This is a genomic window from Brevibacillus sp. NRS-1366, assembly GCF_050467985.1.
Genome location: NZ_JBITPN010000011.1, coordinates 1 through 57,671, shown reverse-complemented (window position 1 = coordinate 57,671; position 57,671 = coordinate 1). Strand labels below are relative to the sequence as shown.

Genomic DNA, 57,671 nt, shown 5'->3' with positions numbered 1-57,671 from the left:
GAGACAGCATTGCCATCTTTGTCCACTACACCGAACCAGGTGGTGTCACCTTTTGGATCGAGCGGTTCAACAGCTTTAGCGGCTTGCTTCATATCAATGCGTGCAGCCATATCTTTTCCGTGCTGCTTGGACAACAAATCATCCACAGGGATATCCACAAATGCAGGGTCAGTCAACCATTTGTCACGATCAGCAAAAGCTTGTTTGGTAGCTTCGACGATTGTGTGGTAATAATCAGGTGTACCTTCACCCATGCTCTTGAGGTCAAAATTGTTTAAGACGTTAAGAATGGAGAGCGATGCCATACCTTGGGAATTAGGTGGTACGTTGTACGCTTTATACCCACGGTAGTCGACCGTAATCGGATCTGCCCATGTGGATGTGTGTTTCTCAAAGTCTTTCAGAGTGAGCAGTCCACCATTTTTTTGCATGTCTGCTACGATCTTCTGGGCGACTTCGCCTTTATAGAATCCGTCAGCACCTTTTTTAGCGATGATTTGCAAGGTATTTGCTAGATCCTTTTGTTTGAGGAGTTCTCCTGCTTCGTAAGAATCGCCGTTTGGCTTCAGGAATATTTTGCGGTATTCATCAAAGCGTTGAAGATTTTTCAGATCATTGTCTGTTGGATCGGTAGCATACTTGGTCCAGTAGACTTGGTTTGGAGAAACAGGATATCCGTTCTCTGCGTAGCCAATCGCAGGCTCCAGCAATCTTTTCCATTGGAGCTTGCTGTCGCCCATGTTCTTATGTGCGTAGTTGTAGGCTTCCCACCAACCGGAAACAACCCCAGGCACTGTGTTGGCCGATTCGTAGCCGCGGGAAGGAATTTTTTCGTAGCCCTTGCCCTTGTAGTATTCGATCGTCGCTTTTTCGCCAGCACGACCGCTGCCATTCAATGCTTTCAGTTCTTTCGTTTTCGCATTGTAAATGAGCCAGAAGTTATCTCCGCCAATAGTTGTGTAATGAGGGTAGACAACAGCCAATGTGGAGGCAGCTGTAATGGCTGCATCAACTGCATTTCCGCCGTCTTCCAACGTTTTGAGTGCGGCAGCAGTAGCAAGATAATGAGGTGTAGTTACCATTGCGTTTGGTGACATGGAAGTTGGTCGGTTCGCTGCTTGTACTGGCGAGAGAGTCGACAGACCAATGACACCAGTCAAAGCAACGGCCGAAAGTTTTTTCCAAAATGACATTCAATGAAACCTCCTTGGTAGTATAAAAATGAATGGTAATTCCCAATAATCTCTCTGCTCGTTCTGGCCTCACCTCCTCATATAGGAGAAATGTAATAATAATACAAAATTAGACAAAATTAGACAGAGGGAGGACAAAAAAAGATCAATGATATAGGATCATTGATCTTGTCCTACATCAATATTTCGGTAGCTGGCAGGCTTGTTCGCTGTTGCGAGGGTAGCCCCTGTAGCTTTGCGTCGCCGGATTTCCCCGGGTTTGCCGATTCGATATCAATGGTTGAATACCAAGAGATTCCCAAAAGATTCCCAAAAGAGTGATTCATTCGTTGTGGGAAATTGTTCCTAAAAGGATCTGTTAGCAATTAATATAGACTATTTGTCCTTTGGGGTAAATAAGAAAAAATTTTTTAATGTGGAAAAGTTGGAATCATCAGTTAATGGTTACCTAGGTTATGATTTTCTTGGAGACTGATGGAGCAAATGCTGTAGATTGCGTCCATACAGGCTGGGAACATTCCAAGTCAGATACGGTTCTGGGACAGGGGTGTTTGTAATTTGCTGAGCCGAGCTTGTTTTCAGGTTTATCTGTTGTGCCTGTTCCAATAATTCGCTCAGGTACATTCGCAAAGCGAGGACATCCTTCTTTTCTCCTACAGGACCATGTCCAGGTACGACCTTGTGGAAAGAGTGCTCATACATTTGATCTAATATTTCAATCCATTCCGTAATATTACCGGCTTGTATACTCATACAACCGCACACCTCTTTTGGCCGAACTGCTTATGATAATAAAAAGGGCAGACGCTCCAAGGAGTGAAACAACGACCATGATGCATCCCGATACAGAATTGCGTTACATCAACGACGAGATCGGGTACGGTGTGTTCGCGACCAAGTTTATTCCCAAAGGAACAATCGTATGGGCCATGGATGATTTGGATCAGGTATTGGACCCGGCGTTTGTGGAAAAACTGGATCCATTACGAAAACAGGACGTACAAAAATATTCGTTTAAAGACCAGTATGGAAAGTACATTCTATGCTGGGATAAGGCTCGTTTTGTTAACCACAGCTTCTATCCGACTTGTGTAGCGACCATGTATGATTTGGAGCTGGCAGCGAGGGATATTCACCCAGGAGAAGAATTGACTGATGATTACGGGACATTAAATCTGGACGAACCGTTTGACTGCTTGCCTGAAGAGGGAGCGAATCGCACGCGCGTGATGCCGGATGATTTGCTTCGATACTATCCGATCTGGGATGAGATCGCGGCTTCGGCCTTTCAGCGATTCACTGAGGTTGAACAGCCTCTCAGACATCTCATTCGCCCGGAACATATAGCCGCTATCCAAGGCATTACTGAAAAAGGGCATTCTCTCGATTCTGTTCTTCATCTATACTGCCAATCGCATTGGCGAAAATAAATGGATTGCAAGAACCAGCGGGCCGGACGACGGCCCGATTTTGTTGAACTCTGGGTGGAGAATCAGTATTATGGAATGTAAAGGTGAAGTGAAAGGTTGATTTCATTGGAAAACAAGGTAGCGTCATCCAATTTTATCCGTAATATTGTGGTTGATGACTTGCAAGAGGGCAAAGTGAAAGAAGTCATTACCCGCTTTCCCCCAGAACCGAACGGGTATCTTCATATTGGACATGCAAAAGCAATCTGTCTCAATTTTGAGTTAGCACATGAGTTTTCTGGCAAGGCCCATCTGCGTTTTGATGATACCAATCCGGTAAAGGAAGACACAGAATACGTAGAGGCAATCAAGCAAGACGTGAAGTGGCTTGGCTTTGAGTGGGACGGGCTGTTTTTTGCATCGGATTACTTCGAAGAGATGTACAACCGTGCGGTGCTGCTGATTAAAAAAGGAAAAGCGTATGTGGACGATCTTCCTGCTGAAGAGATGCGCAAATTGCGCGGAACGTTGACAGAGCCTGGCGTTGACAGTCCATTCCGGAACCGCTCCGTAGAGGAAAATCTGGATTTGTTTGCTCGGATGCGCCAAGGGGAATTCAAGGACGGGGAAAAAGTGTTGCGTGCGAAAATCGACATGACCTCTCCGAACTTCAACATGCGTGATCCGGTTCTGTATCGTATTTCGCATGCGCATCATCACAACACAGGGGACAAGTGGTGCATCTATCCGATGTATGATTTCGCTCATCCGCTGGAGGACGCCATCGAGGGCGTGACGCATTCGCTATGCTCACTGGAGTTTGAAGATCACCGACCATTGTACGACTGGGTAGTGAGTGAGTGTGAGATGGAGCATGTACCGCGTCAATACGAATTTGCCCGTCTGAACCTGACCAATACCGTGATGAGCAAACGCAAGCTCAAGCAGCTCGTAGACGAAAATGTAGTGGACGGCTGGGATGATCCTCGTATGCCGACTATCGCAGGCTTCCGCCGCCGTGGGTTTACACCTGAGGCCATCCGTACGTTCGCCCGCGAGGTAGGGGTAGCTCGCAGTAACAGTACTGTCGATGAAAAGATGCTTGAGCACTTTATCCGTGAGGACCTGAAGCTGAAGGCACCGCGCACGATGGCTGTGCTCAATCCGTTGAAGGTCGTGATTACCAACTATTCAGAAGGACAAGTGGAAATGCTGGAAGCAGAAATCAACCCGGAAAATCCGGAAATGGGCAACCGGGAAATCCCGTTTTCCCGTGAAATCTACATCGAGCAGGACGACTTCATGGAGAACCCGCCAAGCAAATATTTCCGTCTCTTCCCGGGAAATGAAGTTCGCCTGAAAAACGCGTACTTCATCAAGTGCAACGATGTGGTGAAGGACGCTGAAGGCAACGTGATCGAGCTGCATTGCACCTATGATCCAGAAACAAAGAGCGGAAGCGGTTTTACAGGTCGCAAAGTAAAAGGGACGATCCACTGGGTAGATGCATCCAATGCTGTTCCTGCCGAGTTCCGCTTGTACGAGCCGTTGATCATGGACGAAGAGGATGCGGAAGGAACGTTCCTGGACAATATCAATCCGAATTCGCTAGAAGTACTCAATGGCTTTGTTGAACCAAACATGAAGGAAACCCAGCCACAAGACAAGTATCAATTTTTCCGTCACGGCTACTTCAATGTTGATCCGAAGCATACGACGGCTGACAAGCTGGTCTTTAACCGAATCGTTTCGCTGAAAAGCTCATTTGAGCTTCCAAAAGCATAATCTGAGTATAAATGCACAACCAAAAGGCGCTGTCGTAGCATGGGGAACCGTGTGCAACAGCGTTTTTTGGTTGTGTTCTGGTACTTTTTTCATCAACGTGTATAATTATTCATGTTATACATAAAAGGAGGACAGTTAGTGAACGGGAGAGCAGAGCTTACACGCAGCTTGAAGCTGTGGCATATTGTCGTAATCGGCTTGGGCTATATGGCACCAATGGCCGTTTTTGATACTTTTGGGATCGTATCCGAAGAAACGGGTGGATTTGTTCCTGCCGCTTATGCAGTGACACTTCTTGCTATTTTATTTACGGCGTCCAGCTATGGGAAAATGGTGCGCGTATTCCCGTCAGCAGGGACAGCGTACACGTACACCCAACAGACGATCCATCCGTATGCAGGCTTTCTGGTCGGGTGGGCGTCTCTCCTCGATTATTTGTTTTTGCCGATGATCAATGCGCTGTTGACTGGGGTTTATCTCTCGTCTGTTTTCCCTGAGGTACCCACAAAGTGGTGGATTGTCGGATTTATTGTCCTGATTACCTCACTCAATGTATTCCGTGTAACCGTGACGGCGTCAGTTAACTCGTTTCTGGTCCTGTTTCAAATAACGTTTGTGGTCCTTTTTGCAGGATTGGCCGTTCGAGGGCTCGCCTCAGGGGATGGTATTGGACAGGTATTTGCCATCCGGCCGTTCTTTTCGCCGGAGCTGTCTATTGCCGCCTTGTTTTCCGGTGCGTCGATTCTTTGTTTTTCATTCCTTGGCTTTGACGCGGTTACCACGCTGACCGAGGAGACAGTCGATGCCAAAAAGACGATCCCGCGAGGAATTTTATTAGTGGCACTCGCAGGAGGAGCTTTGTTTATTACGGCGTCTTATTTCATGCAAGCCCTATTTCCAGACGTTTCGGTATTGTCTGACCCGGAAGCAGCTTCAGCAGAAATTGCCCTACATATCGGAGGCTCTATCTTTCAGTTCGTATTTTTGGCGGCTGCTCTATCTTCTACGCTGGCATCTGGGCTCGTCTCGGTAACGAGCGTCACACGACTGCTGTTTGCCATGGGACGTGACGGATTTTTGCCGCGAAAATGGTTCGGCTACGTACATCCCCAGCTGAAAACGCCTTTGCTCAATGTCCTTTTGGTCGGGACACTGATGTTCGCCGCTTTGTTTTTGGATTTGCTAACAGCGACCTCATTCATTAATTTCGGAGCATTGATCGCCTTTAGCTTCGTCAACATCAGCGTGATTGCCTACTACCTCCGCAAACAAAAACGCTTGCGGGTAACAGAATGGTGGAGCTATCTATTGTCGCCACTCATCGGTACAGCCTTCATCGCCTTTCTGTGGATCAGCCTGGATGCCAAATCCATGATGCTAGGTCTTTTATGGAGCTTTGTCGGCTTCATCTACCTGTTGTATCTTGTGAAAATCAAAGGTGCTAGATTGGAATTGATGAAGTTCGATGAATGATGGACTGTTTATGAAATGACAGCTATTCATTTTTGTTAGAGACAAGAGGATTGCCAAGAACTTTGGGGCAATTTTCTCTTGTCTCTATTTTTTCACCCTAAAAAATTCTTCCTCGAGAAACTTACACATGAAAAAGGAACGAAAGTCGGAGCAGCTAGTGAGAGGAAAATGGAGAAAAGCGAAGCTCTTTGGGGACCAGCCGAGGCGGAATGAAAAAAGAGAAACACGGTCTTAAGCGTCCACCTTTGACAAGCATCATGAACCGGCTGCTTTGGACGCGGTTTCTCTTTTTTCATGTAGACGTCCAGGGATGACCTCTAGCAAGGGACCCAAGAAGCTGGAGCATTTTCTCCATTTTCCTCTCCTCCACTACAGCCCCCACCCTGAGTGAGTAGACGATCAAGAAAAGAGAGAGTAAACTGGCTACAGGAATATTCCAAACTTTACTAGCTTACTCTAAAGGAGGATTTTTCTCATGACTTCTTCGCTCTTTCGTCGGAAATGGACGACGGTTGATTACGTTTTGATTGTAGTCACTGCTGCATTATACGCGGTTGCGATTATCATGCTGGCGAATATCAAGCTGATTCCATCAGTGCCGATCCGCCCCGCCAACGCCTTGCAACCGGTATTTGGCATGCTGTTTGGTCTGCCAGGGTGCATCGGACTAGCCTTTGGCAACATGGTTAGCGATTTGTTGACTGGCAGTGCCCCTCCACATGCGATCATAGTCGGTTTCATCTCCAATTTTTTGGGAGGATTCATCGGTTTTCTTGCGGTGAGCCATCCTGCTTTGAAGACCAAACGCAGCTTGATCCAATATATTTTGTTCGTTGTGATTATTAGCTCGGCGGTCGTGGCGTGCGCGATCCTGATCAATGTGGCACTGGGGCTTACGCCAAAGGAAATTGCCGCGATGTACATTCCTACTGTGTTTTTGAACCAAGCGATTTCCACCGCAATTCTCGGACCTATTATATTGAAACTGCTCTATCCGTTTGTAAAACGCTCGGGTCTATACCGTGGGCGCCCCCTACAGGAGTATAACTACCTTGGAAATGAAAGCAGGGGCATACAGTGAAAAAAGAGCCGCTGCTGCACGTTGATGGGGTGCATTGGCATTATGAAGATACTGCGGCACCCGCTTTAACAGAAATAAATCTCTCTCTTTATCCAGGGGAAGTGGTTGGGATTGTCGGGCCTGCTGCTGCAGGAAAAACGACACTGCTGTTGACGCTCTCAGGCTTGATCCCGGCCAACTACGCAGGGCATTTCAGAGGAGAACGTAAGACGGCTGCCCAGCACGGGATTGTATTTCAAGACCCGGAAACGCAGTTTATTGGGTTGACGGTCGAAGAAGAACTGGCCTTCTCGCTGGAAAACGTCGGGTACACCGATGAGCAGATCGAGCATCGGATCGGGGAAGTGCTTGAGCTTGTAAGCTTGCAAGGGTTTGCCGAGCGGTCTCCTTTTGAATTGTCTGGCGGGGAAAAACAGCGGGTAGCGATCGCATCTGCATTGTCGCATGCACCAGAAGTTCTCCTATTAGATGAGCCTACTTCTGAGCTTGATCCTGTAGGGGCACGGGAAGTATTTTCGTTGTTGCGGCGGCTGAAGCAGGAGAATGAAATGACCATTGTGGTGTCCTCGCATGCCACGGAAGAGCTGGCAGCCTTTTGTGACAGGATGATCTTGCTTGCAGAGGGACAGATTGTACTTGATTTGCCGGTACGCGACTTCTTTTCCCGGATTGACGTATTGGACGAGCATGGCATTTTTGTACCAGAGGTCATTCGCCTTTATCAGATGCTGTGCAAAGAAGGAGTCCTCCCCAAAGCAGGCAGGTTGCCACTGGATGTGGAGGAGTTGTCCCGTCTATATCAAGCAGCGCACTTGGTTCGGGAGGGGAGCTTGTGAGTGTCGTCATCGAGTTTGACCAGGTATGGTATGGTTACGAGAAGGAGAAGCCGGTACTCCAAGGCGTTTCCTTGGCGATCCGACAAGGAGAGTTTGTCGCGATCATTGGAGGAAACGGTTCGGGGAAAACAACGCTCGCCAAACACTGCAACGGCTTGTACAAGCCGACACAAGGAATGGTGACGGTCAATGGCAATGATACAAGGTCCATGCCTGTAGCCTTGTTGTCCAGAACGGTAGCGTATTGTTATCAAAATCCGGATCATCAAATATTCCACTCTACGGTTAAGGCAGAAGTGTCGTTTGGGCCGAAAAATATGGGATTATCTGCGGCGGAAATCGAGCGTGTTGTAAACGAGGCGCTAGAGGCTGTAGGTCTTGCTGACAAGGGAGACGAAGAGCTGTATTTTTCGAGCAAAGGGACCCGCCAAAAAATTGCGGTAGCTTCGATTCTAGCAATGCGCCCGCAAGTCATTGTGCTCGATGAGCCAACGACTGGGCTTGATTACCGAGGAGTGCAGGAGATGATGGAGCTGGTTCGACGATTGCATGAGGCGGGACATACGATTATCGTCATATCACATGACATGAGATTGGTTGCCGAGTACGCGCAGCGGGTGATCGTCATGCATCAGGGGAGAGTAGTTTGTGATGGCGATCCGCAACGTGTATTTGCAGCGCCGGATATACTGGCATCCGCACAAGTGGAGCCGCCTGCCATTTATCGTTTTGGAAAAGCTGTTGGGACTTTTGATCCGATCCCGCTAACGCTGGCCGAGATGCAGAAAATACTGACGAGAGTGGGAGATTAACATGAAAAATGCCCATCCCAGCTTCGTTCTGCTAGTATTTCTGCTTCTGGGTCTGCTCCCTTTTCTTTTCCAAGATCCTCGAGTACTGGTGGTCGTGCTGGCAGCCAATATCGTGCTGATTGCCAAGCTGGGCTGGAAGCGATCGATGGTCAAGACATATGTGCTTGTAGGTGGAATCGGGGCATGCTTTGCGACGATTACGTGGTTACCGTTTACAAATGTGGGCGAGCCCTATTGGAGCAGTCAGATTCCTGTTATCAACTATCCTGTGCAAATTACCGACATCGGTGTACTTTGGGCGTTGGGAATGGGTATGCGCCTGGCTAATGTTGCGTTGTTGTCCATGTACTACCTTTTTACAACCTCACCGAGAGAAATCGCGATGGGGCTTCGTGGGATAGGTGTTCCATTTTCTGTGAGTTTTTTACTTTCGCTGATCTTCCGTTTTATTCCGCTTGTGAAAAATGATTTGGCAACCATTCGTGAAGCGCAAATGGTTCGGGGAATGACCACGAATGAGGGGAGTATGACGGAGCGAATCAGAAAGTACGGATTTCTGCTGGTTCCGCTCATCTTCAGTTCGTTGAAACGGGTACCTGTAATCTCCAATGCGCTCGACGCCAAAGGATTCCGCATGCGCAACCACCAGCATCGGTTTTATCGGAGCCAGCGCTTGCGGACGGCTGAGATCGTAACGTTGCTCGCTGGGTTTGCTCTCGTTGTGACTCTCTTTTATTTTGCCCGTATACACCCCGAGCACTTCGGTGTTTTAATACCTGGACGCATATGAGAAAGGAAGAAAGCTTGTGGACCCCTCTGTGTATGAACGAATCACTCGATTGGAAATAGGTACCGGTGTGATCGAATACGGGGTAGCCGGACCGACAGATGCTCCTGTTCTCCTGCTGCTCCATGCCATCCGAAACACAAAGATGCTGTTTGCGGGAATCGTGCCATCACTGGCCGAGCAGTACCGGGTAATCGGTATCGACCTGCGCGGTCATGGACATTCGACTGTCGAAGCGCCCTATACCTTTGATCAAATCGTATCCGATATCGCGCATATGTTGGATGCCGAGCGGCTTGATGATGTAACCATTGTCGGCGCTTCATTTGCTGCGGTTCCGGCACAGATGCTGGCGGTTCGCGAGCCGCAGCGGATTTCCCGGCTGATTCTTTTGGATGGAGGATTTTACTCCTTGGCAAAGGTGCCTGGCTTTGACCTCGAGGCTGTCGTGGCGAGATTGACTGCTGCGCGGTTTTTGTCCATTCAGGAAGCTGAACAACAATTTGCTGACAGATATGGGGCTGAGTGTTTGCCCGCAGGGTGGATGAGTGGAGAGCTTTTGCCAAAAGAAGATGGCAGCTACGGTTACCGCTTGGCAAAAGAGGCATTCACCGGATACTTTCAGGAATATGCCAAGCAGAGTACAGAGGAGCTGTATCAAAGGCTTGAATGCCCGGTCTTGTTGCTGCTAGCCGACGAAAGACTTTTGCCAGATGATGAGCAGCGATTATTTTACCGCGAGGCAGCATGCAACTATCAGAAAGCCGTTCGAAACGTGCAAGTGAAGACGATACCGGATTCTCTGCATTTACTGATGGTGACGCATCCGCGAGAGACCGTAAACGAAATAAAAAGATTTCTCCAAGAGTAAGGGACAAGCGCGATGCTTGTCCCTTTTTTCATGCCTATCGTTTCGACTCATGGAAGAGCTTGTTTAAATCATCAGCAGTGTGCTTGTTTTCCTTCATCTGCTTTTTGACCTTTTCCAATGCGTCTACGCCTTTTTTGGATGTAACGATCCGTACCTCTGCATCGGTGCCATACATTCGCTCCACCTGCGCGCGTGCTTGTTCGAAGGTAGCATTGCGGTCGCTCGTTCCGAGTGTACCTGCTGTACCGTTTCCAGCGCTCCCTTTTCCGGGAATATTGTCGGAAGGCTCGGAGCCTCTATTTGAACTGCCGGCAAAGTTATTCAGGAGGTGCGATTGCATCGGGTCCATGTGATTAATGGACTGGCTTTTGGCCGTCGATGGCGCGAGGAAAACCATGTCATTGACGATCAGAGCTTGCACTCCGTGTACACCGGCTGCATTCAGCTGTGCCTCCAACTTGGTGGAAGGGCCGCCACTGTGTAAATGAGAGCTTCCGATTGAGCTGTACAGGTTGCTCCCCATACCGCTGTAAGTTGTTCCATGCGCATTGGTCGTCAGCTTTTTATCACGGTCCACACTGGGAATGACTGTATCCGGATTGCCTACATTGTGTGTTGGCTGTGTTTGAGTCAGCTGTTGTGGAGTTGCAGGAGCCATCGATTGTGTTCGGGTCGGACGCTGTGGAGCTGCCTGATTAGTGCAGGCTGTTAATAAAAGAACGATACCTAGCCCCGCAGGACCCATCCATTTACCAAGGCGCTTCATAATATCCCTCCAAGCTTTTCTTTCTGCCTGGCTCTATCCTTTGTTGAACCTCAGAATCCTATGTGTGGAGCTTGTTGGAAAAATTTCAAGAAAAAGCGGTTATCCTGTCGAAAAAAAGCGCAAAACAAGGGATAGAAGACAACTGGAGGTGGTAGTGTTGGCAGAAACTAACGAAAGACAAGAACAACCCGTTTCACGGAGAAATTTCTTGAAAAACACCGGAATGGTGCTCGGCGGTCTGGTTGTAGGGGGCGTGGCAGGCAGCTTGCTTCGCAGACCACCGGGAGCGCCACAACAACCTGGTGCGACACCGGCTCCAACTGCTGATTACAATCAGGCACTGATGTATTTTTCTCCAGAGCAGTTTAAGGTAGTCGAAGCTGCCTGCGAGCGCATTTTTCCCGAGGATGAGAATGGACCGGGAGCAAAAGCGCTGGGGGCTGCCTATTTTATTGACCACCAGTTGGCAGGTGATTGGGGCTTCAACGCGCGGGACTACATGCAAGGTCCTTTTTTTCCTGGGGAAGCGACCCAGGGGTATCAAGGCCGCTTGAAACGGCGCGAGATTTTTGATATCGGTATTCAGGAATTGAACAACTACAGCAGCAGCACTCAGAAAAAGCGGTACCACGAATTGACGCCAGAACAGCAAGACGCGGTATTAAAGGCGTTTGAATCAGACGAAGTAAAGCTGACCACGATCTCCGCCAGCGGATTCTTCAAGATGCTGCGTGCCAGTACGCTGGAAGGTGTCTATTCGGACCCGCTGTACGGCGGAAACAAAAACATGGATGGCTGGAAAATGAGGAATTACCCTGGCAATCAGATGGCCTATACGCAGTTGATTGATAAGGACGAATTTGTAAAGATGGCGCCCTTAAGTTTGCGAGATCATCAACATTAATAAGGGGATGCGATAGTCATGGCGAAAAAATTGCCTAAGGTTGATGTAGTCATTGTAGGTGTAGGCTGGGGAGGGGGAGTTATCGCCTCCGAACTAACGAAGCAAGGGTTGACGGTCGTCGGACTGGAGCGTGGCAAGGAACGCAAAACCGAAGACTACTTTATGGTGCATGATGAGCTGCGCTACGCCCTTCGTTACGAGATGATGCAGGATTTGTCCAAAGAAACAATTACATTCCGGAGCAAGACAAATGTGCGTGCCCTGCCGATGCGTTCCTACGGTTCTTTCTTGCTAGGAACAGGCCTTGGCGGATCAGGCGTGCACTGGAATGGGCAGACATTCCGCTTCTTACCCTACGATTTTGAAATTCGCAGCAAAACGGTGGAACGCTACGGCGAGAAGAAAATACCCGATGGCATGACCATCCAGGACTGGGGCATCACCTATGACCAGTTGGAACCGTACTTTGACAAGTTTGAAAAAATGGCAGGGATTGCAGGAGAAGAAAATCCACTGGGAGGCAAGCGCTCACAGCCATTTCCATGCCCGCCAATGAAGAGCACACCGAGCATGAAGATGTTTGCCGAAGCGACGAAAAAGAAAAATCTGCATCCGTACATGATGCCCTCTGCCAATTTGTCGGAAGCGTACACAAACCCAGATGGAATAGCACGGGCTGCCTGCCAGTATTGTGGCTTCTGTGAACGGTTCGGCTGTGAATACGGTGCAAAGGCAGATCCAGTCGTGACAGTCATTCCGGTTGCTAAAAAGACAGGAAAGTTTGAAATCCGCACGCATTCTCACGTTCGGCGCATCTTACATACCGGGAAAAAGGCGACGGGTGTCCTCTACACCGATGTCACAACAGGTGAAGAGATTGAGCAGCCAGCGGATATCGTCGTGATGACCAGCTATGTTTTCAACAATACCCGGATCCTGCTCATGTCCAATCTGGGCAAGCCGTATGATCCAGCGACAGGAAAAGGCGTAATCGGCAAAAACTACGCTTATCAAGTCATTCGAGGCGGGGCAGTAGGCTTCTTTGATAATAAAGAGTTCAATAACTATGCGGGTGCCGGCGCTCTGGGAATATGCCTGGATGATTACAACGGAGACAACTTTGATCATTCCGATCTCAATTTCATTCATGGTGCGAATATTAGCATCTCCCAAACAGGGCAACGCCCCATTGCCAACAATAAAGTTCCCGAAGGTACGCCAAGCTGGGGCAAGGAATTCAAAGCAGCGTCGATCAAATACGCGAACCGGATTTTGTCTGTAGGAGCCCAAGGCGCTTGCATGCCATTCCGCCAACATTTCCTCGATCTTGATCCGACCTACAAGGATGCCTTTGGCGATCCGTTGATGCGGATTACTTTTGATTTTGAGGAACAGGACAGGCAACTTGCAGCTTATTGTGCGGACAAGTGTGGTGAGATTGTCAAAGAAATGGGCGCAAGCGAGAAGATCGAAATCAATCGCAAGCTAGGACCTTACGATATTACACCTTACCAGTCGACGCATAATACAGGTGGAGTCATTATGGGCTCGTCGCCTGATACATCGGCTGTAAACAACTATCTCCAAATGTGGGATGCGGAGAACGTATTCGTGGTCGGTGCTTCTGCCTTCGCGCACAATAGCGGGTACAATCCAACAGGTACGATGGGGGCTCTATCCTATCGAGCAGCAGAAGGAATTTTGAAATACAGACAAAGCGGTGGCGGAATGCTCGTTTAATGAGTTTTTGCCAAGCTGCAAATGCATCTCGCAAGAATGATAATGAGCCGAAGGACAATCCGACGGCTCTTTTTGCTTTGTTAATGGAAATTTGACTTTGCAGGCTTGCGAAAAAACGAGTAAGGAAGGTGCAAAAATCGTGGTGGGATCGGCTTTTTGGCTCTGGCACATTCCTTGCTAGTGAAGGAAAGAAAGATTTGAGGAAAAGGGAGAGTAGACGATCATGACAAATACAAAATGGAAGATGGATACAGCTATTATTCATACAGCCCAAACCCCGTGTCAAAAAACAGGAGCGGTGGTATCCGCGGTGGTGCCGGCTGTTGCGTATGCCTTTCCGGACGCTGATTCGGCTGCTGCCTGCGTAGCAGGAGAACGGGAAGGAACCTACTATGGAAGATACGGCAATCCAACAATTGCGACGTTGGAAGAAAAAATAGCGGCATTGGAAAATGGGGAGGCTGCACTCGGTGTTAGCAGTGGAATGGCAGCGATCTCAGGAGCCTTGCTTGCGTTCTTGCAACAAGGAGATCATGTCGTATGTACGCGGGATGTATATGGAGGCAGCTATAAATTTTTGACATCAATGGCACCTCGTTACGGAATTACAACCGATTTTGTAGATTGTACGGACTTGCAGGCAGTTGAGCGGGCTATTTTACCGAACACCAAGGTCCTCTACATCGAAACACCCTCTAATCCTTGCTTGACTGTGTTAGATATCACAGCATTATCAAAACTGGCTCACGCTCACGACATCCAGGTCATCGTAGACAATACGTTCATGACTCCATATTTGCAGCGTCCACTTGAGCTAGGTGCTGATGTGGTCGTACACAGCGCTACCAAGTATTTGAATGGTCACGGTGATGTGATCGCCGGATTTATCGTTGCGAAAAAAGAACACATCCAATTCATGCGCAAGCACGTCATGGGTGACTTGGGGCAAAACCTGAATGCCTGGGATGCCTTTCTGATTCTGCGCGGCTTAAAAACGCTCGGCTTACGTGTGAGACAGCATTGTCAAAATGCGGATGAAGTCGCACGCTTTTTAGCAGACCATCCTGCCATTGCCCATGTTTATTATCCAGGGCTAGCTTCCCATCCGGGGCACGAGCTGGCAAAGCGACAAATGGCCGGTATGGGGGGAATTGTCTCGTTTGAGGTCAAAGGTGGATACGAGGCAGCCAAATCTTTCATTAACGCCCTGCGCCTAGCTATGATATCGTTTAGCTTAGGAGATCCGGAAACGCTGGTGCAGCATCCAGCCTCCATGACACATTCGTCGATTCCAACAGAGGAAAGATTGAAGTTTCATATCACGGATGGCTTGATTCGTCTCTCGACAGGCTTGGAGGATGCACAGGACATCATCGCGGACTTGGAGCAGGCGCTTGCTACATTGCTCGTGATGGAAACAGCGAACAAGGAGTAAGGAACGTCACGCAGGAGGGCATGTCATGACAGAATTTTCTCGGATTGAGGGATTCATTCAATCGTACGCAGACAATATTTCCAAAGTGCTGGGATTGGACGTCACCATCCTGGATGAACAGGGAATTCGTGTGAGCGGAACCGGTTACTATCAGGAATTGATTGGACTGCCTGCACCGGAGGGTTCGTTCTTCCGAATGATTTTGCAGACTGGGCAGCCAGGTATGATTTTTGACATGAAAAAGAACGAGTCGCAGTGCATGAACTGCAAGTTTTTGCAGCAATGCCGGGAACTAGCGACGATCGGATTCCCTGTGCACAAGCGGGAGAAGACAGTCGGTGTGATCGGGATCATCGGGTTCTCTCCTGAGCAAAAGGAAAAGATGCTGCATCATTCGGAAAAGTGGATGCCGTTTTTGCAGCATACGAGTTCACTTATTGAGCACAAGCTGCTGGAATTGGATGCAGAACGCGAAAAAGGCTGTAACATTCAGGAGGAAATGCCCGAGGCTGCAGTTAATCCTGTTTACTTCGCTCAGCTCATTGGAGCAGAAACAGGGCTCCGTGACGTGATCGCCAAAGCGAAGAAAATAACAAACAGCATTTCCACTGTCCTCATTCGCGGAGAAAGCGGGACGGGCAAGGAGCTGTTGGCAAGAGCCATTCACAGTGAAAGTCAGCGGGGCAGGCATCCGTTTATCGCGATTAATTGTGCGGCGATCCCGGAAACACTGTTGGAAAGCGAGCTGTTTGGCTATGAGGGCGGTGCATTTACGGGCTCTCGCCGCGAAGGCAAGCCTGGGAAGTTTGAGCTCGCACACAAGGGGACGATTTTTTTAGATGAGGTAGGAGATATTCCGCTTTCCCTACAGCCCAAGCTGCTGCGTGTTCTCCAGGAAAAAACCGTTGACCGGGTGGGAGGAATCAAGACACTCGGTATTGATGTGCGCGTGATTGCGGCTACGCATCGGGATTTGGAGAGTATGGTGAGAGCGGGGACGTTTCGAGAGGATTTGTATTATCGGCTCAACGTCATTCCAATGCGATTAAAGCCTTTGCGGGAGCGCAAGGAGGATATTTCGCTCTATTTGCACCATTTTCTGTATCGATACGGTACGCTCTTGCAAAAAGGCAGGCTGGAGCTCGATTCTCAGCTTGCGCAGCGACTTAGTTCGTATGAGTGGCCGGGAAATATTCGTCAATTGGAAAATGCCGTGGAATACATGGTGAACATGGCAGAGGATTCGACGATTACGAGCAAAGAACTACCGGAATACCTTCATTTGGACAGTGTCTGTGACGGTACAAGCGCAGGGAGGAAGGAAAATAACCAGGGGCTGGAACAACGGATGTACATGTACGAAAAATCAGTTCTGGAGCAATTTTTCGCTGACCCGAGCTATGGACAGGATAAGGCAGCGATCGCGGAACAATTGCAGATCAGTCTCTCTACGCTTTATCGCAAAATGGAGAAGTACGGTTTGGTATAAAAAAACAGCTTTGCCTCCGATTATGCCGGTGGCAGGCTGTTTTTTTGTTTTATCATGTGGGTGATGATGAAGGACGAGGCTCTTTTATTGCTTTTAGCTCGTAATGACCGCTTTTGGAACTAATGATATATTCAGGGCGTTGTTGTCCTCTTGCTTTTCTGTGGCCCTCTAGATGAGGCTCGCTAAGTTCCCATTGTTTCCACATTTCTTTTGATTCCCAGCGGATCATGACTACGACTTCCTCTTCGCCTTTTCGCGGTTTCTGTACCATGATGCTTAAATCTACAAACCCGGGAGCTTCCTCGACGACTCCGGGCTGACTAAACTTTTGAATAATGTTGTCCGCAAAGCCTTCCTGAACAACAATGGTTTTGATTTCCATCATCATGAACGATACACCTCTTTTTTAGTGATACCATCCTATTCATAGTAGTGAGATAGATTATCATTGTCAACTAAATTGTAGCCACCATTTGGAAAACGAAAGAACAGCGACCCCTAGTTAGCCGCTGTTCTTGGTCTAAAAAAGAATAAGTGCGTGATTATAGCAAGGATTTAACCTCACCTGTGTTCGGGTTTACGACAAACCAGCCATATGTGCTCGTATAGCTATCACCGGACTGAAAATTGTTGACGACCGTTTGGTATACTTGAATGACATAGTGTCCCTTTTCGTCGTCGTGATCGTACTCTACCACATGGTTAGGAGTGAGACTGCCGGCGAATTTCTTTTTGACCAGCTCGACTGCCTCCATCTTTGAATACATTTTTGCAACTGGCAGCTTTCCGATAAAAATCGACTTTGTTTTCGCATCGTAGATGACTGGCTTGTTCAAGTTTTCTGCGACGAAGCGGATAGGGACATACACAGAATTTTTGTACATAATGCCTTGTACGTCGCCAGGTGGCGACTTAGGAACGCCTTCGAAGTAGTAGGTGAACGGTGTTTTGCTTCCTTCTGTCACATCTGGAAAAGCTGGAGCGGCCAAAGCGATGCCTGAGAACAGCACCGAGCCAACAATGATGCCCCCCAAAAATGATTTGATGTCCCATTTCATGTTGAGAAACCTCTCTCCCATTATTATCTATATCTTCCCAGCAAATATTATGACAAAAATCGACAAAGGGGGCTATCAACCAAGGGTACTAGGAAGAAAGACTAGAAACTTCTAAAAAGATAGGACTCTCTATCGAAAGGTCCTATATTTCAGAACGAATAAGAATTTATGAGCGCGACGCTTATGATTCTGGAGTGCCGCTAAAAGCGATCGCACCTCCTTGAGATGGCAAGGGTAAAGGTTTTCTTAGGACGGAATGCTTGTTTAGTGATTCCTTGCTTTGTGATAAGGTAGAAAATAAGACAAAATGGACAAGGTGAGGAATAATGGCCATATTGGAAAATGATTGGGCGCCTGTACTGGCAGAGGAATTTGAAAAACCATACTATTTGAAGCTGCGGCAAACATTAAAAGATGAGTACCAAACGCATACGATTTATCCAGATATGTTTCACATTTTTACGGCACTGCACTTGACGAGCTATGAGCAAGCCAAGGTGGTTATTTTGGGACAAGACCCGTATCACGGGCCTGGCCAAGCACATGGTCTCAGCTTTTCAGTCAAACCGGGAATCAAACCCCCGCCTTCCTTGCAAAACATCTACAAAGAGCTTCAAAGCGATTTGAACTGTGTCATTCCGGAGCATGGGTATTTGACGCATTGGGCCAAGCAAGGAGTCATGATGCTCAACACGGTATTGACGGTGCGCGGTGGCAATCCGAATTCTCACAAAGGTCTTGGGTGGGAGACGTTTACCGATCAGGTCATCACGTTGTTAAATCAACGAGAGACGCCACTCGTTTTCATTCTGTGGGGGAAGCATGCGCAAGAAAAAGCGTCGTTTATTGATACGACAAAGCACTGCATCATAGCGTCTGTGCATCCGAGCCCGTTTTCGGCTAATCGGGGTTTCTTTGGCAGTCGTCCTTTTTCACGGGCAAATCAATTTTTGCGTTCCAAAGGCATCGAGGAGATTGATTGGCAATTGCCGCTTCATGTGGAAGAGTAGACAATATTTGAAAAGAAAAAAGGATCTCCATCGCTTTACGTGACGGAAGATCCTTTATTCATAGTCAGGAGTCCTTGCTCTTCATCACCAGCAGCTTGCCGGTTTCGATGTGGATTGTCCCCGTTTCTTCACTGAGCACATTGCTGATGCCCAGGGTGTCACCAATCCGTAGAGTCGCATTCGCCAGCGGATATAAAAATCCGGTTAGCGTAATACCTGTCACTTCCGGGGTTAGCGGCAAGAGGGATACGTGGGCAAAATGATCCCGGTTTACTGTGCATTGGCGATCGATCAAAGTAATTTCATTTGTCTCATCAACAATTCGGCACGGGATTTTGGCGTGTAGAGCTTTTTGCAACAAGTGAACATTGGCTAGCGTATGATCAAATCGAGAACCGAGAACGCCGATAAGAAGGATTTCGGCAGGCTGTTGGTCGAGCGCCCAGATCAGGGCCATTTCAGTATCAGTCAAATCCTTCATAACGGGATCGCAGGAGGAGACGTGACTGCTGTGCTGCTCGATTTCCTCCATTTCTTCCGCAGAGACAGAATCAAAGTCGCCGATGGAGAGGCGGGGGGTGAGACTGTTACGGACGAGAAACAAGGCGCCCCGATCCACACCGACTAGCCAATCATCCCTGCGAATATCACGAAGTGCCCAGTTTCCCAGAGTGCCTCCAGCGAACAGGAGGATTCGTGTTGGTTTCATGCTGCTGCCACCTTTTACCTTCTTTTTGTGGATCGAAATCTGCTTTGGCAAGCGAGACGATAGCCTGCAGCCAGATTTTTACCGAGCTTTGTTTGTTCCTGTAATGTAGGCTTGTCAAGCCATTCATCGCCGGATGTCACCTGGACGCTGCATTTTCCGCAATATCCTTCTTGGCATTTGTAAGAGATAGGCTGTCCTTTTGCAAGGGCTGCCTCCAGAAGTGTTTGACAGGGGGCAAATGGAATGGAAAAGGACTGTTCTCGCTGCTTTACTTGGACTTGTTTCTTCTCCATTTCCCATTGACGGGCAGGTACGGGTGAGAAAGGGGTAGTGGGTACTTGTGTTTGTGGTACCGGCTCCATGGATACGGGAGTGGGACTCGCCGTTTGTATGGCTGCACGTGTGGGAAGAAGCGAGCCGACCGTAAGCTGTTTGCGCATGGGTACCTCCCGGATAAGCAATTTTATTTATCTTACCATGCCGGACCTGCAAGTGACAGTTTGGGAGATGTGTCGGAGGAAAATGATTGAATCTTTAATTTTTAGCGATTAAAATAATTTTATTAATAGATATGGAAGGTGATACCATGATTACCATCAAGCGGATGAGTGAATGTACCTTTGCTGAAGTAACAAAAGCTTGGAATAGAGGATTTGAGGGCTATTATATTCCCGTTACCATGACCGAGGAGAGCCTGGTTCAGCGACTAGGAGCCGAGGGCTACGTCATGTCGCTTTCGGTTGTGGCTTTTGATGGCACGGAGCCAGTCGGCCTTGTTGCGAACGGTCTGCGAATGATTGGGGATCAAAAAGTGGCGTGGAACGGAGGCACAGGCGTGGCAACGGAATACCGCCGACAGGGAGTAGGACGTCTTTTGATCCAGGCTACTCTGGACTTGTACCGGGAAGCGGGAATGGATGTAGCCACATTGGAGGCGCTCAGTCAAAATGAGAAAGCGATTGCGCTTTATGAGCAGCTAGGGTATCGAGTCGATGATCGTCTATTATTTTGGCAACGAATGGATGCACTTCCTGAGCAGGCATTTGGTGAGCAAGTAAACAGTCCCTATCAGGTGAGGGCGGCATGGGCGCAGGAAGTGGCGGCGCTGCCTTTTTATCGTGCGGATGTCCCTTGGCAAAATCAATGGCAAAGCTTGCGAGATGCACAGACTTTACTGGTAGAGGATCAAAGCGGGCAAGTCGTCGGCTATGCGATGTACAAAAGCGTGTTGAATGAAGAAGGGACCCTTAGCGCGATTGTCCTTCGTCAGTGCGTTGCACAATCCGGGCATCCTGATGCAAAAAACATTCTGGCAACGGCATTGGCAAAAGTCTACGCGCCTTATGAGCTGGTGTGCCGCCGATCTACGTTCAATCTGAGAGCTTCCGACGAAATGCTGTTTGAGCTATTGGAGGGTGCGGGATTCACGTCGTCCGGTACGGAGCAGGTGTACATGAGCAAACAGATGGAAAAAGGAGAAAATCCTTAGGTCAGTGTTGGCAGTTAGTACAGGCAAAAACCTTGCGGGAAGACAGCTTGCCTTTGGAAATCAGCTTTCCGCAGCGTACACACGGCTCTCCTCCCCGGTCATATACCCGGCAGCGATCGTTGAAGCCGCCCGTCAAATCATCATCGCGATAAAAAGGCGGCTCCATGTAACCGCCAAACTGGATCGCTTCTTTTAAGACAGCTTGCATGGAATGGAAGAGCTGCTTGATCTCCTCATCTGTCAGCTCCGGTATCCGCCGGGTCGGCAAAATGGCTGCATCAAAGCAGATTTCATCCGAGTAGCAGTTCCCGATTCCGGAGAGCCAGTGCTGGTCGACGAGCGCCGTTTTGAGGATGCCTCGTTTTTCCGTAAGCAATTCTGTGAATCGCGTGAGGGTAAAGGACGGATCCAACGGCTCGGGGCCTAAAGGGTCCAGTCGCTCGTCCAGCTGCCAGGTGGTGAGCAGATGCAGATACCCCAGACGAAGTCCGTGAAAATAAAGAATGTGATCGTCAAAGGAAATCGTCACCTGCGCTGTCCGATCCAGCTTGTCCTCAGTCGATCCATAGTAAAGAAACCCGCCAAGCATCAAATGAAGCAGCAGCACATGACTACTTTCTAAGTGGAACAAGAGATGCTTGGCGCGTCGATCTACGAGGGTTATCCGATTTCCGAGCAGAATCCGGTTCCATTCATTCGGGGGCAGGTTAATGGTTTTTTCCCTCTGTACAAGGGTAGCGGTAATGGACCGTCCACCGATGCGCTCTTGCAGCAACCGGCGGTACGTCTCCATTTCTGGTAATTCGGGCATGCTTTTCCTCTCCTGACCGCTGTAATTTCTACATAGGATTACCAGTAGGTTTACTCGTCATCCTGTTCCTGCCACTTCATTTTTCGTGGCGGGTCTTTTGTTTTTAGAGAAGGTTACCAACCCTGCAATCAAATCGGGTAATATAGTATTAAGAGGACGTTCAAAAAGTCCGGGAAACATAGCTGTCGAATTTCTGCGTTGCGTTGCCCCTCCGTTGCTCACGTAGACTCACCTACGCTCCGCTACTCAGGTCTGCCGCGCCTTGAACTTCTCGGCTCTGTTTGTCCTCCTTTTTGAACAAGATCTATAAGGGTAGCAAGCAAGCATTTTGGTACGGACAGGAGATTGTAGCATGCAAAAAGTAGAATTGATCGCTACGGCGACTTTTGGATTGGAATCAGTTGTGGCTGAGGAAGTAAAAGCCCTTGGTTACGGACCAGCTCAGGTAGAAAATGGAAAAGTTACGTTCTCTGCAGATATTTCTGCCATTCCTCGAACAAATTTATGGTTACGAACTGCGGATCGCGTGCGTCTAAAGATTGGGGAGTTTAAAGCGACCACTTTTGACGAGCTGTTTGAAAAAACGAAGGCATTGCCTTGGGCGGACTGGATCACAGAAGATGCCACGTTTCCCGTAGAAGGAAAGTCAGTCAAATCGACGTTGTTCAGTGTGCCGGATTGCCAAGCTATCGTGAAAAAAGCGGTAGTGGAAAGCCTAAAAAAGACGTACAAACAGGATTGGTTCGAGGAGCAGGGACCCCTGTACAAGATCGAGGTGGCGCTTCATAAGGATGTGGCGACCTTGACGATTGATACGTCTGGACCTGGCCTGCATAAACGAGGCTACCGCGAGATGATCGGTACGGCGCCATTAAAGGAAACGATGGCAGCAGCAATGATCATGCTGTCTCGCTGGAAACCGGATCGCGTGTTTATGGACCCATTCTGTGGATCTGGGACAATCCCGATTGAAGCTGCGCTCATCGGACAAAACATCGCACCGGGAATGAACCGGGAGTTTGTATCGGAGAGCTGGCCGGTGATTCCCAAGACCGCATGGCGTGAAGCACGCGCAGAAACGCACGATCTGGCCCGCTATGATCAAAAGCTGGAGATCATTGGTACGGATCTGGATGATGAAATTTTGAAGATCGCCCGTCGAAATGCAACAGAAGCAGGCGTAGACGATCTGATTCACTTCCAGCGCATGGATGTGCGTGATGTGCGAACCAAGCGCAAATATGGCTACTTGATCTGCAACCCGCCATATGGTGAGCGGCTGGGTGAATGGAAGCAGGTTAGCCGGATGTACCGCGAGATGGGTCAGACGTTTGCTGCTATGGATACGTGGTCGTTTTACATTATCACTTCAGACGAGCAGTTTGAAGAACACTTTGGGCGCACGGCGAGTAAGAAGCGAAAGCTTTACAACGGGAACATCAAGGTAGATTACTACCAGTTTTTTGGACCAAGACCACCTCGTCAGCCAATGGTTTCCCCGACCGAATAGCATTATAGAAGGGGCATATTGGAGGAGAAAAAGAAATGAGAAAGAAACGATTTGGGAGCCGTATGTTAGCAGCTTGTCTGGCAGTGTCCACCTTGCTGATTCAAACGGCACCGATGGCCAATGCCGCCACAGAACCGAAGAAGCAGGAGTTGGAAACTCCAAAAACAGAGGAGCAGGTGGCCGAGTTTTCCGATCTGGGAACCAGCTATGCCCGTAATGCAGTTAACAGGCTGGCTTCGCTCCATTTGATCAACGGTCAAGGGGATGGCCGATTTAACCCACAGAACACCATTTCTCGTCAGGATATAGCGGTACTGTTGACCAAGGTAGTGGGACTTGCGCCAAATCATCTGCGGGAAGCCAGCTTTGAAGATGTACCAATGGATAGCCCTTATGCGCCTTATGTATACGGATTGAGTGAGATGGGTGTCATGAACGGTCGGAACGCTCAAACATTAGGCGCCAGTGATCCACTGACCCGGCAGGATCTGGCTGTCATGCTGGCACGTTTGATAAAGGCGGGTGGCGTCAAAAAAGCAACAGGCCAAAGCGCGGTATCTTACAGTGATGAGCAGGAAATGGCTGATTACGCCAAAGACGCTATTAACGATGTCACCAATCAACGCTGGATGCAGGGAGCAGGTGGCAAGTTTAATCCTGCAGGTACTGTGACACGTGCCGAGGCAGCCGTTATCGCAGAACGCATTTTGGATGCGAGATATCAGCAGGCCGAGCAAGCGAATTTTACGGTGAGCGATTCCACTTTAAGCGTACTGGCAGGGACGAGTGAGCGTTTGAAAGTAACAGGTGTTGCGGGAGACAAGCTTCCCTTTACTCCGATTTTTGCTTTTGATCGACCTGAGCTTGGAACGATTTTGTCTGATGGCACCTTCGTAGCCGGTCCTACTCCCGGAAAAGGGAACGTAACGGTTACAGTGGGGTACAAAACCATAACGGTTCCAGTGGAAATCAAAGATGCGGGCAAGCCGCCAGCTGCGACAGATGAGACGAGTCCGGCTACATCCGACTCTGTTGTCAGCTCAAATTCGAAAGCAGAAACGAGCACCTCAGCAGCCAAGGCAAGTGAAACAAAGGACGACAAAGCAGAGGTTAACAAAACTGCGGCTACCGATACTAAGGCTACCGAAACCAAGGATGACCCGGCAACAGTAGGAGATGCAAAGGAATCTACGGAACCAGAAGAAGCGAATGAACCTGCTGAACAGGACGAGCTGATCAACGTAGCTCCGGGCAGCTTTACTGCTGTAAACACTTTCGGACCTCCTGATACGTATTTCCGTGAGGTAGAGAAGCAATATCCTGGTCCCGTCGGCGGATTGGTTACGCCATCACAGGATTGGACTGGATATAACCGTCAGTTCGGTCGAAAAGTGACCGTCGCCTTATCCGAAGAAAAACCGCTGGAGAGAGTGACCTTGACGTTCAAGCAGCAGAAAACATCAGGGATCACTATGCCCGAATACATGGACGTTGAAGTATCGCGCGATGGCAAGGCATGGTCGTATGCCGGAAAAGCCTTGCACGATGTATCGGCAGCGGAGACAAAGGTAGTCGAACGCACGCTGGCAGTAACACTCCCAGACGTAGAAACGCGCTATGTCCGGGTATCGTTTCCGGTAAAAGTATTCGCTTTTGCCCGCCAATTGGAAGTATGGGCCAAATCGAGCAGTCAGTGGGAAGGCGGTCCGGTCTTGTTGCCGCCACCGAGCCCGACACAGCTCATGGAAGATAAAAAGGCAGGGAACCGCGTGGAAAATATGCTGCTCGCATACTCGGGAGCATACGGTGATCGCGGTACCTGGAGCAAAGAAGATTTCTTGCCGATGGTTGGCTATCGGACAGCAGATGGCTATATGCGTGATCAAATGTTTGATACAGTCCTCTTTTTGCCTTATCAAAACATGCCTGTCACCAAAGATGGCTGGAAGGGCTATATGAACGACCTGTTTGGATCGGGCAAGCAGCTAGATGCTTTGAACCAGGCGATGCGGGAGTACAACCGTTTGCGCGGAACGCTGTACACCACACCGACACAAGAAAAAGTTGTCCTTGCCTTGCCGTATCCGGCTGCTAATCAGACCGACTTTGGCAAGCTAGCTGAGGATAAACCGACCCTGTCTTTCAACCCGGCTGGGATCGGAGAGGAGCAAGCATATCTGAATCGCAAGCAAGCGCTGGAATGGTACTTCCAGGAACTCCAAAAACGATGGAACAAAGAAGGTTATGCTTATCTCAAGCTGGAGGGCATTTACTGGTTTCATGAGCTAATCGAGGACAGTGCACCGAAAGAACGTGAGTTGATTCGTGACATGGCCAGCATGGTGCACGACGAAGCGCTTCGTTTCTATTGGATTCCATATTTCGGCGCACCTGGCGTAGCTGAGTGGAAATCCATGTATTTCGACTATGCATTCCTGCAGCCGAACTATTACAGCGACAAGCCTGTTGGACTCGATCGGATCGAGGGTGTGCTGGATGTTGTCAGCAAGTATGGCATGGGTGTAGAGATTGAAGGGGACGAGCGGATGTACCGCGATCCGAAGTTCTATCAGATTTATTACAACCAGCTGGTTGCAGCCCACAAGCTGGGTATGGATAAGAACAATGTGCACGCGTATTACTACGGCTCCAAAACGTTGATCGAAGCAGCGAATAGCAAAGACTCAGTTATGCGCGGTATTTACGACGATACGTATAAATGGATGCGAGGTCGCTTTGACCGGGATGAGTATTACGAGGCAAATGAGATGCCTTAGTTGTTATGAGGCATGGAGCAGAGCTTGCTTCCCCTAACCGGGAAGCAGGTTCTTTTTTTTACCAGGAAAGAATTACTAATTGCTCGTGGCCAACATCGTACTCGTTAATCCACTTAAAAAGGCTGAATACTCTTTGGAACAGTCTGCGAGTGTTCATTGACCAAATCCTGCAGAATCACATCTCGGGAAGCGTATAGCTGCGGACAAGGATGGTAGTAGTCTTTACCATTGGCACACCTTTTTCCGAAAAAAGGTATGCCGGATGCAGTGATTTGTTGCAGCCACAATTGTTTCAGGAGAGGAAGATGTTTCCAGTAGGCTCTCGCAGGGCAGCCCCACCCGAGAAGAATCCACGGATGCTGCTGCAGTTCTTGAATTGGTACCAATTGTTCTTTTAGCGTGGCCTCGCCTTTTTCAACGAGCTTTTCAAAAGAGGCAATGGCCTCAGATGACTTGGGGTTTTGGAGGGTAAATAAATTGTAGATGGTTAGTCTGCCATCGAGTGATTGATTCTGATAGATTTCCGCCAGTATTTTGACCAATTGCCGCATAGTAGGATCGAGCGTAATTTGGCCACTTATAGAATGATTCGGTGCTGGTCTTTCGCGATAGAGTGTTGCGGCTCCGGGATTTAGTAAGAGACAGCTTCCTAGTGAACGAAAAGAGGTGCCCCACTGAATATAGGCGGATGTACGATACTCATGTCCTCCTGCTCGCCTGAATGTAGCAAATGCCTGTGGTTGAATCATGAGAAAACCTCCTAGCAAGTCATTCAACATTCTAGTAATCACTATATGCTAGGATTGTTTTTCTATTACCATTTCGCCTAACAAACCGACCCACGAGGGGGCCGGGCTTTAGGAGTACAGCGATTCGTTTGCCTGTTCGGCGGGAATCATGCGGAACAAGATGATATACAAATACGCACTCAGTAGGGAGATGCCCAAAATGATGCCGAACACACCTAGAGGCGATAACCATTGCGATAAACCAATCGTCATGGGAGCAATGAAGCGTCCGATGGAAAATTGCAGGGACGATGCTCCCATGTATTGACCGCGTGCGTCTTCTGGCGAGTAATTACTGATAAAGCTTTGAGCGACTGGAGTGCGAATCAACTCACCCAGCGTTAAAATCACCATACAGCCGAATAAGAACCAGATGTTTGTCGTAAAGGCCATCAGGAACATCCCGAAGCCGTACAGAACGGATGAGATGACCAGGCTATTGCGGTCACTCCAATGTTGGAACCACTGCGTGACAGGCAATGTAAACAAGACAACCAACAGTCCGTTCAATCCCATCAGCCACCCAAATGCACTTGTTCCACCAACGGAGAAACTCCAATCTCCCCAAGAAAAGAGCGGCTGAGACATGACGTGCTCTTTCACGTACAAGGCCATATACATATCCAACTGCATAAAGCCGATTGCGACTAAAATCCCAGCGAGGATGTAGAGAGCAAATACTTTGTCGCGGAAAATGACGGCGTAGCTTTTGAACTGCTGTGTCAGGGAGAAGCGTTCTTTTGCTTTCTCCAGGCGAATTTCAGCCGGCAGTGTTTCTTTGATCAAAAAGAATATCGTGATGAAAAAAAGCAATTCGATGATCGTACAGACGATTAAAAGCTCAAAGCGGTAATGAACAAAGAAGAACGACCCGAGGACGGGACCTGCCACTACTCCAAAGTTCATTGCTGTGTAAAAAGTGGCAAAGACTATCCGACGATCTTCCTCGGTCGTCAAATCCGCTACCATTGCCGAGCTGGCAGGCCAGTAAAGAGCGCCCGCGATTCCAATTCCGATAAAGGCAAAATAGTCCACCAAAGGGGAGGGAGAAAAAGCGAATAAAGCAAACATAGTGGTCGACATAGACAACGAAAGGAGCATCGTAAACCTGCGGCCGACTTTATCTGAGAGATAACCGCCAAACAGATTGGACACCATTCCGAGGAGCGGCGGCACCATGAGGAGGAGACCAGCAACGTCTTTGCCAAACGTTTCACTAAAATAGAGGGCCATAAACGGAAAGTACATCCAAAAGAAAGTATGGGTAATCAGTTCGCCGAAGAGACGCACTTTTAAGTTAAGGTCCCAAGAACGCCAATGCATAACAAAAATTCCTCCATTCATTTTCTGGTTCGGTGCCAGCAGATGCTGTGCTCTATGCAAAAAAGCGCAAACGGGAAAGAGACGATGCTCTTCCGCTTGCGCTTTATCGAACGATACAAAAGGGTGGGAGGGGGAAAAAACCGGCAAAACGAGGGAGCGAAAGAAACGGTTTCTGGCCAAGACATACTTGGTACCAAAAAAACCGACTACTACCCCGTAAAGCTGGTGCCCACATCATATCGGGAAAAGACGGAAGCGGTTCAGGCATCCTGCAGCTTCTAGCTTTCGATAAGGTTGGAAGAGGCAAAGCCCCTCACAAGCGGCCTTACCTAAGCGCAGAGAACTACAGCAATTACCATGAACCAACACTCCCGTCTTTCAAAATTTTTTCATCAGATAAACTCTTGTTGACTAGAATACTCCAGATCCCGGAACCAATGCAAGAAAAATTTTCACCGTTTTTTGGAAACAACCGAAATTGTTCCTGGCAGCTCCGGTACGACCTCACCAATGACTTTTGCCCAGCTGATACCGCGTACATGCAGGTCTTCGAGGAGACGATACCCGTCCTCAGCAGGCAAGCTGATCAAAAGCCCCCCCGAAGTAACGGCGTCACACAAAATCAAGCGATCAAGCTCCTCCATCTCATCAGGAAAATGAACGCGATCGGCTACCCAGCGGAAATTGGACTTGCTGCCACCGGGAATAATGCCTTGCTCTGCCAGCTCACGTGTTCCAGGCAATATCGGAACCTGATCGGCATATATGCGGATTCCTACCTTGCTGCCTTCAGCCATTTCCAGGGAGTGACCCATCAGCCCAAACCCTGTCACATCCGTACATGCATTGACCGGGTAAGCTTCCATGCATTCTGCTGCGTACTTGTTGAGAGTGGCCATGACGGTCATTACTCGCTGCGTCTTGTCAGCAGAAAGAGCGTCGCGTTTGATCGCTGTGGTTTGAATCCCGACACCAATCGGCTTGGTTAAAATCAGCACATCACCAGGCTTTGCTGTGGCATTGGTTAGTACGCGGGAAGGGTGGACAGTACCAGTGACGGCGAGTCCGAATTTAGGCTCGGGATCGTCAATCGAGTGACCGCCGACCAGCACGGCTCCTGCCTCTGCTACTTTATCAGCAGCACCCCGCAATATTTCTGTCAGGATGGACGGGTCAAGCTTGGATATAGGGAAGCCGACGATATTCAGTACCGTAATCGGCTTGCCTCCCATGGCGAAGACATCGCTAATCGCATTGGCGGCGGCAATCTGTCCAAACCAATACGGGTCATCCACAATCGGTGTGAAAAAGTCAAGTGTCTGCACAATAGCCAGCTCATCGGTCAATTGGAAGACGCCAGCGTCATCAGAGGTTTCTACTCCCACGAGCAGACGTGGATCACGTACAGGTGGAGCAGGCAGCTTTTTCAAGACAGCGGACAGGGCATCCGGACTAATCTTGCAGCCGCAGCCTCCCTTGGTGGTAAAGGACGTAAGCTTGATAGTCTCTGACATGGTTATTACCGTTGCCAAAAGATTGTAAAAGTTTACACATCCTTTGTTTGCTTCCTGCTTCTTTGTGTCTGCTTTTGCGTAAAGCTACTTACATTTGGTATGACACTCCACAGGCGTAAATTCGGATACAACGAATCCTACATACTAGCATTTACTTTTCGGTGTCAGCTTGCTAGTTTGGCTAGATTGATAGCAGCGTTCAAGTCTCTATCTATCTCTAGCCCACAACCGCATTTGAATATCCGATCAGATAGGCGGAGGTCTCTTTTGACAGCACCGCATTTTGAGCAGGTCTTTGATGAAGGATACCATTTGTCCGCTTCCAGAAAACGAATGCCGTATTTCTCGCATTTATACGCTAGCTGTCGTTTGAACTCATACAGCTTCTGTTGAGCGATCGCTTTAGACAAGTGGCGATTCTTCATCATACCTTTGATATTCAACGTTTCCATCACTACTGTGCTAGGCTTGGTTTTCACGATAGCGTTCGTAGCTTGATGGATGTGATTGATGCGAATATTCGTTAGCCTCCGATAAAGCAAATGTATGGATTTTTCCACTTTTACAATGTTGCCTGTTTTGACAAAACGGCTTCCCTCCTTATTCATCTCGTATTTACGCGAAACGTTTCGTTGCAACCTACGAAGGCGTTTCTCAGCTTTTTTTACTGCTTTTGTTTTGTTAACGTTCTTAATTATCATTCCGTTGGAGCAGACTGCAAGTTCTTTCACTCCTACATCTATTCCAATTACTTGCTCTGTCAGTACAGGTTTCACTGTTTCTTGTTCTATACCGACAGAAATACACCAATACTTCCCATCAAATGAGATACGAGGATTAAGGAACTTGGTATCCAATGGTAACTGCTCAGAAGTTATCACCCATCCTACTTTTTCGACTCGTACCAGTCTATGCTTGACCTTTAGTTTTACTGTATCGTTGTAGAAGGCAGGCTTCGATTGTTTCTTACTCTTAAATCGGGGTTTTTCTGTAAATTTCTTAAAGAACTTCTTATATGCGTCACAAGCATCTTTAACCGCTTGCTTGGTTACATTATTGGAGACATCATATAGCCAAGAATATTCGCCTGCCTGTTTTAGTTGTGTCAGCTCTTTACGTATTCTACTGTCAGATAGGAACTTCCCGCCGTTTCGGTAGTTTTTTTCTTGTCTTGCCAGTGTCCAATTGTATGCCCAACGAGCAATGCCAGCAGATTTCCATAGTTGTTTTTCTTGCTCTGCAGTTGGCTGGAGTCTGACCTTTTTAGCCAGAATCATCATCCATCAACTCCTGAATCATCTTCTTAGCCTGATTCGCTCGCTTGCCTTGTAACCTACAACTGAAACTCGTTACGATCTGAATCAAATCCTCGAGTAACTCCTGCTCTTCTGATTTCCCTGTGTGGTCAATAATCTCAATCACTACGTCAAAACGTTTACACAGGTTTTCAAATAGTTCGAATCCAAATCGCAATAATGAGTCTTTGTATAGGACAACTACTCTTTCTACTTTCCCTTGAATAATGAAATCCATTAGAAGTAACAAACCGCGTTTTTCATAATCGATACCGCTGCCGATGTCTGTGATTACGTCAAATGAATAACCTTTTGCGATCATATAGGTTTTCACATTCTCAATTTGTCGCTCAAGTTCATCTCTCTGTTTCAGCCGCGATACCCTACAGTATCCTACTGTGATTCGTTCTTGCTGGGCAGCAGGTTTACGTAAATACTCGTAAAACTGTTCTTCTGAGTAGTACCTATAGCCGTTTTCCTTTACGAGAGCAGGAATGAATTTGCCTGACTTGTTCCACTCTCTTAACGTTTTAGGAGTAACACCTATCATTTTTGCAAATTTACCTATGGTATACACTTTGCATCACCTGGTGATAACTATACCAAATGTGCAATTGTGTTTAAAGATGTTAATAGTTATATTTGCTAACATTCACCTTCCTACCATTTGAGGAATAATGATAAAATTAGTAAATCTAGCATAACAGAAGTTAGGGTGACGTAAAATTGCAAGAGGTGACCGTTGAAGAATTATTGCTAAAAGGATACGGCAATTTGGTAGATGTCCGATCACCGGGCGAATTTGCGCGAGAGTCGATCCCGGGAGCCGTCAATATTCCGCTGTTCAGCGACTTTGAACGGGCAAAGGTAGGTACGATGTACAAGCAGGAGGGGCAGGCCGCTGCTCAATGGCTGGGCATGCAAATCGTATCCCCAAAAATGGACGCGTTGATGCAGGCGATTCGTCAGCGAGGAGAAGAGCAGGGAGAGCCGCCTACTATTTTTTGCTGGAGAGGCGGAATGCGCAGTAGGGCAATGGCTACCTTCTCCACGTTTGCCGGGCTGCGAGTACGACGTCTGCAAGGCGGTTATCAGGCATACCGCCAGCATGTTCTGGAAACCATCCAGCCATACGAAATGCGAGTACCGATCTATTTATTGCACGGTATGACGGGCGTTGGGAAAACAGAACTGCTGGGCAGGCTGGAGGAAAAAGGTCTGCCGATCATTGATCTAGAGCGGATGGCCGGTCATAGGGGTTCTGTGTTTGGTCATATCGGCAAAGGGAAGCCAGCTAATCAGAAGATGTTTGATGCCCGGCTGTTTGAAACGTTGAGACGACACCAGGATGCGCCATTTTTTGTCATGGAGGCAGAAAGCAAACGGATTGGAAATGCCATTTTGCCGCCTTTTTTACTAGAGGCCAAGGAACAGGCTGTACACATTCAATTGACAGCCCCCCTCGAAGTTCGCGTACAGAGAATCTATGACGAATACGTAACACCGTATTCGTGGCGGTCAGATTTTGCGGAAAAGGTCGAGCCAGCATATGCTTCGATTGCGAGACGGATGCCTACCGAGCAGGCAGCACTTTTGCGGGAAGCACTCCGCATCAAGGATTACCGTTTTGCCATTGCTTCCCTTTTAGTCTATTATTACGATCCCCGCTATGAGAATAAACAGAGCGCTTATGTGAAGCAGATTCAATATCAACTGGATGCGACCGATCTGGAAGAAACGAGTAAGCAAATCCAATCGTTAATTGAAAAAGGTCAGTCTATTCGGTAAAATATTTTTTAACAGCCGTGGTTTTTGTACATATCACAATCTATGAACGTGGGGGAGATAAGCATGTTGGATACTCGTATCGTAAAACTGGCAGAAAATCTGCTCGGCCACTCTGTCCGCCTGCAGGAAAAAGAAAGTCTGTTGATCGAAGTTCGTGGGGAAGGTCACGCACTGGCAAAAGAACTGGTCAAGCAGGCATACGCTTTGGGCGCCTATCCGTTTGTGCGAATACTCGATCCGACGATTCAACGCGAGCTCATGCTTGGCGCAAGCGAGGAGCGTGCCGCGCATCTGGTGAAATGGGAAGAGCCGATGTACAAAGATTTGGATGCTTACATCGTGATCAACGGCCCGGAAAATGACAGCGAGATGTCAGATGTTCCGGTTGAACGACGCCGTGCTCACCAAAAAGTGATACAGGACCTCAATGATTACTTGATCTCCAATGTTCGCTGGACACTTCTCAACTATCCGACGGCAGCGATGGCGCAAAGCGCGAATATGTCCTCAGAGGCATTCGAAGATTTCTACTTTGACGTCTGCTCCCTCGATTACAAAAAGATGCACGAAGCCTTCTTGCCATTGAAGGATTTGATGGCTCGTACGGATAAAGTTCGACTGGTTGGACCGGGCACAGACCTGACCTTCTCGATCAAGGATATTCCGAATGTCATCTGCTCCGGGCTGCGCAACATTCCAGACGGGGAAATTTTTACGGCGCCAGTGCGCGACTCCGTTAACGGCAAAATTACGTACAATACGCCAACGAGCTATATGGGGACCAAATTTGAAAACGTCAGCCTGACCTTCGAAAACGGTAAAATTATCGAAGCGACCTCCAACAACACCGAAAAGCTGAATCAAATTTTCGATACGGACGAGGGAGCGCGCTACATCGGGGAGTTCGCGATTGGCGTCCATCCATACATTCTGAATCCGATGAATGATATTCTGTTCGATGAAAAAATTGCGGGCAGCTTCCACTTCACACCAGGTCGCGCTTATGAAAATGCGGACAATACAAACCGCAGCCAAATCCACTGGGATATGGTCAATATTCAGCGTCCCGAGTACGGTGGAGGGGAAATCTGGTTTGACGATGTGCTGATCCGCAAAGACGGCCTGTTCGTTCTGCCAGAGCTATTAGGACTGAACCCGGAAAACCTGAAGGGCTAATAAAAGAAAACGAAGCCGGAATCTCTTTGTAAAAAGGGATTGCGGCTTTTTTTATTTAATAAACAAAAATGTTTACAAAATTACAAACCTTATAATATACTTATTATACAATAAAGTTTATTAAATGAATGAGGAGGCATTACTATGATTAGACTGCGTTGGAAAAAGTACTTACATACCTACTTTGCGGGACGTCTGCTAGGACAGGAATATCATGCTGACGAAGGATATGTGACACAACTATTAGAAATGGGACAGCATCAAGCCGTTGCTGACTTTGATACGATCTTGCACGAGATCTATATTCACCGATAGCGGCTAGGAAGCAAAAAGGCATGGCGGGCTGCTTTTTGCTACAATAGGAAAAAAGCATGGAACAGAGGGATAATACGTGAGCCGCAAAAACTGGATGGAATACATCGTCACAGAAGAAGACACGGGGATGAATGTGGAACAGATCGTCCGGCAAAAGATGAACGTGTCGGGCCGTATGATGCAGCGGCTGACGAGAAGCAAAGGCATTTTGCTCAACAGAAAGCAGCCTTTCCTAGAGCGACAGGTAAAGACAGGGGATCAAATAGCCGTTCGGGTAGTAGATAGGCAGCCGTTACATGATGTGCCGTCCACCTCTGTGGAACGTGTCATTGCGCAGGAAAACGTCACCCCGATCGAAATCCTGTATGAAGACGACCATCTTTTGATCGTGAATAAACCGGCAGGTATGATGGTTCACCCAATCAAGCATGAGCAAAGCGGAACATTGGTTCATATACTCGCAGACCTCTTTCTGGCAAAAGGTCAACAAGTAAGCTTCCATCCTGTGCATCGGCTCGATAAAGAAACATCGGGAGCCATTTTGGTGGCAAAAAACAGCTATGGTCATCAACTAGCGGATCGTCTGCTAAGGGAGGGTGGCATCCATCGGGAGTATCTTGCTGTAGTCAACGGCCTTCTCGCGGACGATGCTGGTACGATTGATGCACCGATCGGCAGGGATTCACGCCATCCGACCAAGCGCCGGGTGACAACAGGAGGAGATCATGCTGTTACGCATTACGAGGTAACAGAACGTTCCGCTGACATGAGTCTCGTTCGAGTTTGGCTGGAGACGGGACGTACGCATCAAATACGGGTTCATTTTGGACACATTGGTCATCCGCTTGCAGGCGATACGATGTACGGTGCAGCGAGAGGTTTGATGCGCAGGCAAGCACTGCACGCATCATCGCTACGGTTTGCACATCCTGTTCTCCAAGAGGAGATCGCTGTCACCGCCCCACTGCCCACGGATATGAAACGGTTGATTCAGGCCGAATTTAAATAAAGAACGTACGTAAAAGGACTTCTTCGGGAGTCCATTTTTTGTGTCAAATCAAAAAACAGATTGATAGCGTAACAGTGTTATGTTACATTGTTTTTGGAGGTGCTTCATTATGGATTCGAATGTCATCTCGAAAAAGGAGCTATTGGAGCTTACCGGGATATCGTACGGCCAACTGTACCGCTGGAAAAGAAAAAATCTGATTCCAGAGGAGTGGTTTATTCGCCGTTCAACCTTCACTGGGCAGGAGACCTTTTTCCCTAGAGAGCAGATCATGGAGCGGATCGACAAAATCATCAATATGAAGGAAGGCTTATCGCTGGATGAGCTGGCTGACATGTTTTCCCCCAATTTGTCCGGGTCCATGTTGTCTCCTGAAGAAATGCTGGAGCGTAACATTGTTTCCAATACCTCGCTGGAGCTGTTCATTCGCCAGCAGGGTAAATTAGAAACGTATTCTTTTCATCAAATTCTGTACGCCTATATACTCGAACGCTTACTTGTAACAGGAGAGATGAGCTTGGATGAGGGAGCAGGATTGGTTCAAGTCTTGGCGAGCCATTATCCCAAGCTAGAAGGGAAGCCTTGTGAACTCATTTTTATGCGGAAGATGGGCATATCGACGTTTGTCTTGGTGTCCAGCTCGACTGACTTGTATTTCGACAGCGGTGTAAAAGTGGTGAAGCGGCTGAATCTCGGAAAATGCATAGAAGAACTGAAAGCCAAGATTTCGTAAATAAAGGAGGCCGAATTTATGCAACAGGCAAGTAAGCCAGACTTGATCATACATGGCTCGGTGAATGCTTCGGGGGGCGAGTATAACCAGGTCAATGTACAAGGCTTTGGCAAGATCAAAGGAAATGTCGAGTGCCAGGAGCTGCATTGCGCTGGCCATGTCAGCATCACTGGTGATGTAATGGCAACGTCAGCAAAAGTGGAAGGAAATGCGTCCATCAGCGGCAAGTTAGAAATGGAAACAATGGAGGTCTACGGCCAGATTGATGTAAATGGCGATGTAGACTTTACGAAGCTGAGGGTGGATGGCACTGCCAAAGTACATGGGAATCTGGCGGGAGAGGAAGTTATTCTGCGTGGATTTTTAAAAACGACGGGTGACTGTGCAGCGGAATTGTTTCAAGCCAAAGGCTCCTTTACTGTCGGAGGTCTATTGAATGCTGGGCGTATTGAGGTTTATTTGCACGGTGGTTGTGAGGCGAGAGAAATAGGGGGAGAGCATATCGAGGTGCGCAAGGCGGGGAGCAGTACGCTAAACAAGCTCTTGAAGCACATTTTCAGCAATACCCTCTCTGTGGACACAGTCGAAGGAGATGAAATCTACCTGGAATATACCCGAGCAAAGGTCGTTCGCGGGAACAACGTAGTTATTGGACCTGGCTGCGAGATTGATTTGGTAGAGTACGCTGCCAACTTCCGGCACGATCCAGGCTCTCAGATCAAAACTCATACGAAACGATAATCAATGATGAGTAGGAAAAGCCTGAGTGAATCGGGCTTTTTCTGTAGGGAAAGGTGGCGAGAAGAGAGGCAAAAAAATTTCTATTGGAAGCGCATGCAAGTATTTACATACATACATGTGCGGGATATAATGACCTTGGAAAATATTGAAAATGTCAGCAATTACTTGCATGACTAGGAGGTGCATTATGGATCACCCACAGATAGATCCTTCTCTGGTGGGAAAGGGAGAGGAACAGGAGACACGAAAGCGAATCTTATCGGCCGCACGACAGCTGATGGCGCAAAAAGGGTACAAAGGAGCAACTACACGCAAAATTTCGGAGCTCGCAGGAGTTAATGAAGTCACCGTTTTTCGCCATTTTAAAACCAAGGTTGCCATTCTCGAAGAGCTGTTAAACGATATCCTGGATGTACGGCAACAACTGGAGCAAGGGTTACAAGGCGATTATGCCAATATAAAAGAACTGTTAGTCGGTTACGCAAAGACGTACTATTCTTTGCTGGTTGAACGTAAAGAAATTCTGATGATTTGCATGATCGAGGCAGATAACCACCCGGAAGTCGTCAAGCTGTTTAGCAGTCTTCCAATGACGGCAGTAGATGTCCTGTGCAACAAGCTAGGGGAGTTTCAGGAAGAGGGATATTTGCCCAAGGCAGATCCTTGCACGGCGGCTCTCATGTTTGTCTCTACCTTCTTCTATGCATTTATGGCTAAGTACAGGGTGAATCTCGACATCAGTTTCGAAGAAGAGAAGCTGTTTGAGAACGCTTCGGACATTTTGTTGCAGGGGATCAGCAAGACGTAAAAAAGCGAAGATACATAGGAGCGGAGGAAGTCATGAAAAGAAAATGGCTTGTTTCTGTAGCGATGCTCGGTTTATTGGGCACATCAGCTTGCAATGGCGGGCAGCCAGCAGCTGCACCGGAGAAAGAAGTAAAGCATGTCGTACTGGAAGCGGTGAAAAAGGAGCAGTCAGCCGCTGTATCCGAGCTTTCGGGAACGCTGGCGCCTTTGGAAGAGGCGATGGTTTCTTTTGAGGTGGGCGGACGTGTCGTAGAACTGAATCGAAATGAAGGGGATACCGTCCAGGCAGGAGATATACTTGCACGCGTCAATGCCCAGGATTATTCTCTCCAGGTAGCTTCGACGAATGCCGCTGTCCAGCAGAGTGCTGCTAATCTCAGCAAGGTGAATAACGGAGCGCAGGAGCAGGAAATCACGCAGGCTCGCCTGCTTGTGGAAAAGGCAACGATTGCGTATCAAAAAATGCAGGATGATTTCAAACGCATTGAACAGCTTTATCAGGAAAAAGCCATTTCCAAAAGCGATTACGAAAATGCAAAGAACGGATTGACTCTGTCGCAAAAGGATTTGCAAAATGCACAGCAGGCATACTCGCTCGTTACCCAGGGTGCACGTGCAGAAGACAAGGATCTGAGCCGTGCTACCTACAACCAAGCTGTGATTGCCAAGGAAGTGGCAGCCAGCACATTGGCGAAAACACAGCTTCGCTCGCCGATTAACGGTACGATCATCGCCAAGCTTTCCTCGACAGGATCATTAGTCGCATCAGGAACTCCTGTATATCAGGTAGGCCATATCGACACGTTGAAGGTCGTACTGCCGGTACCTGACCGTGAGATTTCCACGTGGAAAGAGGGAGAAGTCGTTTCGCTTGATCTCTATGGACAAAAACGGGATGGAAAGGTCATGAAAATCTTCCCTGCCACCAACCAAAGCACAGGAACGATCGGTGTAGAGGTACAGATTGCGAATCCCAAGCATGATTGGTTTGCAGGTCAGGTGGTGAAAGCGACCAAGACGATGCAAGGGCAAATCGGAATATTTGTCCCGGTCGAGGCTGTGATCAGCAGAGGGAACAATGACGCTCATGTCTTTGTAAATCATGACGGCAAAGCGATCAAAACAAGTGTGGAGATCGGTCAGATCACGAATGACAAGCTGGAGATTAAAAGTGGATTGAAAGAGGGGGACCAACTGATCGTCAAAGGTGTCGACCGTTTGTTTGACGGCGACCCAATCGAGGCGGCAGGGGGTACGAGTCCGTGATCGAGTACATCGTCCGCAAGCGCAAGATTACGCTGTTGTTCTTCACGATGATTGTGCTTGTCGGTTTCCTCAGCTTCTTTCAGCTTCCGAAGCAAGAGTCACCAGATATTATCATCAACATGGCAACCGTCACAACCATTTACCCTGGGGCTTCCCCGGAAAAGGTAGAGCAGACAGTCACCAAAAAGCTGGAAGAAAAGATTAATGAGCTGCAAGGACTGAATTACGTCGCCTCTACGTCGTCACTGGGGGTTTCCTCCATCATTGTGGAAGCGAAAGGCGATGTAGATCCGAAACAAAAATGGGATGAGCTGCGCAAAAAAGTAAAGGACGCAGAGGCTGATCTTCCTGCTGATGCGAAGCAGCCGATCATTAACGATGATTTGAACCGTACCTTTGTCCAAAGCTTTGCAGTCACTGCTGATACGAAAGAGCAGCTGTACAGCCTGCGTACGATGATAAAATCGTGGAAGGATCAGCTTCGGACACTGCCTAATGTTGCGGATGTCCTGGTCGAAGGGATACCCGAGCAGGAAGTCCGTATCGAGGTAGATACGCAAAAGCTGAGTCAGTATGGGATTACCTGGGGTCAGGTAATGATGGCTGTCAAAAAGGAAAATGAGAAAATTCCGCTCGGAGATTTGACAACCGACAAACGCACTTATCAATTGAAATTAGCGGAAAATGTGGACGTCGAAGAGCTGAATAAGGTGATTATTTCCCGTTCCCGAGAGGGCTTTCCGATCTATTTGAAAGATATCGGATCGGTGAAAATGGCGACCGAGACAGTCACGTACAATTCCTACTTTAATGGAAAGCCGTCCATTACTGTCAGCGTCAATGCAGAGACGGGAAGTGACGTGCCATCGCTGCAAAAACGATTGGATGAAATGATGGTTACACTGGATAAAACGTTGCCGGTTTGGGCACAAAGACATCCGATTTACAGTCAGAATGAGCGTGTCGATGATTTATTCAGTGATCTTACCCGGGAAATGATTATCGCAGTAATTGCGGTTCTGTTGGTATGTACATTAGGTTTGAATTTGATTACGTCTTTTGTCGTTGCATTGGCCATTCCTATCTCGCTTGCTGTGGGGCTTTTGTTCCTGCCTTCCCTGGGCATTTCTTTAAATATGATTTCGATTGTTTCGTTAATCATCGTGCTGGGGATTTTGGTCGACGATGCTGTCGTGGTTAATGACAACATCGAACGGCGTTTGTCTGTACTGGGCGAAAAGCCGCTTAGGGCAGCGGTGAAGGGAGCCAAAGAGGTTTCTCTTTCCATCGTAACGGCTACTTTGGCGACGATTGCTTCCTTTGCCCCGCTGATGTTCTTGAACGGAAACGTCGGTCAGTTCATCCGACCCGTTCCCGTCATCATCTCGCTGACCATGCTGGCTTCGATGATTATGTCGCTGACGATCATCCCGATCTTCCGCCAGTGGTACGAACATCGGCGCAAGGGAGGCGTAGAGGGTTATCGCAAGCCGGCTGGCCTCCTAGGTAAACAATTGACACAATTGACTCATTGGTATGCGGGCAGACTAATGCCGCGAATTTTGAAGCGCCCGCTGCTAGCAGGAATGGTCGGCGTCTTGATTGGCACAGCAGCGTACGGTTTGATTCCGCTCACTCCTGTGGAGCTATTTCCCAATGATGATCGACCGCAATTTCTTGTCAATGTTCGTGTTCCGGTCGGAAGCAGTCTAGAGGAAACGGATCGGGTCGTGAATGGAGTAGCTGACTGGATTTTGAAGCAGCCTGCGATTGAGTCAGTAGCAGCGTATTCGGGTGGCAGTGCTCCGAAAATGTTCGGGGGCGATACAGGAGCAGGCAACGGCATAACGGTAGGTCAGCTTGTCGTTCGCTTTCATGAAAAAGAAACCAAGATTGAAAACATGCTGGAGCCGTGGACGGAAGAATTTAAAAACTTGTACCCGGAAGCAACGATTCTTCCTACCCAATTAGAGGCGGGGCCACCCGTTGGCAAACCAGTCGTGATTCGCCTATATGGTGAAGATATTGAAACACTGCGTACGCTTTCAACGGAGGTCAAAGATAAAGTTGCCAAGCTAGCCGGCACTTACGATGTACAGGACGACTTCGGGGTTGAGCGTTATACACTTGAATTTGTAGTCAATAAAGAGCTGATGGAGCAAAAGCTGGTTAACTATACGGATTTGTCCCAGACGCTTCGACTAGTCAGCGAGGGTATTACAGTCAGTGAATTCGATACTGGCAGTGACTTGGTAGACATGAAGCTGTTTTTGCAAAAAGGGGAGGAAGAGCCGTCCCTCTTGTTCCAGCGGCTCAGCATTGCCAATGCGCGAGGTGAGCTGATCCCTCTTTCCCAACTGGCAGAAGTAAAGCCGACTTTTAGCACACAAGCGATCCCGCATCGTAATTTGTCCCGCAGTGTGACGATCACAAGTGATGTCAAAAATCGGACGGCCACAGAGGTCATGGCAGAGATTGCACCTATGCTCAAGGGCATGTCTATGCCAGAAGGGTATCGTTATGAGATTGGTGGGGAGACATCGGAGCAGACAGACATCTTTATTGATATGGGTAAACTATCTATCCTCGTCGTTTTCTTAATTCTGATTTTGATTGCCATGCAGTTCTATTCACTGACTATCCCGGTGCTGGTCATGAGTACCGTATATCTCGCCGTATCCGGAAGTTTGATTGGCTTGTTCGTCACCCAGACACCGCTTGGCTTTATGACTATGATGGGAGTCATCTCACTGTCTGGTATCGTAGTGCGTAACGGGATTGTGTTCATCGAGTTTATCGAAGAAGCCCGTCACTCAGGAGTCGAGTTGAAGCAGGCAGTCATTCAAGCGGGCGAGGCACGTCTGCGTCCGATTCTGTTGACTTCCCTGACTGCTGTAGCTGGCTTGATGCCGCTCGCTATTTCAGGCGACGTGCTGTTTAAGCCGCTCGCGGTCACGATTATTTCCGGTTTGTTATTCTCTACTTTGCTTACTTTGATTGTGGTACCTTCCTTCTACACCGTACTGACTCAGCGCAAGATCAAGAAGCTGGCGAAAAAAGCGGCGAAACGCCCGGATTTGTACGGGCCAGAGGCGGAGCTGCAGTAAGGATATAAGGTTACAAAAGTCCTCATCCTTGGTGAGGGCTTTTTTTCTTGCGACTCGCTGTACTCACTTCGGGTTGTCCTGCATGTAACGATCAAACAGCAGCATGTGCTTCAGATATTGCAGCCGGGGCTGCTCCTTTGCTAATCCTCACCCTTTTTAATATGATTACAGATACAATCATAAGTCATTAGTCATTTTTCGAAAAAATTCAAATTAGGATGATGATCCAATGAATATTTTACTTGTGGAAGATGATAAAACAATTGCGTCTGGACTCGAGTATTCTCTGCAGCAGGACCAGTATTCCACGGTTCTGTGCCATGACGTCGCATCTGCGAAAAAGGTTGTAGCCGAGCAGCTGAATCAGTTCGCTTTATGTCTGTTCGATTTGTCACTGCCGGATGGAAGCGGGTATGAATTGTGTAAAATAGTGAAGGGGCAAAGCGACATTCCCGTTATTTTCCTGACGGCCGTTGATGATGAGGTCAATGTCGTGATGGGACTTGATATGGGGGCGGACGATTATATTACAAAGCCTTTTCGAATTCGCGAGCTGCTCTCACGGATTAAATCGGTTTTGCGAAGATATCATAAGCAGCCGCAGGCGAAGGCAATCATCGAAATCGATCCGATCCGAATTAATACACTTGAAGGAAAAGTATATAAACATGGCGATGAAATTCAATTGACTGCTTTGGAGTACCGCTTATTGTTGATCTTCGCTAACCATATCGGGCAGATCCTCTCCAGAAATCAGCTTTTAGAACAAATTTGGGATGTTGCCGGGGATTTTGTCAACGACAATACGTTAACCGTTTATATGAAAAGGCTGAGGGAAAAACTGGAGGATGATCCGAAAGCTCCAACCATCATTAAAACCGTACGCGGTTTAGGGTATAAGGTCGGTGAGTAGCATGCTGCGTAATCGCGAGATCCGCCTCGTACTCTTGGTGATGTGTACGATCAGTCTAATTATGCTTGTAGTCGCGACTTTTTTTCCGTCTGCTGCCGTAGTCCTCGTTCTACTCACTTCCATTTTACTTATTGGATGCAGCCTCTTTTTTACAAGATTGAGATATCATGAGATTGAAAAGCTATCTGGCTATTTGCGGCAAATTAGCAGCGGTGACTATTCCCTTGACGTCCGAGATAATCGTGAAGGGGAATTCAGCATTCTGAAAAATACGATTTATAAAGTAACCGTCATGCTGTCGGAGCAGAGCTCCCTTTTACATAAAGACAAAATCCATCTGACAGACGCGATTTCGGATATATCCCATCAGCTCAAAGCACCTCTAACCTCCATGATGGTCATGGCGGACTTATTAGACGACACCAAACTGCCTGAAGCGAAAAGAACGGAATTTACCCGCAATATTCGTATCCAACTCGAACGGCTTGATTGGCTTGTTTCTTCGTTATTAAAACTTTCAAAACTCGATGCAGGCACCGTACAGTTCAAGAAGGATCAAGTCATGGTGGCCAAGCTTATGGAAAAAGCGTTACAGCCTGTTCTCATTCCAATCGACATCAAAGAACAAACGGTTTCGATAACGGGCGAAGACAGCGTCTCTTTTCTAGGTGATCTAAATTGGACAACCGAAGCTGTAATCAATATTTTAAAAAACAGTGTGGAACATACGCAGGCAGGTGGAACAATCGCGATTTCCTTTTCAGAGAACCCACTATTTACGGAGATTATGATCAAAGATAATGGTAAAGGCATTGCGAAGGAAGAGATCCCTTATATTTTTAAGCGTTTTTACAAAGGTAAGGGTGCTGGCGAGGGCAGCAGCGGCATTGGTCTCTCGATGGCTCACAGCATTATAACGAAGCAGAATGGAGATATAGATGTTCAGAGTGAAATCCATAAGGGAACCCAATTTCGGATTCGCTTCTACAAGCAAATCGTCAACCGTGGCTAAGTGACTAGACTGTCACTTTCCAGTCACTGTAAAGTCACTTCGGGCAGATATACTACATCCATCGACAAACTTATGGGGGTTTCAGCATGGAAATTCTGAAGATAGAACATCTGTCTAAAGTGTTTGGAAAAGGTGATACGGCAGTAAAAGCGCTTGATGACGTATCCTTCTCGGTGAACAAAGGGGAGTTCGTCGCCATCGTCGGTCCGTCCGGTTCGGGGAAATCAACGCTTTTGCATTTGCTAGGCGGTGTAGATCGACCAACGAGCGGAAAAGTGTTTGTGGATAGTACGGACATGTACAGCCTGAATGAAACGCAGCTGGCGATTTTCAGGCGGAGACAAATCGGTTTGATTTATCAGTTCTACAATCTTCTTCCGATTTTAACGGTGGAAGAAAATATGCAGCTCCCGCTTTTGCTTGATGAGCATCAGGTGGATCAGAAGCAGTTTGAGGATCTTGTGAAGACGTTGAATTTACAAAATCGCTTAAATCATCTGCCCAACCAGCTTTCCGGTGGTCAGCAGCAGCGGGTCTCGATAGGAAGAGCGTTGATGAATCAGCCCGCTATCATACTGGCAGACGAACCAACTGGTAATTTAGACAGTAAAAACAGCAACGAAATCATTGACTTATTGAAAATGTTCAACAAAACATTGCGTCAGACGTTGATTATGATTACCCATGATGAGCGAATTGCTTTGCAGGCTGATCGCATTATCGCGATTGAAGATGGAAGGATTGCGAGAGATGAGGTCATTCGACCGTGAATATCATCAATAAGCTAACGCTCAGACATTTAATGAAAAATAAGAAACAGACGCTTGTGACCATTATTGGAGTCATTATTTCAGTGGCTATGGTAACGGCTGTCATCACGCTTGGTTCGTCTTTTTTGGCGCTGATGCAAAAGGAAACGATAAAAGACTATGGAGAATGGCATGTCCTGTACAGAAACGTAAACAAAGAGCAGCTCGAAGCGATCAAGCAGGATACGCAAACCAAACAACTCATGACTTCAAAGGAACGCGGCTATGCCTGGCTGCCAGGAAGTCAAAATGTCAACAAGCCTTATTTGTTTATTAAAGCGTATAATGCCCAAGGCTTTACAAACTTCCCGATTGAATTGAGCGAAGGGAGACTTCCTGAGCGAGCGGATGAGATTGTTCTCTCGGAAGCAATCGCCACGAATGCCAAGGTCACCTACCGGATTGGGGATCAGTTAACCCTCGAGGTTGGGCAGCGTTTTAATCAGGCTGAACCTAGCGATACGAATCTGTCGCAAAATGACCAATTGCGATCTAGCGCTGGTGCGAGCGTGGAAACCTTAACGCATACAACAACCGAGACGTATACCGTTGTCGGGTTTATCAAACGTCCTACATGGGAGCAGACGTGGGCGCCGGGGTATACGGCCCTTACGTATGTAGATGAGCACATGCTGGATGCAAACCAGACCGTTGATGTGAGCGTTGTCGTAGAGAACATCGATAGCACTGTATTTGATCATGCCAATGACCTAGCAGAGAAAAACAACATCAGCTCGTTTAAAACGAATGATTCGCTACTTCGTTATTATGGTGTGATGGGTGGCGGACTGGGCAAAACCTACAATTCGTTATTCCTCATTGTTGTGATTGTGATTGTCGTCGGCTCTGTTTCGTTAATCTACAATGCCTTTGCGATTTCTGTTTCGGAGCGTTCACGTCATCTCGGGATGCTCTCAAGTGTTGGGGCGACGAGAAGACAGAAGCGAAATTCGGTATTTTTTGAGGGAGCGGTGATTGGCGCCATAAGCATTCCCTTGGGCGTCATCTTTGGCATGCTTGGTATCGGCATTACCTTTGGCTTTATCAATCCGATCCTTGAGGATGCGATGGGTGTCACTGAAAAACTGACGTTGGTCGTCACGCCTTTATCGATTGCACTCGCTTGTCTGGTCTCGATTATCACGATATTCATTTCCACGTATCTCCCAGCTCAAAGGGCCTCTAAAATTTCTGCCATCGACGCCATTCGGCAAACTGCGGATATTAAACTCACAGGTAAGACATTGAAAACCTCGAAGCTGGTCAAACGGTTATTCGGCATAGAAGCGGAGATTGGCTTGAAAAATTTAAAAAGAAACAAACGCAGGTATTACGCTACTGTTTTTTCCCTTGTCATTAGTATCGTGCTGTTTCTGTCCGTGTCCTTTTTCACTTCCAACCTGCAGAAATCACTTGAGCTTTCACAAAAAGGCTATAACTATGATATCGCTATATACACAATCGGCGAAGGGGCAACGCTAGAAGATGAACAAGTGGTAAAAACGATCACCTCGTTGGAAAGTGTTTCTGAATTTAATTGGATGAAACAAATGAATGGCAACTTCGTGTGGATCGCAGAGGAAAACGTCCCTGAAAATGTAAGAGTGTATTTGTATCAAGAACACGGCTTGTATAAATACGATATCCGTGTAAATGCCATGCGCGAAGACAAGCTGAAAGCGTATGCCAAACAGGTTGGTGTAGAGTATACGAAGCTGGCGAATCCGGATCAACCGACCGCCATATTGATTGATACCATGACGTTCCTAGATGAAAAGGGTAAATTTATCGAGACGAGAGTCAATGGGAAAGTCGGGGAAATGCTGGATCTCGTCTCCGAAGATGATAAACAGCAAGTGGTCAACCAGGTGGAGCTGGCGGCAGTCACTGATCACTTCCCTATGGGAATTGTACAAACCGATAGTATCCTTCAAGTGAATCTTGTCGTGTCCGAGCCCGTCTTCGAGCAGCTCATGAAAAAAAGCGTCTTTGTTAGCTCTTATTCAGGACTCTACCTGAAAAGCAAGGAGCCTTTGAAAACACAACAAAATATTGAAGAAATGCAGAAGGATTTAACTTTCATGAACCTGTTTCAAGAAAGACAGCGCTCTGAACGAAAGATATTGTTCATGTCTGTCTTTGTATATGGCTTCGTGGCATTAATTACGGCGGTTTCGATGGCCAATATATTCAACACGATTTCGACGAGCGTGGCTCTTCGCAAACGAGAATTCGCGATGCTGAGGTCGGTTGGAATGACGCCGAAAAGCTTTCATAGAATGATCAACTATGAAAGTATATTTTACGGAATCAAGGCGCTCGCCTACGGCCTTCCAATTAGTGCAGTGATTATGGTGTTGATCTACCGCTCCTTCATGTATAGTTTTTCGTACGAATTCGTATTGCCTTGGACTAGCATTCTGTATGTGATTGCTGCTGTATTTGTTATCGTGAGCTTGTCCATGTATTACGCGAGCATAAAAGTGAAAAAAGCAAACATTATTGATGCGTTGAAACAGGAAAATCTATAGAGTAAGAGTAATCGCTGATTCAGCAAAAATGAGCATTTCCCATCTTACATGGGGAATTGCTCATTTTTTACTTCTGAATATCCATATTTCCTGCTACAGTAGGTCAGCGCGATACGTCCCGTTTTTCTGTAAGAAAGAGGTATGGTATGATTAGGGCAAATTACCAAATAGAAAAAAAGAGAGAGAACGGATAAGAGGAAGGGAGTGTCCAGGATGCAACAGCCCCAGCTTCTTCATGAAGAAAAAGTATTCAAAGACCCAGTTCACCGTTATGTTCATGTGCGAGACAAGTTTATTTGGGATTTGATCAACTCGGCAGAATTCCAACGGCTGCGTCGGATCAAGCAACTGGGCACCAGCTTTTTTACCTTTCATGGCGGCGAGCATAGCCGATTTAACCATTCACTAGGCGTCTATGAGCTGATGCGCAGAATTTTGGAGACATTTGAAGGACGTATTCAACTGAGTTATGAAGAAAAATTGCTTTGTCTATGTGCAGCCTTGCTCCACGATGTCGGACATGGGCCATTTTCGCATTCCTTTGAAAAAGTGTTCAAGTACCATCACGAGGACTGGACGCGGGCCATTTTGCTGGGAGATACGCAGATCAATCGCATCCTTCGCCGTTTTGATGATGATTTCCCGAAAAAGCTTGCCGAAGTGATAAATAAAACGTACGACAACAAGCTGATCGTCAGTCTGATCTCCAGCCAATTAGACGCGGATCGAATGGATTACTTGCTGCGCGATGCGTACTATACGGGAGTCAATTACGGGAATTTTGAGATCGAGCGGATTTTGCGCGTCATGCGCCCGCAAGAGGATGGCATCGTTTTTAAATTCAGCGGGATGCATGCGGTCGAAGACTATATCATGTCTCGCTATCAAATGTACTGGCAGGTTTATTTTCACCCGGTGACACGCAGCGCAGAGGTAGTTCTGTGCAAAATTTTTCAACGGGCCAAATTATTATTCTCGCAAGGCTATCCTTTTTTGCAACAGCCGATCATGCTGCTGCCCTTTCTACAGGATAAGGTAGAGCTGGCGGATTATTTGGCTCTCGACGAATCCATTATTCTCTTCTACATGCAGATGTGGCGCAAAGAAAACGATCCGATTTTGAAAGATTTGTGCGCTCGTTTTCTGGACAGGAATCTCTTTAAATACGTCGAATATAATCCAAGGGATTTTCGCTTGCTGGCAGAGTTGAAAGAAGAGTTCCAAGCTGCGGGAATAGACCCAATGTATTATTTGGAGGTAGACACGACCTCCGATCTTCCGTATGATTTTTACCGTGCCGGCGAAGAAGAGGAGCGAATTCCGATCATGCTCCAAATGCCGTCGGGAGAACTTGTTGAGCTGTCGCAGAAGTCTGAGATTGTACAGGCCATTAGCGGAAAGCGGCGATTTGACTACAAATTGTACTTTCCATTGGATAAAGTCATAGCTTTGCCGGGGGATCTCTCCCGGAAGATTCGAGAACGTCTGGGAGTGATGGAAGATGCTTAATCGTCACGCCAAAATTATTCGCCTGATCGAGATTGCAGGCGTTGTGAGCGGGCGGAAAAAACTACAGAAAATGGTGTACATAGGAAAACATCTGGAGATGGATTTCGATGAGCGCTACGAGTTTCACATGTACGGCCCCTATTCGGAGGAATTGACGCTCCGCGTGGACGAGCTGTGCAATATGGGACTTCTGGATGAGCAAATGGAGAGCAAGGGCGCGATTCATATGTACCGCTACACCTTGAACGAAACAGGACGCGATTTTCTCCGCTTCCATGAGGTGGACTTTGGCTGTGGCGAGCGTGCCATTCGGCGAATGAACGAGGAGAATTCCCGGTTTCTGGAGCTTGTCTCCACTATTTTGTATTTCAGTCATCTGCCCTATGAAGAGATGAAAGGCAAGATCTTTACCTTCAAAAGCAAACAGCGTTATACGGAGGAAGAGATTCAAAAGGGTCAAGCTTTTGTCGAGGAGCTTCGGTCTTTGATGAAAGAAGATGGCACGGACACTATGTAACGTATTTTTGCATAGATCACCAGCACGGCGTACGAACTTGCAAGAGTTGGGGTACGTCTTTTTTTCTGCCCAAAAAATAGAGAGGGTTTATACGGTCAGCCAGTCTTTCTGGCTGGCTTTTTTTGTCTCAGGGGAAGCATGCATAATACGTGCATCGCTCCTTGACAATTGCATAGAGGAAAATGAGAGGGACCATGAGATATCCAAGCGAGCAGAGGGGGATTATGGCGTTGGGAATGAGGAAAGCATGGTTGTGGATTACACTTGTTGGCGTTCTTCTGCTTACGGCGGTAACTGCTTGGAGTGCGATGAGTGCATCCGAGGTGAGAATTGTTTATGTATACAGTGAAAGCTGTGCATACTGCAGCACTTTTGGACCAACGTTTGAAAAAGTGGCACAGGAGTATCCGGAAAAAATGATCCAGCGATTAGATATCCACAAGAAGCAAGAGTTGGACGAAGCACTGCGTATGGGAGCAGAAGCGACTCCAACCATTTTTATCGTAGAAAAGGGGCAAGTAAAAGACAGGCTGGAAGGGGATGTGCCTGAAGGGATGCTCCGAAGCTTTTTACAGAGAAACTTGAAACAACCTCTTTCTAAAAATGGATAATATAGGTAGAATGTCTGAAAAGGTAAAGGGGGATATACGATGAGGTCGCTTTTGAAGGCGTTGTGGACAAGCGTGTTACTAGTGGGGATAACAATTGGGCAAATGGGTGGCAGCCAGGGTTGGATTGTGAATAAGGCGGATGCTGCTCAGCCTGTGTCTGATTATGCTGGCCACCCTGCCAAAGAGGCCATCGTGTTTGGTCTTCAAAAAGGCTACATCTGGAAATATCCCGATGGCAAGTTTTATCCAGATCAATCCATTGTTCAGGCGCAGTTTGTAGCTAGTTTGGTGGCGATTCGAGGAGTGAAGGAAAAGGATCCTGTGACAGAACTGCCAGCTGGGCATTGGGCAAAGGAGACATATGAAAGAGCGCAAAAGGCCGGGATATTGGCGGATGTGAAGATTGATCCGAATAAGCAGTTAACGAAGGAAGAGGCGGCTTTGCTGGTGTTTAATGCGTGGAAGCCGCTAAGAGGCGGGAAAAATCCAAATCTAACGAATACGGGTGCCCTAATTACGTGGGGGTGGATGAAGCCAGCACCAAGCGGTCAACCTAAATTTAGAGAAGATTTGCCAATGCTACGTGGTGATGCTGCCAATATCCTGCGGTTTCTCTGGCAAGATAAATGGCAACTTGAACTCGGTGCAAAATATGCTGACGAATTTCATAAAAGTTTAAAAGTGGTTAACGGGAAGATTGTTGGAAAGGTTCCTAAAGGTGACGGTAATTTCATGATAAGGGCGATGTTCGTTACGAAACAAAGCGGAAGAGAAGGTTTCTTAAACAACCAGTCTTTTAACATTCTATTAAATAATGTAAGTTCTCTAGCTTTTACTGTGATAAATAACAATGACTCTACCGATGCAGGTATCTATATGTATACAAAATTACCTGATTTGGAACGAAGCTTTAATCCTCAAAGATTTCATATACCGAGAGGCGCGAAATAAAATGCGAATATTATCAATTAAGCACAGGAAACTATTTTTTTCTGTGCTTTCTATTTTCCTCCTGTGTGGGTTAATTACTATTCAGCCCAATTTTGTAGATGCCGCACCAAACTATCATGGAATTGTAGTTGCTACGGTTGATTCAAATAAAGAGCTTGCACCAAAAGGGAAGTTTGATATTCTTTCAATTACGGACATAGCAGGGCGCCTCGGTGCGACAGTTTCTCAAATTGAAGTAGATCAAGTTATTGATGATACTAGAGTATTAGGTTTTGCTGATACAAATGTAAAGGCAGATAGAGGATGGTATTTCGTAGACAACAGTGAAGCTTCATACTGGATCACTCGATTTGGTGGAAATCCAAATAATATTCTTGGTGGATCAGCTAATGTTTATAGTAAGACAGTTTCAAGTAACGAAGTACCAAATTTTTCACCCTACCAAGCCTACAACCTCGCAGAACTAGCATCAGCATCTGGGGGTGCTGGGTACACAAAAGGAGATAACTTGGTCTCTAATGGAAGTGGGGGGTACATTTCAGTAGGTCACTTTCGAACAACGCCGAGGCCAACAGGCGATGTGTCAACCAACAAAACCAAATATCAGGTCAATGAACAAGTGACCATTACGGCAAATGCCACGGACTATTCTTACTATGACCGTGGCATTCTTATTTGGAATTTATCTGTTATCAACAAGACTACTGGCAGAGGTCACTATTCATTCGAAGCGAATACAGAAATCCGAGATCAAAGCGGGTATCTTCCACCGGTAAACGAGACCAGTACACCGAAAGATTTCCCATGGGCGAAAAGCTATCAGTACAAGCCTACAGAGGCCGGAGTTTATGAAGTCTCACTCACCATTACGGATAGACATCACCGATCGCGCCAAGGCTCACCAAGTATGAGTGTATCTACTCCATATACTTATCAGTTCACAGTTGGCGATTCTCCCCCTCCTGATCCTGGGGATGGGGGCGATCCCGACCCAGGCCCGGCATGTTCCGTAGATTCCAGCAAAACCAAAATGGACATCAACGTAAATGGTGACAAGGATGTAAAGAACTATACGGGCATTGCCAGTGGTGGAACATCAATCGCCGTAGAAAAATACGCTGAAATCAGTGTATACGCCAAAAAGCCTGGAACCTTCAAAATCAACGGTGTAGAAATGTCCAGTTACAAAGGGGACAGAAAAACTGGAGTTGCAAGTGTTGGTGATTCTGGTCGATATCGAGTGGTATACACGTCCGATGATGGCACAGAATGTTGGGAAAAAAACTTTGATGTATCCAGAGATAACGACAAGATAGATAAATGCCCCATTGTTTCTGTCTCGGGTAAAACTGTCCGAAGTGGAGAAACAATAGAAATCTTAGCATCTGATTCCCTAGTATTCATAGCGAAATATACAGATAAAAACGGGGATACTCTCGGTGCACGGGTACTGTGGGATGTTACCAAACCAGATGGAAAAGTGGTCTCATTGCCGGGCGAATACAATGAGAGGGGAAGATGGGGATCGGTCGCTTCCGACAAATTGAATCTACCGTATGGCAATGGCAAAGACGTTCATGACTTGCTCTTCGAAAAAGGGAAAACCTACAAACTAAAATTGAATTACACCTCCACAACATGGGAGGATAGACCAGAGTGTAATTGGGAAGTTACCATAAAAGTGAAAGATGTGTCGTGTAGTATCACTGAACAGAATATGCTTCAAGCAAAAGTACATGGCTACCCACCGAACCCATTCTCACCAGAGGGCGATACTCTTAATGGAGCTCCCGGCGGACAACCGTCTACATTACCAGGACCCGTTTATTTCAGATTTTTTACGGCAATGGGAAATGAGTACGATACGAATATGGGATTTTCGGCGAATGCACCAGGTACGTGGTACTTGAAGGATGGCAGCCAACGGACAGCGCTGTCTGGAAAGCTTGCAGCGAATGAGAAGTTTGATCTGATATTGTCGGCCGATATCGTAGAATCCTACGGACAGGTAGTGCTGGAGTTTGTTTCTGATAAAGGCTGCGTCGAGCTGGTATCTTTTACGATTGAATCCGACCGGAAGTGTTATGATTTCCTCGTTATGATGCAGCACAGCACCTCATCTACCGATAAAAAGTGGTCCAAGGAAATCAAGCGCGGCGAAACTATCGAACTTTCAGATGCCGATTATGACGGTAACTACATGTTCCGGGTTTTTACTGATATAGATACGAAATTCGCTGTTCGATGGTTAGATCCGGCCACAAACAAGTGGGAGTGGAAGCGTAACGGCGAATACCTTTCCAGCGAAAGTATTGGTCGAAACAGTTATTGGGTAAACTTCCCTCGAGATAAGGATACGAAAAAATTATTAGACGGCTTTTACAAGGTTGAGATCTACGATGGTGTCGGTTGTGACGGACACTTTTTTGTTCAAATTGGTGAAGGACCACCAAAGCCTAATCCAGATGGCGAAAATCTGCTTATCGTGAAAACGAGCTTTGCCATTAATCCGTCTGACCCGCAAGAACCTGGAACCGAGGCGACGATTTCCTTCGATATTAAGAACGACGGTAAATTGAGCCATGATACGAAACTGGCTGTACGCTGGGAAAGCTCGGACAAAGAAACCGTACTGGATGTAGCTGGTTTTAATCCGGGAGAGGTTCGTAAAATTACAATACCGACCAAGTATCCGCAAAAATCCGAGTACTTTATTGCGAATATTAATCCATCCAAGAATAAGCCTGACAATGAAAAGATATGGCCGGATAACCGAGCCCAGTGGCCTGTTGAAGTCATAGGCGGCAGCGATCCAAAACCACCCGATCCCGAGGGACCCGGAGGTAATTTTGAAGGTGGAGAAATCGGCCTAGAGATTTATGATACCGACGATCGGCAGCTGCAGAAGCTGCAAATCAATGCAGATGGGGTATGGGAGAGAGAGCCGGCGAAAATCCGTGTCGTCATTGACCAGACAAAGATTAACGAGGGCTTCAATCGTACCCAGCAAAAGATCAATCAAAAAATTACAGAATACAAAGCTGTCCTGCAGCAAGCAGTAAGTGGTGACCACATAAAAAATGTCGTGGTATCTGCCGTACCAGAGTGGATTTCGGATGCGAAAAGCATGGCTGTCTACAACCCCGCGATGTTGGATTTAAAAGTATCTGGGCCCGGAACACCGGGGCAATGGCAAGTAAGCAGTGCATCAACAGGTGGAGATTATGTTTTTACTGGTACGATCGTACCTACGCAGACAACGTGGAGGCAAGTGTTAAACGCACAAAAATATAAAGCAGCGATAAACGGGTTTGTTATTACCATGGATTACAGCATTCAGTTTGATGTGTCTTATGAGAGCTGCTCTGAGACTGAGCAAGAGGACGGCAGCAAAGAAGAGGTCTGCGAGCCGAAGAGCATAAACAAGACGATGACAGGGCGTTTTACGATTACAGTAAAAGGCGGAGAGCGAGAATTTGAAGTATTTGAACCGAATGCGACGGGCTCGATTCATCATACAGAAGAATGGAAAGAGTACCATTCCCGGGACCGCTATCCGAACAGCCAGCCGAACGACTTTTACGCTGGGGAACGTATTTTGGCCCAAATCGAATTGCAGCCACGTCACCGTCATCCGGTCAGTGGTCAACTGCCTGGCATTGCCTCTGCTCAAGCGTGGATATCTGAAACAGGATTGAGACAAACCTCACTCCAATCTCAGCTTTTCTTGCGTCAGGTCACCCCAGGGCTGTGGAAAAGTCCAAGCTACTCAGCATCGAAGCTGGGTACACGGGAGCAAGGTGTCGATACACCGCTCATGGGCGACAAACAGCACGGTTTTAAAAAGGACGCGAGTTACGCGGTCTACTATCACGTTCAATTTCGCTTTGATGTGAACAAAGGGTATCCTTACAACAATAAAACGGCTGGCAATGGTCATGAGCTGACCGATTATCGCGTGCCCTTCCGCATCATTGCAAACGCATGGGAGAGGCAAGGAATACGTAATCACACGACCCAGTAAATATATTTGCACCCCCTCTCTGTCTTTTTCTAACATGAAGGAAAGTTAATTGCTTCACTGTGAGGGGGTCATTTTGTGGGGAAAACAGCTAGGGGCGCGGCGCTTTTGCTATTGATGCTTGTTCTATGCTGGGGAAATATTGCTCAGATCGGATGGGCCAAAGAAAGGCGTTCGTTTGTTGAAGACGCTTTGGCCTGGATGGAGGAGGGGGAGCTGCGAATTCAAGCTGAGCTTGCCGGCACTCCTGCCAAAGTTGTACTTACGCTGACTCAGGACAGAAAGAAAATAACTCGTACGTTTCGTGGAGAATCGCGGTTGTCCGTAGCGGTAATTCCAACAAGCGTCCACCCCTTGAAAGTTCAATTAAACGTGCCTTCCATAGATGAGCCTGTGGCTAGTTGGCAGCTAATGGTCCCTGATACCGCGATCTTGCATGACGGGAAAATGGGGATCAGGGAAGTTCCGTGGGATAAAAAAGCGGGGAAAAAGTCAGACAGAGTCGAGCTGATCGCAAACGAAGTCATAGAGGATGCAGGAGTAGAGAGCGACGCTGACCCTGACCATGTAGATAACAGGGAAGAAGCCGAGTACAAAAAACGGAATGCTTCTATACAAGGGTGGGCAGATGACTACTATGAGGAGTTCTCAGCAGATGATAAACCCGATGAAGCTGCGTTGAGAAGCAGAGCTGTCACTTTTGAACTAGAGCCCAACGATACAAGCGGAAAAGCGGACTGGTTGTTTGACGGGAAAGATGGTCGCGGCAAAATCGGGAAAAGTGGCGACGTGGATATGTGGAAAATAAAAGCCGTAAAAGACGGTCTCATGAATATAGCGCTTCGAGAAATTCCGATATCAGAGGATTACAATCTGTATGTATTTAATGCAGATAATGAGGAAATAGGCCGTTCTGAGCGCTCTGGCAATAGTGATGAGACGATTGAAGGCATCTCGTTGGAGAAGAACAAATGGTACTACATTATGGTGAAAGGAAACGAGGACTCGTTCCACAAAAGCTTTTACTATTTGTTAAGAGCAGATGTTTTAGACAATCAAAGTGATGCGAAGGTAGACGAATACGAGCCAAACAACTCCATCAAAGAGGCGTTTCCATTAGTGCCCGACTACAGTGCATCGCTGGTTGGTAATCTCCATAGCAGAACAGATGTAGATTTTTACCAATTTTCCTTTAGCTTGGCATCGACGATTTTTGTTGACTTGAAGGATATGCCGGAGGGGATGGATATAGATTTGTACCTGATGGATGAGTCCGGAAAAGTCCTGGCCAAATCGGAAAAGCCGAAGAATGCCAATGAACAGATCATTTTGAATGCCAATCCCGGAACGTACATTGTCAAGGTAATGGCTAGCAAGCGCTCTGCTTTTACACCTAATTCGTACAAGCTCGATGTGGCAGCCAAGACGATTCCCGTCATTTTAATCCCGGGTATCGGGGGTTCTCGCTTGGAAGCAGAAGAGGGCGGCAAGACGACAGAGATTTGGTTAGGTCTTGGAGATAGCTTGATCGGGATCAATGATCCGAAACATCGCAGACTGTTATCACTTGAGCCGATTATGCCGAATAGTGTCGATGTGAGTCCTAGAGAACGAGGAGTTACGATCTATCCAGAGCGAGCGGATGAAGGTTTTAGTGCAATTGAATATTTATCCTACTCACCACTGGATCCCGTCAGAAATATGACGGAGCAATACTACAGCATGGTAAAGCATTTAGAAAAAACAGGATACAAAAAGCATCGCACCATTTTCGCAATGCCTTATGATTGGCGGTACAGCAGCACGAAAAATTCCGCTTCCCTCAAACAAAAAATAGATGTAGCTCTACAAAGGTCTGGTGCACGTCAAGTTCATCTGGTCGTGCACAGCATGGGCGGACTGTTGGTACGAGAGACTTTATTGTCAAACATCTCGTATCAGTCAAAAGTAAATCGAATTGTTTATATGGGAACTCCTTTTTTAGGTTCCCCCAGAGCGTATCAGGCAATCCGATTTGGTTATAATTTCTCAATTCCTTGGATGGATGAGGAAACAGGAAAGATCATTTCCGAGTACGCACCGGCTGTGTACGAGCTATTGCCGTCCAAAAAGTATTTTGAAACAGTAAGCTTCTTGAAAAAGAATCGAAATGACCTCTACACTTACGATGAATTTTTAAAGGACAAAAAAATACAGCTAAACTACGCGCCCTTGGTCAAACAGGGTGGAATGCTGCATGAAAAATGGGAGAATAAAACGATCAATGTCCCACAGTATTCGATCATTGGAACAGGGCAGTCGACCTTCTTAGGGTACTGGTTTGATGCTTATCACAATGAATGGGCTCCTTACTACGATCAAGGATTGGGAGATGGGACGGTACCGTATATTAGTGCCAACTACGCTCAAAAAGACATCAAAAAAAGATACTACGTCGTAGGAGAGCATGCCAAGCTGCCGACTATTCCAGAAGTGATCGAGCAGGTCACACAGCTTTTAAAGGGAGAGGAAAAAGTACAGCCCGGGCTGCGCAAGTTGGCGAGCAACAAAAAAGCAAAATATTTATACTATGTGATTTCACAAGAGGATAAGGCTTTTCCAAGGATTACCTTAAGTAAATCAGGTCGGACGATGACGCTCGATCCAGAGGAAAAGGAAGTATGGGAAGACCTGTCGATTGAATATCACAATCATATCGCAGTAATCCATGTGTCGGATGGCCAAGAGCTAACGTTTGAGCCTCCGATGCAGCAAGCAGACAAGCAGTCGCCACGCTTTTTGATCAATCGTTTTTCCTCAGAAGATTCAAGACAGTACCAAAATACAGGCAAACGTTACTTGCTGGATGAACACGGTTTGACTGAGGTAGGAGAAGAGGCAGATTTACATATTTCCCGAACGGGAAAGCCCACTTCTTTAGATGTGGGATGAAAGGGACAAATTGATACAATGTAGTCATGAACGAATAGAGAAGAACAAGCACAACTGTA

49 protein-coding genes, 1 pseudogene and 1 riboswitch (1 of these 51 running past the window's edge) are annotated in these 57,671 nt (G+C 47.4%); of the genes and pseudogenes, 37 read left to right on the top strand and 13 right to left on the bottom strand.

Features of this window, described 5'->3' with window-relative positions:
• Both ggt and ACIFQN_RS05845 read right to left on the bottom strand, forming a co-directional pair.
• Nucleotides 1-1,193: the 5' portion of a gamma-glutamyltransferase gene (gene ggt, locus ACIFQN_RS05850; protein ID WP_429832107.1), read on the bottom strand. It extends 526 nt beyond the left edge of the window; 1,193 of the gene's 1,719 nt are visible here — the first part of the coding sequence; the start codon lies at nucleotides 1,191-1,193; its stop codon lies off the left edge, out of view.
• Nucleotides 1,194-1,378: 185 nt separating this feature from the next.
• Nucleotides 1,379-1,467: riboswitch (cyclic di-GMP riboswitch) on the bottom strand.
• Between the two features lie 179 nt (nucleotides 1,468-1,646).
• On the bottom strand, nucleotides 1,647-1,946 hold the full coding sequence (locus ACIFQN_RS05845; protein WP_429832106.1) for a hypothetical protein: 300 nt from the start codon (nucleotides 1,944-1,946) through the stop codon (nucleotides 1,647-1,649).
• A gap of 77 nt (nucleotides 1,947-2,023) precedes the next feature.
• Between ACIFQN_RS05845 and ACIFQN_RS05840 the strand changes: the two genes are divergently transcribed.
• The 8 genes from ACIFQN_RS05840 to ACIFQN_RS05805 all read left to right on the top strand — a co-directional run bounded on the left by ACIFQN_RS05840 (nucleotide 2,024) and on the right by ACIFQN_RS05805 (nucleotide 10,247).
• The gene (locus ACIFQN_RS05840; RefSeq protein ID WP_429832105.1) at nucleotides 2,024-2,623 is read left to right on the top strand and encodes an SET domain-containing protein; all 600 of its coding nucleotides are present in this window, start codon (nucleotides 2,024-2,026) and stop codon (nucleotides 2,621-2,623) included.
• 96 nt (nucleotides 2,624-2,719) lie between these two features.
• Nucleotides 2,720-4,387, top strand: coding sequence for a glutamine--tRNA ligase/YqeY domain fusion protein (locus ACIFQN_RS05835; RefSeq protein WP_429832104.1), 1,668 nt, complete (start codon nucleotides 2,720-2,722; stop codon nucleotides 4,385-4,387).
• Between the two features lie 111 nt (nucleotides 4,388-4,498).
• Nucleotides 4,499-5,860 carry an APC family permease gene (locus ACIFQN_RS05830; RefSeq protein WP_429832103.1) on the top strand — a complete coding sequence of 454 codons (1,362 nt, stop codon included), beginning with the start codon at nucleotides 4,499-4,501 and terminating at the stop codon, nucleotides 5,858-5,860.
• 475 nt (nucleotides 5,861-6,335) lie between these two features.
• Complete coding sequence (locus tag ACIFQN_RS05825) at nucleotides 6,336-6,941, top strand: QueT transporter family protein (RefSeq protein ID WP_429832102.1); 606 nt, start codon at nucleotides 6,336-6,338, stop codon at nucleotides 6,939-6,941.
• Nucleotides 6,938-7,777: an energy-coupling factor ABC transporter ATP-binding protein gene (locus tag ACIFQN_RS05820; RefSeq protein WP_429832101.1), complete on the top strand. Its 840-nt coding sequence runs from the start codon at nucleotides 6,938-6,940 to the stop codon at nucleotides 7,775-7,777. Before ACIFQN_RS05825 ends, ACIFQN_RS05820 begins: the two co-directional genes overlap by 4 nt.
• Nucleotides 7,774-8,589: an energy-coupling factor ABC transporter ATP-binding protein gene (locus ACIFQN_RS05815; RefSeq protein ID WP_429832100.1), complete on the top strand. Its 816-nt coding sequence runs from the start codon at nucleotides 7,774-7,776 to the stop codon at nucleotides 8,587-8,589. Before ACIFQN_RS05820 ends, ACIFQN_RS05815 begins: the two co-directional genes overlap by 4 nt.
• Before the next feature lies 1 nt (nucleotide 8,590).
• Nucleotides 8,591-9,379, top strand: a complete 789-nt coding sequence (locus ACIFQN_RS05810; RefSeq protein ID WP_429832099.1) for an energy-coupling factor transporter transmembrane component T — start codon at nucleotides 8,591-8,593, stop codon at nucleotides 9,377-9,379.
• Nucleotides 9,380-9,395: 16 nt separating this feature from the next.
• Nucleotides 9,396-10,247, top strand: a complete 852-nt coding sequence (locus ACIFQN_RS05805; RefSeq protein WP_429832098.1) for an alpha/beta fold hydrolase — start codon at nucleotides 9,396-9,398, stop codon at nucleotides 10,245-10,247.
• A gap of 34 nt (nucleotides 10,248-10,281) precedes the next feature.
• Here ACIFQN_RS05805 and ACIFQN_RS05800 read toward each other — a convergent pair whose 3' ends face one another.
• Nucleotides 10,282-11,013, bottom strand: coding sequence for a hypothetical protein (locus ACIFQN_RS05800; RefSeq protein WP_429832097.1), 732 nt, complete (start codon nucleotides 11,011-11,013; stop codon nucleotides 10,282-10,284).
• A gap of 157 nt (nucleotides 11,014-11,170) precedes the next feature.
• Here ACIFQN_RS05800 and ACIFQN_RS05795 point away from each other — a divergent pair, with 157 nt between their 5' ends.
• The 4 genes from ACIFQN_RS05795 (at nucleotide 11,171) to ACIFQN_RS05780 (ending at nucleotide 16,581) form a co-directional block, all read left to right on the top strand.
• Nucleotides 11,171-11,917 carry a gluconate 2-dehydrogenase subunit 3 family protein gene (locus tag ACIFQN_RS05795; protein ID WP_429832096.1) on the top strand — a complete coding sequence of 249 codons (747 nt, stop codon included), beginning with the start codon at nucleotides 11,171-11,173 and terminating at the stop codon, nucleotides 11,915-11,917.
• Nucleotides 11,918-11,935: 18 nt separating this feature from the next.
• Entirely contained in the window at nucleotides 11,936-13,657 is a 1,722-nt protein-coding gene (locus ACIFQN_RS05790) for a GMC family oxidoreductase (RefSeq protein WP_429832095.1), read from the top strand.
• Nucleotides 13,658-13,880: 223 nt separating this feature from the next.
• On the top strand, nucleotides 13,881-15,092 hold the full coding sequence (locus ACIFQN_RS05785) for a trans-sulfuration enzyme family protein (protein WP_429832094.1): 1,212 nt from the start codon (nucleotides 13,881-13,883) through the stop codon (nucleotides 15,090-15,092).
• A gap of 25 nt (nucleotides 15,093-15,117) precedes the next feature.
• Nucleotides 15,118-16,581 carry a sigma-54 interaction domain-containing protein gene (locus ACIFQN_RS05780; RefSeq protein WP_429832093.1) on the top strand — a complete coding sequence of 488 codons (1,464 nt, stop codon included), beginning with the start codon at nucleotides 15,118-15,120 and terminating at the stop codon, nucleotides 16,579-16,581.
• A 52-nt stretch (nucleotides 16,582-16,633) separates the two neighbouring features.
• Here the strand turns inward: ACIFQN_RS05780 and ACIFQN_RS05775 are convergent, their stop codons facing one another.
• Complete coding sequence (locus ACIFQN_RS05775) at nucleotides 16,634-16,969, bottom strand: antibiotic biosynthesis monooxygenase (RefSeq protein WP_429832092.1); 336 nt, start codon at nucleotides 16,967-16,969, stop codon at nucleotides 16,634-16,636.
• A gap of 154 nt (nucleotides 16,970-17,123) precedes the next feature.
• Nucleotides 17,124-17,639 (bottom strand): stalk domain-containing protein, encoded by a 516-nt coding sequence (locus tag ACIFQN_RS05770; RefSeq protein WP_429832091.1) that lies wholly within the window; start codon nucleotides 17,637-17,639, stop codon nucleotides 17,124-17,126.
• A 323-nt stretch (nucleotides 17,640-17,962) separates the two neighbouring features.
• On the opposite strand from ACIFQN_RS05770, the gene ACIFQN_RS05765 reads away from it, so the two are divergent.
• Entirely contained in the window at nucleotides 17,963-18,649 is a 687-nt protein-coding gene (locus tag ACIFQN_RS05765; RefSeq protein ID WP_429832279.1) for a uracil-DNA glycosylase, read from the top strand.
• 64 nt (nucleotides 18,650-18,713) lie between these two features.
• Here ACIFQN_RS05765 and ACIFQN_RS05760 read toward each other — a convergent pair whose 3' ends face one another.
• Both ACIFQN_RS05760 and ACIFQN_RS05755 read right to left on the bottom strand, forming a co-directional pair.
• The gene (locus ACIFQN_RS05760) at nucleotides 18,714-19,358 is read right to left on the bottom strand and encodes a thiamine diphosphokinase (protein WP_429832090.1); all 645 of its coding nucleotides are present in this window, start codon (nucleotides 19,356-19,358) and stop codon (nucleotides 18,714-18,716) included.
• 14 nt (nucleotides 19,359-19,372) lie between these two features.
• On the bottom strand, nucleotides 19,373-19,798 hold the full coding sequence (locus ACIFQN_RS05755; protein ID WP_429832089.1) for a 2Fe-2S iron-sulfur cluster-binding protein: 426 nt from the start codon (nucleotides 19,796-19,798) through the stop codon (nucleotides 19,373-19,375).
• Between the two features lie 146 nt (nucleotides 19,799-19,944).
• Between ACIFQN_RS05755 and ACIFQN_RS05750 the strand changes: the two genes are divergently transcribed.
• Entirely contained in the window at nucleotides 19,945-20,847 is a 903-nt protein-coding gene (locus ACIFQN_RS05750; protein WP_429832088.1) for a GNAT family N-acetyltransferase, read from the top strand.
• Between the two features lies 1 nt (nucleotide 20,848).
• Here the strand turns inward: ACIFQN_RS05750 and ACIFQN_RS05745 are convergent, their stop codons facing one another.
• Nucleotides 20,849-21,658 (bottom strand): Fpg/Nei family DNA glycosylase, encoded by an 810-nt coding sequence (locus ACIFQN_RS05745; RefSeq protein ID WP_429832087.1) that lies wholly within the window; start codon nucleotides 21,656-21,658, stop codon nucleotides 20,849-20,851.
• 352 nt (nucleotides 21,659-22,010) lie between these two features.
• Here ACIFQN_RS05745 and ACIFQN_RS05740 point away from each other — a divergent pair, with 352 nt between their 5' ends.
• Both ACIFQN_RS05740 and ACIFQN_RS05735 read left to right on the top strand, forming a co-directional pair.
• A complete protein-coding gene (locus ACIFQN_RS05740; RefSeq protein WP_429832086.1) occupies nucleotides 22,011-23,168 on the top strand; it encodes a THUMP domain-containing class I SAM-dependent RNA methyltransferase in 1,158 nt (385 codons plus the stop codon).
• A gap of 35 nt (nucleotides 23,169-23,203) precedes the next feature.
• Nucleotides 23,204-25,945, top strand: coding sequence for a DUF4855 domain-containing protein (locus ACIFQN_RS05735; RefSeq protein ID WP_429832085.1), 2,742 nt, complete (start codon nucleotides 23,204-23,206; stop codon nucleotides 25,943-25,945).
• Between the two features lie 113 nt (nucleotides 25,946-26,058).
• Here ACIFQN_RS05735 and ACIFQN_RS05730 read toward each other — a convergent pair whose 3' ends face one another.
• Together ACIFQN_RS05730 and ACIFQN_RS05725 are read right to left on the bottom strand one after the other, a co-directional pair.
• Nucleotides 26,059-26,694 carry a hypothetical protein gene (locus ACIFQN_RS05730; protein WP_429832084.1) on the bottom strand — a complete coding sequence of 212 codons (636 nt, stop codon included), beginning with the start codon at nucleotides 26,692-26,694 and terminating at the stop codon, nucleotides 26,059-26,061.
• A gap of 108 nt (nucleotides 26,695-26,802) precedes the next feature.
• Nucleotides 26,803-28,056, bottom strand: coding sequence for an MDR family MFS transporter (locus ACIFQN_RS05725; protein WP_429832083.1), 1,254 nt, complete (start codon nucleotides 28,054-28,056; stop codon nucleotides 26,803-26,805).
• A gap of 54 nt (nucleotides 28,057-28,110) precedes the next feature.
• Between ACIFQN_RS05725 and ACIFQN_RS05720 the strand changes: the two genes are divergently transcribed.
• The gene (locus ACIFQN_RS05720; RefSeq protein ID WP_429832082.1) at nucleotides 28,111-28,338 is read left to right on the top strand and encodes a hypothetical protein; all 228 of its coding nucleotides are present in this window, start codon (nucleotides 28,111-28,113) and stop codon (nucleotides 28,336-28,338) included.
• Nucleotides 28,339-28,508: 170 nt separating this feature from the next.
• Here the strand turns inward: ACIFQN_RS05720 and selD are convergent, their stop codons facing one another.
• The 3 genes from selD to ACIFQN_RS05705 all read right to left on the bottom strand — a co-directional run bounded on the left by selD (nucleotide 28,509) and on the right by ACIFQN_RS05705 (nucleotide 31,442).
• Nucleotides 28,509-29,570 carry a selenide, water dikinase SelD gene (gene selD / locus ACIFQN_RS05715; protein WP_429832081.1) on the bottom strand — a complete coding sequence of 354 codons (1,062 nt, stop codon included), beginning with the start codon at nucleotides 29,568-29,570 and terminating at the stop codon, nucleotides 28,509-28,511.
• Nucleotides 29,571-29,734: 164 nt separating this feature from the next.
• Nucleotides 29,735-30,847 carry an RNA-guided endonuclease InsQ/TnpB family protein gene (locus ACIFQN_RS05710; RefSeq protein ID WP_429832278.1) on the bottom strand — a complete coding sequence of 371 codons (1,113 nt, stop codon included), beginning with the start codon at nucleotides 30,845-30,847 and terminating at the stop codon, nucleotides 29,735-29,737.
• A complete protein-coding gene (locus ACIFQN_RS05705) occupies nucleotides 30,834-31,442 on the bottom strand; it encodes an IS607 family transposase (RefSeq protein ID WP_429832080.1) in 609 nt (202 codons plus the stop codon). The genes ACIFQN_RS05710 and ACIFQN_RS05705 overlap by 14 nt, the downstream gene beginning before the upstream one ends.
• A gap of 158 nt (nucleotides 31,443-31,600) precedes the next feature.
• Between ACIFQN_RS05705 and mnmH the strand changes: the two genes are divergently transcribed.
• The 20 genes and pseudogenes from mnmH (at nucleotide 31,601) to ACIFQN_RS05605 (ending at nucleotide 57,612) form a co-directional block, all read left to right on the top strand.
• Nucleotides 31,601-32,653 (top strand): tRNA 2-selenouridine(34) synthase MnmH, encoded by a 1,053-nt coding sequence (gene mnmH, locus ACIFQN_RS05700; protein ID WP_429832277.1) that lies wholly within the window; start codon nucleotides 31,601-31,603, stop codon nucleotides 32,651-32,653.
• Nucleotides 32,654-32,716: 63 nt separating this feature from the next.
• Nucleotides 32,717-33,829, top strand: a complete 1,113-nt coding sequence (locus ACIFQN_RS05695; protein WP_429832079.1) for an aminopeptidase — start codon at nucleotides 32,717-32,719, stop codon at nucleotides 33,827-33,829.
• A gap of 144 nt (nucleotides 33,830-33,973) precedes the next feature.
• The gene (locus ACIFQN_RS05690; protein ID WP_429832078.1) at nucleotides 33,974-34,144 is read left to right on the top strand and encodes a hypothetical protein; all 171 of its coding nucleotides are present in this window, start codon (nucleotides 33,974-33,976) and stop codon (nucleotides 34,142-34,144) included.
• A 76-nt stretch (nucleotides 34,145-34,220) separates the two neighbouring features.
• On the top strand, nucleotides 34,221-35,153 hold the full coding sequence (locus ACIFQN_RS05685; RefSeq protein ID WP_429832077.1) for an RluA family pseudouridine synthase: 933 nt from the start codon (nucleotides 34,221-34,223) through the stop codon (nucleotides 35,151-35,153).
• A gap of 109 nt (nucleotides 35,154-35,262) precedes the next feature.
• Entirely contained in the window at nucleotides 35,263-35,886 is a 624-nt protein-coding gene (locus ACIFQN_RS05680) for a YhbD family protein (RefSeq protein WP_429832076.1), read from the top strand.
• An 18-nt stretch (nucleotides 35,887-35,904) separates the two neighbouring features.
• Complete coding sequence (locus tag ACIFQN_RS05675; RefSeq protein WP_429832075.1) at nucleotides 35,905-36,627, top strand: polymer-forming cytoskeletal protein; 723 nt, start codon at nucleotides 35,905-35,907, stop codon at nucleotides 36,625-36,627.
• Between the two features lie 187 nt (nucleotides 36,628-36,814).
• Nucleotides 36,815-37,435, top strand: coding sequence for a TetR/AcrR family transcriptional regulator (locus tag ACIFQN_RS05670; protein WP_429832074.1), 621 nt, complete (start codon nucleotides 36,815-36,817; stop codon nucleotides 37,433-37,435).
• A 32-nt stretch (nucleotides 37,436-37,467) separates the two neighbouring features.
• Nucleotides 37,468-38,700: an efflux RND transporter periplasmic adaptor subunit gene (locus tag ACIFQN_RS05665; protein ID WP_429832073.1), complete on the top strand. Its 1,233-nt coding sequence runs from the start codon at nucleotides 37,468-37,470 to the stop codon at nucleotides 38,698-38,700.
• The gene (locus ACIFQN_RS05660) at nucleotides 38,697-41,807 is read left to right on the top strand and encodes an efflux RND transporter permease subunit (RefSeq protein WP_429832072.1); all 3,111 of its coding nucleotides are present in this window, start codon (nucleotides 38,697-38,699) and stop codon (nucleotides 41,805-41,807) included. Before ACIFQN_RS05665 ends, ACIFQN_RS05660 begins: the two co-directional genes overlap by 4 nt.
• A 229-nt stretch (nucleotides 41,808-42,036) precedes the next feature.
• On the top strand, nucleotides 42,037-42,720 hold the full coding sequence (locus ACIFQN_RS05655; RefSeq protein WP_429832071.1) for a response regulator transcription factor: 684 nt from the start codon (nucleotides 42,037-42,039) through the stop codon (nucleotides 42,718-42,720).
• 1 nt (nucleotide 42,721) lies between these two features.
• Nucleotides 42,722-43,243: pseudogene (locus ACIFQN_RS05650) on the top strand (histidine kinase dimerization/phospho-acceptor domain-containing protein); the annotation flags it as partial.
• A gap of 81 nt (nucleotides 43,244-43,324) precedes the next feature.
• Nucleotides 43,325-43,732 carry a sensor histidine kinase gene (locus ACIFQN_RS05645; RefSeq protein WP_429832276.1) on the top strand — a complete coding sequence of 136 codons (408 nt, stop codon included), beginning with the start codon at nucleotides 43,325-43,327 and terminating at the stop codon, nucleotides 43,730-43,732.
• 86 nt (nucleotides 43,733-43,818) lie between these two features.
• Entirely contained in the window at nucleotides 43,819-44,502 is a 684-nt protein-coding gene (locus tag ACIFQN_RS05640) for an ABC transporter ATP-binding protein (protein ID WP_429832069.1), read from the top strand.
• Nucleotides 44,499-47,072 (top strand): ABC transporter permease, encoded by a 2,574-nt coding sequence (locus ACIFQN_RS05635; protein ID WP_429832068.1) that lies wholly within the window; start codon nucleotides 44,499-44,501, stop codon nucleotides 47,070-47,072. The genes ACIFQN_RS05640 and ACIFQN_RS05635 overlap by 4 nt, the downstream gene beginning before the upstream one ends.
• A 213-nt stretch (nucleotides 47,073-47,285) precedes the next feature.
• Nucleotides 47,286-48,581, top strand: coding sequence for an HD domain-containing protein (locus ACIFQN_RS05630; protein WP_429832067.1), 1,296 nt, complete (start codon nucleotides 47,286-47,288; stop codon nucleotides 48,579-48,581).
• Nucleotides 48,574-49,098, top strand: coding sequence for a YwgA family protein (locus tag ACIFQN_RS05625; protein WP_429832066.1), 525 nt, complete (start codon nucleotides 48,574-48,576; stop codon nucleotides 49,096-49,098). Before ACIFQN_RS05630 ends, ACIFQN_RS05625 begins: the two co-directional genes overlap by 8 nt.
• Before the next feature lie 236 nt (nucleotides 49,099-49,334).
• Nucleotides 49,335-49,709 carry a thioredoxin family protein gene (locus ACIFQN_RS05620; protein ID WP_429832275.1) on the top strand — a complete coding sequence of 125 codons (375 nt, stop codon included), beginning with the start codon at nucleotides 49,335-49,337 and terminating at the stop codon, nucleotides 49,707-49,709.
• A 39-nt stretch (nucleotides 49,710-49,748) separates the two neighbouring features.
• Nucleotides 49,749-50,660 (top strand): S-layer homology domain-containing protein, encoded by a 912-nt coding sequence (locus ACIFQN_RS05615; protein WP_429832065.1) that lies wholly within the window; start codon nucleotides 49,749-49,751, stop codon nucleotides 50,658-50,660.
• 43 nt (nucleotides 50,661-50,703) lie between these two features.
• Nucleotides 50,704-54,684 carry an ABC transporter permease gene (locus ACIFQN_RS05610; protein WP_429832064.1) on the top strand — a complete coding sequence of 1,327 codons (3,981 nt, stop codon included), beginning with the start codon at nucleotides 50,704-50,706 and terminating at the stop codon, nucleotides 54,682-54,684.
• A 75-nt stretch (nucleotides 54,685-54,759) separates the two neighbouring features.
• Nucleotides 54,760-57,612 (top strand): alpha/beta fold hydrolase, encoded by a 2,853-nt coding sequence (locus ACIFQN_RS05605; protein WP_429832063.1) that lies wholly within the window; start codon nucleotides 54,760-54,762, stop codon nucleotides 57,610-57,612.
• Nucleotides 57,613-57,671: the final 59 nt, after the last annotated feature.

What these genes read in the sequence shown, in the direction of transcription:
- ACIFQN_RS05845 (WP_429832106.1), bottom strand. Translation starts at nt 1,946, where the DNA reads ATGAGTATACAAGCCGGTAATATTACGGAATGGATTGAAATATTAGAT.
- ACIFQN_RS05840 (WP_429832105.1), top strand. Translation starts at nt 2,024, where the DNA reads ATGATGCATCCCGATACAGAATTGCGTTACATCAACGACGAGATCGGG.
- ACIFQN_RS05830 (WP_429832103.1), top strand. Translation starts at nt 4,499, where the DNA reads ATGTTATACATAAAAGGAGGACAGTTAGTGAACGGGAGAGCAGAGCTT.
- ACIFQN_RS05825 (WP_429832102.1), top strand. Translation starts at nt 6,336, where the DNA reads ATGACTTCTTCGCTCTTTCGTCGGAAATGGACGACGGTTGATTACGTT.
- ACIFQN_RS05810 (WP_429832099.1), top strand. Translation starts at nt 8,591, where the DNA reads ATGAAAAATGCCCATCCCAGCTTCGTTCTGCTAGTATTTCTGCTTCTG.
- ACIFQN_RS05800 (WP_429832097.1), bottom strand. Translation starts at nt 11,013, where the DNA reads ATGAAGCGCCTTGGTAAATGGATGGGTCCTGCGGGGCTAGGTATCGTT.
- ACIFQN_RS05790 (WP_429832095.1), top strand. Translation starts at nt 11,936, where the DNA reads ATGGCGAAAAAATTGCCTAAGGTTGATGTAGTCATTGTAGGTGTAGGC.
- ACIFQN_RS05785 (WP_429832094.1), top strand. Translation starts at nt 13,881, where the DNA reads ATGACAAATACAAAATGGAAGATGGATACAGCTATTATTCATACAGCC.
- ACIFQN_RS05780 (WP_429832093.1), top strand. Translation starts at nt 15,118, where the DNA reads ATGACAGAATTTTCTCGGATTGAGGGATTCATTCAATCGTACGCAGAC.
- ACIFQN_RS05775 (WP_429832092.1), bottom strand. Translation starts at nt 16,969, where the DNA reads ATGATGATGGAAATCAAAACCATTGTTGTTCAGGAAGGCTTTGCGGAC.
- ACIFQN_RS05770 (WP_429832091.1), bottom strand. Translation starts at nt 17,639, where the DNA reads ATGAAATGGGACATCAAATCATTTTTGGGGGGCATCATTGTTGGCTCG.
- ACIFQN_RS05760 (WP_429832090.1), bottom strand. Translation starts at nt 19,358, where the DNA reads ATGAAACCAACACGAATCCTCCTGTTCGCTGGAGGCACTCTGGGAAAC.
- ACIFQN_RS05755 (WP_429832089.1), bottom strand. Translation starts at nt 19,798, where the DNA reads ATGCGCAAACAGCTTACGGTCGGCTCGCTTCTTCCCACACGTGCAGCC.
- ACIFQN_RS05750 (WP_429832088.1), top strand. Translation starts at nt 19,945, where the DNA reads ATGATTACCATCAAGCGGATGAGTGAATGTACCTTTGCTGAAGTAACA.
- ACIFQN_RS05745 (WP_429832087.1), bottom strand. Translation starts at nt 21,658, where the DNA reads ATGCCCGAATTACCAGAAATGGAGACGTACCGCCGGTTGCTGCAAGAG.
- ACIFQN_RS05740 (WP_429832086.1), top strand. Translation starts at nt 22,011, where the DNA reads ATGCAAAAAGTAGAATTGATCGCTACGGCGACTTTTGGATTGGAATCA.
- ACIFQN_RS05735 (WP_429832085.1), top strand. Translation starts at nt 23,204, where the DNA reads ATGAGAAAGAAACGATTTGGGAGCCGTATGTTAGCAGCTTGTCTGGCA.
- ACIFQN_RS05730 (WP_429832084.1), bottom strand. Translation starts at nt 26,694, where the DNA reads ATGATTCAACCACAGGCATTTGCTACATTCAGGCGAGCAGGAGGACAT.
- ACIFQN_RS05725 (WP_429832083.1), bottom strand. Translation starts at nt 28,056, where the DNA reads ATGCATTGGCGTTCTTGGGACCTTAACTTAAAAGTGCGTCTCTTCGGC.
- ACIFQN_RS05720 (WP_429832082.1), top strand. Translation starts at nt 28,111, where the DNA reads ATGCAAAAAAGCGCAAACGGGAAAGAGACGATGCTCTTCCGCTTGCGC.
- selD (WP_429832081.1), bottom strand. Translation starts at nt 29,570, where the DNA reads ATGTCAGAGACTATCAAGCTTACGTCCTTTACCACCAAGGGAGGCTGC.
- ACIFQN_RS05710 (WP_429832278.1), bottom strand. Translation starts at nt 30,847, where the DNA reads ATGATTCTGGCTAAAAAGGTCAGACTCCAGCCAACTGCAGAGCAAGAA.
- ACIFQN_RS05695 (WP_429832079.1), top strand. Translation starts at nt 32,717, where the DNA reads ATGTTGGATACTCGTATCGTAAAACTGGCAGAAAATCTGCTCGGCCAC.
- ACIFQN_RS05690 (WP_429832078.1), top strand. Translation starts at nt 33,974, where the DNA reads ATGATTAGACTGCGTTGGAAAAAGTACTTACATACCTACTTTGCGGGA.
- ACIFQN_RS05680 (WP_429832076.1), top strand. Translation starts at nt 35,263, where the DNA reads ATGGATTCGAATGTCATCTCGAAAAAGGAGCTATTGGAGCTTACCGGG.
- ACIFQN_RS05675 (WP_429832075.1), top strand. Translation starts at nt 35,905, where the DNA reads ATGCAACAGGCAAGTAAGCCAGACTTGATCATACATGGCTCGGTGAAT.
- ACIFQN_RS05670 (WP_429832074.1), top strand. Translation starts at nt 36,815, where the DNA reads ATGGATCACCCACAGATAGATCCTTCTCTGGTGGGAAAGGGAGAGGAA.
- ACIFQN_RS05665 (WP_429832073.1), top strand. Translation starts at nt 37,468, where the DNA reads ATGAAAAGAAAATGGCTTGTTTCTGTAGCGATGCTCGGTTTATTGGGC.
- ACIFQN_RS05655 (WP_429832071.1), top strand. Translation starts at nt 42,037, where the DNA reads ATGAATATTTTACTTGTGGAAGATGATAAAACAATTGCGTCTGGACTC.
- ACIFQN_RS05640 (WP_429832069.1), top strand. Translation starts at nt 43,819, where the DNA reads ATGGAAATTCTGAAGATAGAACATCTGTCTAAAGTGTTTGGAAAAGGT.
- ACIFQN_RS05630 (WP_429832067.1), top strand. Translation starts at nt 47,286, where the DNA reads ATGCAACAGCCCCAGCTTCTTCATGAAGAAAAAGTATTCAAAGACCCA.
- ACIFQN_RS05625 (WP_429832066.1), top strand. Translation starts at nt 48,574, where the DNA reads ATGCTTAATCGTCACGCCAAAATTATTCGCCTGATCGAGATTGCAGGC.
- ACIFQN_RS05620 (WP_429832275.1), top strand. Translation starts at nt 49,335, where the DNA reads ATGAGGAAAGCATGGTTGTGGATTACACTTGTTGGCGTTCTTCTGCTT.
- ACIFQN_RS05615 (WP_429832065.1), top strand. Translation starts at nt 49,749, where the DNA reads ATGAGGTCGCTTTTGAAGGCGTTGTGGACAAGCGTGTTACTAGTGGGG.